The sequence below is a fragment of the Leptolyngbya sp. FACHB-541 genome, from assembly GCF_014695875.1.
Classification (GTDB): domain Bacteria; phylum Cyanobacteriota; class Cyanobacteriia; order Elainellales; family Elainellaceae; genus JAAUTN01.
The window spans coordinates 1-57,671 of record NZ_JACJPC010000062.1 but is presented as its reverse complement, the minus strand read 5'-3'; the positions used below and the strand labels follow the sequence as shown (position 1 = coordinate 57,671).

At 48.6% G+C, this 57,671-nt stretch carries 42 protein-coding genes (1 of these 42 running past the window's edge); 27 read left to right on the top strand and 15 right to left on the bottom strand.

What is annotated here, in order from left to right; all coding sequences use genetic code 11:
* Nucleotides 1-831: the 3' end of a maltose alpha-D-glucosyltransferase gene (gene treS / locus H6G00_RS13590; protein ID WP_190797140.1), read on the top strand. It extends 2,655 nt beyond the left edge of the window; 831 of the gene's 3,486 nt are visible here — the last part of the coding sequence; the start codon falls outside the window, past its left edge; the stop codon is at nucleotides 829-831.
* Nucleotides 832-978: 147 nt separating this feature from the next.
* Here the strand turns inward: treS and H6G00_RS13585 are convergent, their stop codons facing one another.
* Complete coding sequence (locus H6G00_RS13585) at nucleotides 979-1,443, bottom strand: DUF4347 domain-containing protein (protein ID WP_190641978.1); 465 nt, start codon at nucleotides 1,441-1,443, stop codon at nucleotides 979-981.
* Between the two features lie 562 nt (nucleotides 1,444-2,005).
* Between H6G00_RS13585 and H6G00_RS13580 the strand changes: the two genes are divergently transcribed.
* Entirely contained in the window at nucleotides 2,006-5,773 is a 3,768-nt protein-coding gene (locus H6G00_RS13580) for an NB-ARC domain-containing protein (RefSeq protein WP_190797139.1), read from the top strand.
* Between the two features lie 85 nt (nucleotides 5,774-5,858).
* Here the strand turns inward: H6G00_RS13580 and H6G00_RS13575 are convergent, their stop codons facing one another.
* Entirely contained in the window at nucleotides 5,859-6,188 is a 330-nt protein-coding gene (locus tag H6G00_RS13575) for a hypothetical protein (protein WP_190797138.1), read from the bottom strand.
* Between the two features lie 121 nt (nucleotides 6,189-6,309).
* Between H6G00_RS13575 and H6G00_RS13570 the strand changes: the two genes are divergently transcribed.
* A complete protein-coding gene (locus tag H6G00_RS13570; protein WP_190797137.1) occupies nucleotides 6,310-6,447 on the top strand; it encodes a hypothetical protein in 138 nt (45 codons plus the stop codon).
* Here H6G00_RS13570 and H6G00_RS13565 read toward each other — a convergent pair.
* The 3 genes from H6G00_RS13565 to H6G00_RS13555 all read right to left on the bottom strand — a co-directional run bounded on the left by H6G00_RS13565 (nucleotide 6,430) and on the right by H6G00_RS13555 (nucleotide 9,584).
* Nucleotides 6,430-7,302 (bottom strand): NAD(P)-dependent oxidoreductase, encoded by an 873-nt coding sequence (locus tag H6G00_RS13565; RefSeq protein ID WP_190797136.1) that lies wholly within the window; start codon nucleotides 7,300-7,302, stop codon nucleotides 6,430-6,432. The two genes, H6G00_RS13570 and H6G00_RS13565, sit on opposite strands and share 18 nt — an antisense overlap.
* Before the next feature lie 68 nt (nucleotides 7,303-7,370).
* The gene (locus H6G00_RS13560) at nucleotides 7,371-8,702 is read right to left on the bottom strand and encodes a cytochrome P450 (protein WP_190797135.1); all 1,332 of its coding nucleotides are present in this window, start codon (nucleotides 8,700-8,702) and stop codon (nucleotides 7,371-7,373) included.
* A 30-nt stretch (nucleotides 8,703-8,732) separates the two neighbouring features.
* Nucleotides 8,733-9,584 (bottom strand): DMT family transporter, encoded by an 852-nt coding sequence (locus tag H6G00_RS13555; protein ID WP_190797134.1) that lies wholly within the window; start codon nucleotides 9,582-9,584, stop codon nucleotides 8,733-8,735.
* 175 nt (nucleotides 9,585-9,759) lie between these two features.
* Here H6G00_RS13555 and H6G00_RS13550 point away from each other — a divergent pair, with 175 nt between their 5' ends.
* On the top strand, nucleotides 9,760-10,671 hold the full coding sequence (locus H6G00_RS13550) for a LysR family transcriptional regulator (protein WP_190679762.1): 912 nt from the start codon (nucleotides 9,760-9,762) through the stop codon (nucleotides 10,669-10,671).
* Between the two features lie 93 nt (nucleotides 10,672-10,764).
* Here the strand turns inward: H6G00_RS13550 and H6G00_RS13545 are convergent, their stop codons facing one another.
* The 3 genes from H6G00_RS13545 to H6G00_RS13535 form a co-directional block, all read right to left on the bottom strand.
* The gene (locus H6G00_RS13545; RefSeq protein ID WP_190797133.1) at nucleotides 10,765-12,888 is read right to left on the bottom strand and encodes a GDSL-type esterase/lipase family protein; all 2,124 of its coding nucleotides are present in this window, start codon (nucleotides 12,886-12,888) and stop codon (nucleotides 10,765-10,767) included.
* Nucleotides 12,889-13,210: 322 nt separating this feature from the next.
* The gene (locus tag H6G00_RS13540) at nucleotides 13,211-14,089 is read right to left on the bottom strand and encodes an NF038130 family PEP-CTERM protein (protein ID WP_190797132.1); all 879 of its coding nucleotides are present in this window, start codon (nucleotides 14,087-14,089) and stop codon (nucleotides 13,211-13,213) included.
* A 468-nt stretch (nucleotides 14,090-14,557) separates the two neighbouring features.
* The gene (locus H6G00_RS13535) at nucleotides 14,558-16,090 is read right to left on the bottom strand and encodes an FGGY family carbohydrate kinase (protein WP_190797131.1); all 1,533 of its coding nucleotides are present in this window, start codon (nucleotides 16,088-16,090) and stop codon (nucleotides 14,558-14,560) included.
* 50 nt (nucleotides 16,091-16,140) lie between these two features.
* Between H6G00_RS13535 and H6G00_RS13530 the strand changes: the two genes are divergently transcribed.
* The 3 genes from H6G00_RS13530 (at nucleotide 16,141) to H6G00_RS13520 (ending at nucleotide 18,472) form a co-directional block, all read left to right on the top strand.
* The gene (locus tag H6G00_RS13530; protein ID WP_190797130.1) at nucleotides 16,141-16,467 is read left to right on the top strand and encodes a hypothetical protein; all 327 of its coding nucleotides are present in this window, start codon (nucleotides 16,141-16,143) and stop codon (nucleotides 16,465-16,467) included.
* A gap of 393 nt (nucleotides 16,468-16,860) precedes the next feature.
* Nucleotides 16,861-17,700: a Dam family site-specific DNA-(adenine-N6)-methyltransferase gene (locus tag H6G00_RS13525; RefSeq protein ID WP_347278179.1), complete on the top strand. Its 840-nt coding sequence runs from the start codon at nucleotides 16,861-16,863 to the stop codon at nucleotides 17,698-17,700.
* Nucleotides 17,701-17,917: 217 nt separating this feature from the next.
* The gene (locus H6G00_RS13520; protein WP_190797129.1) at nucleotides 17,918-18,472 is read left to right on the top strand and encodes a hypothetical protein; all 555 of its coding nucleotides are present in this window, start codon (nucleotides 17,918-17,920) and stop codon (nucleotides 18,470-18,472) included.
* A gap of 235 nt (nucleotides 18,473-18,707) precedes the next feature.
* Here H6G00_RS13520 and H6G00_RS13515 read toward each other — a convergent pair whose 3' ends face one another.
* The gene (locus H6G00_RS13515; protein WP_190683653.1) at nucleotides 18,708-19,565 is read right to left on the bottom strand and encodes a fatty acid desaturase; all 858 of its coding nucleotides are present in this window, start codon (nucleotides 19,563-19,565) and stop codon (nucleotides 18,708-18,710) included.
* Nucleotides 19,566-19,763: 198 nt separating this feature from the next.
* Between H6G00_RS13515 and H6G00_RS13510 the strand changes: the two genes are divergently transcribed.
* From H6G00_RS13510 to H6G00_RS13475, 8 genes are all read left to right on the top strand, one after another.
* Nucleotides 19,764-21,071, top strand: coding sequence for a TetR family transcriptional regulator (locus H6G00_RS13510; protein ID WP_190797128.1), 1,308 nt, complete (start codon nucleotides 19,764-19,766; stop codon nucleotides 21,069-21,071).
* Nucleotides 21,072-21,222: 151 nt separating this feature from the next.
* On the top strand, nucleotides 21,223-23,217 hold the full coding sequence (locus H6G00_RS13505; RefSeq protein WP_242042259.1) for an iron uptake porin: 1,995 nt from the start codon (nucleotides 21,223-21,225) through the stop codon (nucleotides 23,215-23,217).
* A 263-nt stretch (nucleotides 23,218-23,480) separates the two neighbouring features.
* Nucleotides 23,481-23,690: a hypothetical protein gene (locus H6G00_RS13500; protein WP_190641991.1), complete on the top strand. Its 210-nt coding sequence runs from the start codon at nucleotides 23,481-23,483 to the stop codon at nucleotides 23,688-23,690.
* A 353-nt stretch (nucleotides 23,691-24,043) separates the two neighbouring features.
* The gene (locus H6G00_RS13495; RefSeq protein WP_190641992.1) at nucleotides 24,044-25,096 is read left to right on the top strand and encodes an amino acid ABC transporter substrate-binding protein; all 1,053 of its coding nucleotides are present in this window, start codon (nucleotides 24,044-24,046) and stop codon (nucleotides 25,094-25,096) included.
* A 179-nt stretch (nucleotides 25,097-25,275) separates the two neighbouring features.
* The gene (locus tag H6G00_RS13490) at nucleotides 25,276-26,430 is read left to right on the top strand and encodes an ABC transporter permease subunit (protein WP_190797127.1); all 1,155 of its coding nucleotides are present in this window, start codon (nucleotides 25,276-25,278) and stop codon (nucleotides 26,428-26,430) included.
* A 34-nt stretch (nucleotides 26,431-26,464) separates the two neighbouring features.
* A complete protein-coding gene (locus H6G00_RS13485; RefSeq protein WP_190797126.1) occupies nucleotides 26,465-27,688 on the top strand; it encodes an amino acid ABC transporter permease in 1,224 nt (407 codons plus the stop codon).
* 163 nt (nucleotides 27,689-27,851) lie between these two features.
* Nucleotides 27,852-28,628, top strand: a complete 777-nt coding sequence (locus H6G00_RS13480; protein WP_190641995.1) for an amino acid ABC transporter ATP-binding protein — start codon at nucleotides 27,852-27,854, stop codon at nucleotides 28,626-28,628.
* A gap of 43 nt (nucleotides 28,629-28,671) precedes the next feature.
* Nucleotides 28,672-29,052 (top strand): hypothetical protein, encoded by a 381-nt coding sequence (locus tag H6G00_RS13475; RefSeq protein WP_190797125.1) that lies wholly within the window; start codon nucleotides 28,672-28,674, stop codon nucleotides 29,050-29,052.
* Between the two features lie 15 nt (nucleotides 29,053-29,067).
* Here H6G00_RS13475 and hisD read toward each other — a convergent pair whose 3' ends face one another.
* Nucleotides 29,068-30,384, bottom strand: coding sequence for a histidinol dehydrogenase (gene hisD / locus H6G00_RS13470; protein ID WP_190797124.1), 1,317 nt, complete (start codon nucleotides 30,382-30,384; stop codon nucleotides 29,068-29,070).
* 260 nt (nucleotides 30,385-30,644) lie between these two features.
* Here hisD and rpsT point away from each other — a divergent pair, with 260 nt between their 5' ends.
* The 5 genes from rpsT to H6G00_RS13445 all read left to right on the top strand — a co-directional run bounded on the left by rpsT (nucleotide 30,645) and on the right by H6G00_RS13445 (nucleotide 41,715).
* Nucleotides 30,645-30,950 (top strand): 30S ribosomal protein S20, encoded by a 306-nt coding sequence (gene rpsT, locus H6G00_RS13465; RefSeq protein ID WP_190641998.1) that lies wholly within the window; start codon nucleotides 30,645-30,647, stop codon nucleotides 30,948-30,950.
* A gap of 59 nt (nucleotides 30,951-31,009) precedes the next feature.
* Nucleotides 31,010-31,840 (top strand): TatD family hydrolase, encoded by an 831-nt coding sequence (locus H6G00_RS13460; protein WP_190797123.1) that lies wholly within the window; start codon nucleotides 31,010-31,012, stop codon nucleotides 31,838-31,840.
* A gap of 449 nt (nucleotides 31,841-32,289) precedes the next feature.
* Complete coding sequence (gene rpoB / locus H6G00_RS13455; protein WP_190642000.1) at nucleotides 32,290-35,589, top strand: DNA-directed RNA polymerase subunit beta; 3,300 nt, start codon at nucleotides 32,290-32,292, stop codon at nucleotides 35,587-35,589.
* Between the two features lie 110 nt (nucleotides 35,590-35,699).
* Entirely contained in the window at nucleotides 35,700-37,574 is a 1,875-nt protein-coding gene (locus tag H6G00_RS13450; RefSeq protein ID WP_190642001.1) for a DNA-directed RNA polymerase subunit gamma, read from the top strand.
* A gap of 103 nt (nucleotides 37,575-37,677) precedes the next feature.
* Nucleotides 37,678-41,715 carry a DNA-directed RNA polymerase subunit beta' gene (locus H6G00_RS13445; RefSeq protein ID WP_190797122.1) on the top strand — a complete coding sequence of 1,346 codons (4,038 nt, stop codon included), beginning with the start codon at nucleotides 37,678-37,680 and terminating at the stop codon, nucleotides 41,713-41,715.
* Between the two features lie 139 nt (nucleotides 41,716-41,854).
* Here the strand turns inward: H6G00_RS13445 and H6G00_RS13440 are convergent, their stop codons facing one another.
* Nucleotides 41,855-43,003 carry an HhoA/HhoB/HtrA family serine endopeptidase gene (locus tag H6G00_RS13440; protein ID WP_199333486.1) on the bottom strand — a complete coding sequence of 383 codons (1,149 nt, stop codon included), beginning with the start codon at nucleotides 43,001-43,003 and terminating at the stop codon, nucleotides 41,855-41,857.
* 381 nt (nucleotides 43,004-43,384) lie between these two features.
* Here H6G00_RS13440 and H6G00_RS13435 point away from each other — a divergent pair, with 381 nt between their 5' ends.
* Nucleotides 43,385-43,741 carry a metal-sensitive transcriptional regulator gene (locus tag H6G00_RS13435; protein ID WP_190797120.1) on the top strand — a complete coding sequence of 119 codons (357 nt, stop codon included), beginning with the start codon at nucleotides 43,385-43,387 and terminating at the stop codon, nucleotides 43,739-43,741.
* 47 nt (nucleotides 43,742-43,788) lie between these two features.
* Nucleotides 43,789-44,334, top strand: coding sequence for a pyridoxamine 5'-phosphate oxidase family protein (locus H6G00_RS13430; protein ID WP_190797119.1), 546 nt, complete (start codon nucleotides 43,789-43,791; stop codon nucleotides 44,332-44,334).
* 29 nt (nucleotides 44,335-44,363) lie between these two features.
* On the opposite strand, the gene H6G00_RS13425 is transcribed toward H6G00_RS13430, so the two are convergent.
* Together H6G00_RS13425 and H6G00_RS13420 are read right to left on the bottom strand one after the other, a co-directional pair.
* Nucleotides 44,364-45,074, bottom strand: coding sequence for a glycoside hydrolase family protein (locus H6G00_RS13425; RefSeq protein ID WP_347278178.1), 711 nt, complete (start codon nucleotides 45,072-45,074; stop codon nucleotides 44,364-44,366).
* 31 nt (nucleotides 45,075-45,105) lie between these two features.
* A complete protein-coding gene (locus H6G00_RS13420; RefSeq protein WP_190797118.1) occupies nucleotides 45,106-45,765 on the bottom strand; it encodes an SDR family oxidoreductase in 660 nt (219 codons plus the stop codon).
* A 390-nt stretch (nucleotides 45,766-46,155) separates the two neighbouring features.
* Here H6G00_RS13420 and H6G00_RS13415 point away from each other — a divergent pair, with 390 nt between their 5' ends.
* A complete protein-coding gene (locus tag H6G00_RS13415) occupies nucleotides 46,156-46,875 on the top strand; it encodes a DUF1997 domain-containing protein (RefSeq protein WP_190683613.1) in 720 nt (239 codons plus the stop codon).
* Between the two features lie 102 nt (nucleotides 46,876-46,977).
* On the opposite strand, the gene H6G00_RS13410 is transcribed toward H6G00_RS13415, so the two are convergent.
* Together H6G00_RS13410 and H6G00_RS13405 are read right to left on the bottom strand one after the other, a co-directional pair.
* A complete protein-coding gene (locus H6G00_RS13410) occupies nucleotides 46,978-49,401 on the bottom strand; it encodes a sucrose synthase (protein WP_190642008.1) in 2,424 nt (807 codons plus the stop codon).
* Between the two features lie 618 nt (nucleotides 49,402-50,019).
* Nucleotides 50,020-51,342 (bottom strand): hemolysin family protein, encoded by a 1,323-nt coding sequence (locus H6G00_RS13405; protein ID WP_190642009.1) that lies wholly within the window; start codon nucleotides 51,340-51,342, stop codon nucleotides 50,020-50,022.
* Nucleotides 51,343-51,612: 270 nt separating this feature from the next.
* On the opposite strand from H6G00_RS13405, the gene mfd reads away from it, so the two are divergent.
* From mfd to H6G00_RS13385, 4 genes are all read left to right on the top strand, one after another.
* Complete coding sequence (gene mfd / locus H6G00_RS13400) at nucleotides 51,613-55,182, top strand: transcription-repair coupling factor (protein ID WP_190797117.1); 3,570 nt, start codon at nucleotides 51,613-51,615, stop codon at nucleotides 55,180-55,182.
* Nucleotides 55,183-55,224: 42 nt separating this feature from the next.
* The gene (locus H6G00_RS13395) at nucleotides 55,225-55,953 is read left to right on the top strand and encodes a Uma2 family endonuclease (RefSeq protein ID WP_190797116.1); all 729 of its coding nucleotides are present in this window, start codon (nucleotides 55,225-55,227) and stop codon (nucleotides 55,951-55,953) included.
* 226 nt (nucleotides 55,954-56,179) lie between these two features.
* Complete coding sequence (locus H6G00_RS13390) at nucleotides 56,180-56,797, top strand: S-layer homology domain-containing protein (RefSeq protein WP_190797115.1); 618 nt, start codon at nucleotides 56,180-56,182, stop codon at nucleotides 56,795-56,797.
* A 397-nt stretch (nucleotides 56,798-57,194) separates the two neighbouring features.
* A complete protein-coding gene (locus H6G00_RS13385) occupies nucleotides 57,195-57,494 on the top strand; it encodes a Mo-dependent nitrogenase C-terminal domain-containing protein (RefSeq protein ID WP_190642012.1) in 300 nt (99 codons plus the stop codon).
* Nucleotides 57,495-57,671 lie beyond the last annotated feature (177 nt).

The window sequence follows — 57,671 nt, the reverse complement described above, 5'->3', positions numbered from 1 at the left end:
TCCTATCCATCTTCTCCGGAAACTTCTCACAACCTCGATCCCTCAACTCAGCTTCTCGCCTCTCAGGTGATTGGCTCTTACCTTGCCAACGCCAAGCTACTAGGACAATGTACGGCTGAGCTTCACATTGCGCTGGCTTCTGATGCAGAAAATCCTGACTTTGCCCCAGAGCCGTTTTCGTCCTTTTATCAGCGCTCAATCTACCAATATGCACGAAACCTGTCTGGACAAACGTTGCTATTGCTAAAGCAACGGCTCAAATTCTTGCCCGCCAAAACGCAGGAGCTAGCACGAACTGTCCTCAACCGTCAGGATCATCTGATGAGCCGATTTCAGCTTGTCCTTAACCAAAAAATTACCGCGATGCGGACTCGCACCCACGGAGATTACCATTTGGGGCAGGTGCTTTATACGGGCAAAGATTTTGTCATCATTGACTTCGAGGGAGAACCTAGTCGCAACCTGAGCGAACGGCGGATGAAGCGATCGCCCCTACGAGACGTAGCCGAAATGCTGCAATCCTTTGGTTATGCGGCTAATGTAGCCCTACGAAACGAAGTCGAGAACGGCATGATTCGCCCTGAAATGTTGCCCGTGATGGAGCAGTGGGTGCAGTTTTGGGAACGTTGGGTCAGCGCTGCATTCCTCCATGCCTACCTGAATACGGCTAACAGTTCTAACTTCCTACCCAAATCTCAACAAGAGCTACAGGTTTTGCTTGACAGCTACCTGCTCGAAAAAATGCTGTACAGTCTCAGTTGCGAACTCAACAGCCGTCCCGATTGGGTGGAGAATCCGCTACGACGAATTTTGACGGAAGTGGGGGAATAGGGTTTAAAAACTCTAGAGAGTAATTTTTTGCGCGCTAAGCCCACAAAAAATTACTTTCCAAGAATTAGGTCCATATATGGAAGGGCACCCCGCTTTGCGGGGTGCCCTTCCATGTGTAGCTCCTTTTTAGAGAAACGTTATGATTTCCTACACGCAACTCGCTAAATCTGAAGTGTCGATGCTGGCACCAGTCAGTTGGTGTAGGCGTTCCAGAAATTCAACTGCGTTTCCTCTAGCGGCACCAAAGCCGTGTAGCTGGACTGAGGGTGCGGCAAAGGCATGGGCAGGAAACCAGGCTTGCAAATCCCAGGCGTAATATTCCAGGGTGTCTAAACACAAGCGGGCACTGCCCAGGCTGAGGTTTTCACAGGAGCCATGTGAGAAGATATGAACCTGGGTTAAATCCTGGTGCTGCTGTAAAGCTTCAGTAATTTGCTGTACTCCGTCTCGCTGAGGGTCGAGCAGGAGAATTTCTGCCTGTGGCAGCGTTTTTGAAGCTAAAGCTTGCTGATCTTGAGCAGTTGGATCGATTACAACCAGTGCATTCGGTTTATCGGATAAGCGATCGCGTTGAGATTTATGGGAACTTTTACCAGCGTTTTTATGGTCCATGGGTATGTGATAAGAGAATCGTTATTAGCTGTAACCGTTGTGGTGATGTCCACAGGTTCTTAGTAAGGCTTGAATCAAACACATCCTTGGATAGATGCAGAGTTGGGGAAGGAGTTGGATATACTACAGTCCTCACATCTATCGTTCCCAAATTAGCTGGCTAAGGTTACGGTTGTCGGTCGGCAAAAGGTCAGGTAAAGGTCTGATAATGTCAGGCAGAATCTAGGTAAAAGTGCGGTAACATACCTAAGCGCCTGTTGATCTAGATTTCATTGATACAGAACAAAATCTGCAAATGTTGGTAAAAACCCTGATTTTGGGTGGTGCGGAAAACGTTGTCCCACTTCAGAATTAAGAGGAGTTTCTGGTTTTTGTACTGTAATTATTTTTCTTCTACCCAGATAGCCTTAACATGCATTCTGTAATCTTTGTAACAGCTTGAATTCGAGCAGACCTTGCTTTCAAACTGCTTCTCTGACAATCTGTTAAGTTAAATTCTTTTTTACTCCCCACTTCTTATTCTTTTAATTAAGTTCAACGTTGCCCCCAAGCCTTGAAGTTGATGACAGTTGACGAAGCGTTAGATCGGGTTGAGCGGCTTTTAGAGCAAGGGCGCTTAACAAAAGTTCAAGAACTGGTGTTTCGGCAGTCCTGGGTAGGACAGTCGTATATGGAAATAGCCAGATTATCGGGATACGATTTTGGCTACATCAAGGACACAGGCTCTCGACTATGGCAGTTGCTGTCCGATGCGCTGGGGCAGAAGGTAACCAAACATAACTTTCAAAGTGTCTTAAAGCGATCGCAGTGGCAGGAGGAAGTCCCTGAAGTAAAAGGAAGCAGTCAATTTCCTAACCTGGTTGCGTTAGAACCGAATCTGCCTGTTTCACCCAAGACCGATTGGGGAGAAGCGCTCAACATTGCGGTGTTTTATGGTCGAGAAGCAGAACTGCAGCGGCTAGAAAACTGGATTGTCGGGGATAAGGCGGTAGAGGGGCAGCAGCGCTCTAGCCTCGTTGCCATCTTGGGTTTAGGTGGTGTAGGTAAGACTGCTCTGTCGGTGAAACTGGCGCAACAGCTAGTAACGAGTGAAAGGGATGCATTTGAGTATGTGATTTGGCGATCGCTCCGCAATGCACCTCCCCTGCGCGAACTGCTGCAAATGCTGATTCAGTTCTTTTCTGACCATCAGGAAATCAACTTGGCGGATACCGTTGAGGGACAGCTTTCACAACTGCTTCCCTATCTTCAGCAGCACCGTTGTCTCATCGTGCTAGACAATTTTGACACGGTTTTGCGCGGGGAAACTGATAGCGATTTGCGTCAGCGTTCAAGCCGCTATCGAGTCAACTATGAGGACTACGGAGAATTTTTACAGCGAGTGGGTGAAGTTGCCCACCAGAGCTGTTTGGTCATCACCAGTCGCGAAAAGCCACCCGAAATTGCCTACCTGGAAGGGGACATTTTGCCTGTGCGAGTGCTCCAGTTAGGTGGGCTAGACGAGGCAGCAGGACAAAAAATCCTTCAAGCAAAAGGGCTAATCGGGTCGCAGAATGAAACCAGCCGATTGGTGGAGTGTTATCGCGGCAATCCCCTTGCGCTGAAAATTGCTGCTACCTCAATCAAAGATTCGCTATCTGGCAACATTGCTGAATTTCTGACTCAAGGCAACATCATCTTTGACGGGATTCGCGATCTGCTGTCTCACCAAATCAACAGGCTGTCTGCTCTGGAGCTTCAGGTCATGTACTGGTTAGCTATAAACCGGGAACCTGTCACCCTGGCAGAACTTCAGTCCGACATCGTGCCTCAAATTCCGCAGGCAAAGTTGGCGGCAGTGCTGGAGTTGTTGCAGCAGCGATCGCTGATTGAAAGCTCACCTATCTTGATGGGACGAGGATTGGCTAGCTTTACTCAGCAGCCCGTGGTGATGGAATACATGACCGATGAACTGATCGAGCAGATGAGTTGGGCGATCGCCAGAACTGAAATCGCTTTGCTCAATCGTTATGCCCTGATCAAAGCGCAGTCTAAAGATTATGTCCGTCATAGCCAGACCCGAATGATTTTGCAGCCGCTGATCGACCGTCTGATCTCTCACTATGACAGCAAGCAAGACGTGGTAGACCAGCTAAATCAGATGGTATTAGCGCTGCGGCAGTCTGGGGCATCGGCTGGATATCTTGGTGGTAATGTACTCAACCTAATGAGCCAGCTTCAGGTGAGCTTGACGGGAGCAGATTTTTCTCACCTCAGCATTTGGCAGGCGTATCTACCTGCAACAAACTTGAGTCAGGTCAACTTTGCTGGCTCAGATCTCTCTAAATCTGTGTTTGCGGAAACCTTTGGAGGCGTGATTTCCGTTGCCTTTAGCCCAGATGGACAGCAGCTTGCCACCAGTGACACCAGCGGCGAAATTCATATCTGGCAGATTGCTACGGGCAAGCAGTTACTCATTTGTAGCGGTCACGCTCACTGGACGTGGGCCCTCGCTTTCAGCCCCAATGGTGAATTCTTAGCGAGTGCCAGCGATGATTATCTGGTAAAGCTCTGGGAGGTTAAAACCGGGGAATGCCTGAAGACATTTCGGGGACATACGTATTCGGTGAACGCGATCGCCTTTAGCCCCGACGGACAGCGAATTGCGACCTCCAGCCAGGATGCGACCATCCGCATTTGGGATGTGAATGCTCCCGTTAATCGCCTTCAGGTTGACACCGACAAAAGCCTGCTAGGAATTGTGGATGAGTGCGCTCACATCCTTACCGACCATGAAAGCCGAGTTTGGTCAATCGCCTTCAGCCCTGACGGCAAAACCCTAGTCAGCGGTTCTGAAGATAAAACCATCAAACTGTGGAATGCCAACACGGGAGAATGTCAGCAAACCCTTTTAGGACATACCAACTGGATTAAATCCGTCGTCTTTAGCCCCGATGGGCGATCGCTAGCTAGCGGCAGCTTTGACCAAACGGTAAAGCTCTGGGATACAGAGACAGGTAACTGTCTCAATACACTGCAAGCTCACTCCAGTACAGTCACTTCCGTTTCCTTTAGCCCGGATGGACAGAAGCTAGCCAGCAGCAGCTACGACCAGACGATCAAACTGTGGAATCTGAAAACGGGACAGTGCATCAGAACGCTGCAGGGACACAGCAATCGCGTTTGGTCGATTGCCTTTAGCCCAGATGGACGGTTGCTTGCCAGTGGCGGTGACGATCATGCCGCGAAACTGTGGGATGTTGAAACGGGACAGTGCACCAAAACCTGGAAAGGACACACCAACGCCATCCTATCTTTAAGCCTAAATGCAACGCAGTCTATTGTGGCGGCTGGTCACGAAGATCAGACCGTCAAGCTATGGAATCTAAAGACGGGTCAGATTCATAAAGTTTTGCAAGGACACACCAACCGAGTCTGGTCAGTCGCCTTTTCCCCTATCCCGATCAGCATTTATCCTGATGCAGAGCAGAACAAGAAAGTCGTTTTAGCCAGCGGTAGTGCCGATCGCACAATCAAACTTTGGAACTGGCAAACTGGACAGTGCTTACAAACCTTGAAAGGACATACAAGCTGGGTGTGGGCGATCGCCTTTAGCCCTGACGGACAACTGCTAGCTAGCGGCAGCTACGACCAAACCGTGCGGCTCTGGGAAGTGCAAACTGGCAAATGCATCAGCCTCATGCAGGGACACGTTGCCCCTGTCACATCTGTAAACATCAGCCCCGATTTGCGCTGGTTGGTGAGTTCTGGGTTCAATCGCACCATTCGGGTGTGGGATATTGAAACGGGGCAATGCGTTCACATTCTGCAAGAACATACCAACACAGTTTGGGCAGGAGATTTTAGCCCCGACGGACAGCAGTTCGCGAGCTGTAGCTACGACCTCACCGTCAAAATTTGGGACACTTCCACCTGGAACTGTATTTCCACGCTTCAGGAACACACAGCACCCGTTATTTCTGTTGTGTTTAGTGGTGCGGACAAACTAGCTAGCGGTAGCTTTGATCAAACTATTAAACTTTGGGATCTTCCTACTAAAACCTGCACTCAAACCCTGCGTGGGCACACTAACCTAGTTTCTGCACTGGGGTTTGCCTCCAGTCAATCTCTTTCTAAAACAAGTCTGGAGAATGAGAGTAACGAATCTACAGAATTCATCCTGCTCAGTGGCAGCTTTGACGAGCGAATCAAACTTTGGAATGTTGAAACAGCCGAATGTTTGCAAACCTTGAGAGCCGCCCGACCCTATGAAGGAATGATCATTACAGATACAGTGGGGCTAACAGAAGCCCAAAAAGCAACCCTAAAAGCACTTGGAGCCGTGGAATAGCTGTAGTCTTCTCGTCATGTTATGCGAAAGCCCTCGCATAGCAAGGGCTTTCGCATAACAACGACTTTAATCAGGGCACGCAGTGCTACGGCATTTGGCAAAGCTGCTGCATCTTAAGCTGCTGAAGATTTTTACGAGCAGTGAGGCTGTATTGGTAGTGACGTTCCTCCAGCCAAGCTCGCACTTCTTGTTCAGAGACTTGATCAAGGGATTGCCCCGTTGCAGGATTGTAGGCATTCCAGACAATTTCCCCTGCTGTGTTGCGAGTCTGCCAAACTTGTGGCTCAGAGGATACTTTGAGGTGCGCCAGCATGGTTCGCCAAAGGCTACTAAGTTTTGCCCCAAACTTGGGTCGTTTCCCGTTGGGTGACTGATGAGAGACTAGTTCTACGTTCTGGTATTCTTGCCAGGTCATAGATGGTTTCATGGACGGTTTCATTCCGTTCCCTCCTTACATCGCTTTCAATACTCCTAATTTACAAAACTGTTACAAAAGCTACAAAAAGCGGCTTTCATCATTTGCATGAGAAGTTTTAATGCAATATTTTGCGGAAAGCTCATTCAAGGAATTGTATGGGCGCGACGATGAAAGCCCAGAAAATCATTGGCTGTTGTTTAACCTATTTATAGGGCAGTGCGATCGCCCCCTTTCCCCCTCACAGTCGTTCTTTTAAAGCCTGTAACTCAGCTTCAACTGATGCCGGGTTAAATCCTAACTTGAATGCCAGTGAGCTATCCATAGAAAGGTCGGCGGGTCTGGGTGCAGCCATTTTCACATCTGCTTGACGGCAAGCGCTAACTTTTGCCATCGAAAGCTCCAAAACCTTTACCATCAAACAGCCGAATTCGTAGCGCGACATCCGTTCTTTGCCGCCTAGGTGAATGTACCCGTGAACCTTTTCTAGCGCCAGCAGAAGTCCATGTGCGGCGGCTGTACCGCTGATCGGGGTACGAAATTCATCAATAAATAGATTTAACTCCTCTCCTGATCTGAGCTTCTCAATAAACGGTTGGATAAAGCTTTGAGCAAAGGGAGCCGCGCCAAACATCAGCGGCATCCGACAAACCGCAGCCTTGGGATAGCGCGCTAACATTCCCACTTCGGCTGCCACTTTTTGCTCACCATAATGATTTACGGGACATACCGGATCAGACTCTCGGTAGGGTGCGTTTCGCCCGTCAAATACCATATCGCTAGAGGTAAACACACAAGGAATTTCTGCATCAGCGCTGAGTCCAGCCAGATTACAAGAAGCACTCACGTTAATTGCATGAGAAATTTCAGGATGAGTTTGACAAAAATTAGGGCTAGACGCAGCCGCAGTATGAATCACTGCGTCAGGTTGAAGCTGTTGAAAAAGCCGTTGAAGTGCCTGAAAGTCAGTTAGATCAACGGGTAGCAAAGTGACACCTGGAATCTCAACAGAACGCCGATGATAAGTGCCATAGACCTGCCAATTAGTCTGAGCAAGCTGGCAGAGATGCCATCCTAAGAAGCCACTTGCGCCAGTGATCAAAAGCTTTTTCATCTGCTGAGCCGACTGTAACAGAACAGGGGATTAGAGGAAATGGCGAACTCCTTTGTGCCCAACTTATCTTAAGGTGTAACAACCATCTGCAAGTTGGCGGGTGGCGCGAGGGTTAATCCCCGGCGGACAGGGCGGACTCGGTGCTGGCGCAATGGAGTCAAATGAAAGCGAGAGGCGATCGCCGCTAACACCAGTTTCATCTCAAACTGTGCAAACGCCATGCCAATACAGCGACGGTTGCTGCCGCCGAAGGGCAAGTATTCAAAGGGGGAAAATTGTCGCTCTAGAAACCGCTCCGGCTTGAACTGCTTGGGTTCTGGATAAACGTCAGGGCGCTGATGCAATAGGTAAATGCAGGGAACTAGCCAAACTCCTGGCTCAAATTCGTATTCTTCCCAAGTTAGTGGAGCTTTGACGATGCGCGGGAAGGCAAACATGGCGATCGGGTAGAGCCGCAGGGTTTCCTGGCAAATTGCATTTAGGTAGGGGAGTTGGGCAATCACCATTGGGTTACGCTCATTTCCCAAAGCGTCTAGCTCTTGCAGCAGGTTATCCAGAACATCCGGTCGAGTAAACACCCAGTACAGTGCCCAACTGAGTGCTGATGCGGTTGTCTCATGTCCTGCAACCAACAGCGTGATCAACTCATCGTGTAACTCTTCGTCACTCATTGGTTGACCTTCTTGATCTCGTGCTGCCAGCAGCAGGGAGAGAATGTCTGTGCGCGATGCGTCAGGCTGGCTGCGCCGCTCTCGAATTTCGGCGTAGAGCAATTCTGCTACCTGCTGTTTGAGCCGGAGAAATTTGCCCCAGGGACTCCGCGCACCCCAGTCTTTTCGTAACACTGGGAAAAACAGCAGACTGGCGCTCACGGGTGAACTGATAGATTCCAGCAACTCAGTCAAAAGCTGTTTGAGCTGTTCAAATCGCTCTCCTTCTACCAGTCCAAATACCGCTCGCAGAATCACCTGTAGCGTGATGGACTGCATCGACATCCGAACGGTAAAAGGCTGACTAGGTTTCCATTGGTCAATGACTTGTTCTGTAATTTCCCAGATCAATTCCCCATAAGCCCGCATTCTTTCTCCATGAAAGGGAGGGGTGAGCAGTTGTCGCTGCCGCTGGTGGCGATCGCCATCTAGCAAAATAAGGGACTGATCTCCCAACAAAAACTTCAGCAGCAGGTTGCCACTGCCAGAGTCAAATAGTCCCGGATTGGAGAATATCTTTTGAATGTACTGAGGATTGCTGCACACCACCATTGGCACATCACTAGGCGCACGCAGGCAAAACATGTCGCCGTACCTTTGAGCGTAAGCTTCTAGGGTTTCTGAAGGATAGAAAATGGAGCGAATCAATCGGATGGATTGAGGTGTTTGCGGACCAGCCGGTAGTTTCATGACACGTTGCGGAATCAGCACGTTTTCAACTTAACGCAACTTGTGCTGGCTTTGACTAAGGAAGGTTGCAAATAGAATAAAGCCTGCACCCAAAAATCCTCTAACCCCTAATGCTTCTCCCAATAACCAAAAGGAAAAAATGGCAGCAAACACAGGCTCAAAGGTGTAAAGTAAAGCCGCTTCATGGGCTGAAATCCAACGCTGAGCTAATGTCTGAGTCCAAATTGGAGTAGCCGTCACTACCAAACCAAGGTAGAGCAATACATAGAAGTGATTCGCAATTTCGCCTATCTGTGTAGTCAACTGTGGCAGTGCCCATGCACCACTCAACAGCGCCATGACCAAAAGTTGAACAGCAACTAGAGGTTGGGTTGGGTGACGTGGTGTAATCCACTCAAGCAGCAGAATGTAAATGGCAATTCCAATAGCACAACCAAAAGTGAGAAAATCGCCTCGGTTTAAGCCGCCACCCTCCCAAGACAAAATGCCGATGCCTGCGATCGCCACTCCAGCCGCCACCAAAATCCGACTGGGCAAGCGTTGTCCCAGCAGAGAAGCAAGGATTGGCACAAAAATTACATTTAAACTCACAACAAAGGCAGAACGATTGGCAGAAATAGTTTCTAGTCCAATCAAGGCAAAGGTACATTCAGCAAAATAGACGAACCCTAACAACACCCCGTCTCGAATTAAACTCATATTCAGCCGACGCAGCCAGGGGAGAAAAGCGATCGCCGCTACCCCAAACCGAACAGCGAGGATTGCTGAGGGAGAGATGCTACCCATCATCTGTTTGAGCAACGGAAAGGACGTTCCCCAAATTAATGTAGTCATCAAAAGTAGAAGAATGCCCTTGTTGTGAAGCGTTTTAGCTGCTGTCATGATGTCGGACTGATAAAGAGTTCCAGTCTGTTTTTATCTGGATGCCTTACTCTATTTCCTTCCGCTAACCGCAGCAAACCACAAATCGAATCTCATCTATCAGTGAATTCGATGGATAAAGATTTTCCCAAACGCCTATCTTTGCGACAATTTAGCCAATGGGTAGGTTAGTTCTATGGGACATGACCGTCAAAATCAGCTCAAGCTGTTTCAACTACAAGTTTTGATTGCGATCGCTGACTGTGGCAGCTTTAGTGAAGCTGCCTTACAGCTACAGATATCGCAGTCGGCAGTCAGCTATGCGATCGCCAGTTTAGAAGAAGATTTGGGTGTAGTCCTGCTATCTCGCGGTCGCTATGGAGCACAACTCACTCCTGTCGGCGAACAAATCGTAGACCGTGCCCGCCAGGTTAAATATTTGTTAGATGACATCTTTAAGCAGGCAAATTTAGCGCGAGGGCTGAGCGGTGGGCATGTACGAATTTCTTCCTTTCGCAGTGCTGCAACCCACATTTTGCCCAATGTGATTGCTGAGTTTTGTCGGTTGTATCCGGCGATCGCCATCAGCATTGCCGACTATGATGACCGTCCTGATGTTGAAGAAGACTTACGCAAAGGACGAGCAGATATTGGCATCACTTACTTTCCTCAGAGTCATGAGTTTAAAGCATGGGAACTCATGAGAGATGAAATTGTTGCCCTGTTTCCTCCCAGCTTTAAGCTAAAAGGAACTCACCTCACCTGGGAAGAATTAACCGCTTACCCCTTAATCATGGCTCCTGATGGAGATAGCTGTGATGCAATGATGTATGCCCATTGTGAGAAGCATGGAGTAAATTTACGCCCGACCTATCAAATCCGATCAGATGCCACCATTATGAATATGGTGGCGAAAGGATTAGGGATTGCCCTCAGTCCAAAGTTAGCGACTGAACCTGTACCAGCAGGAGTGCAAGTTTATGAGTTACCTGTTCCAACCCATCGAATTATTTGTGTATCTGTTCTAGTGGATGCTTTGTTAACTCCCGCTGCCTACGCCTTCCTCGATCTGCTGAAACAGCTTTATTATCCAGTGGGTCACGGATAAGCCTCTTGTTGAGAAATGGATGGAAGCTTAGCCCCCATCCATTCTTGCTCTAACTTAAATGTCAATCTTCATCTAATCAGGTTTTACCCATTCTTAGGCAACAATAGAAAACTGGTTAGCAGTGAGTGTAGGTGAACCCGTCAAAGCAGCAATTTTGATAGCTGCCTGCGAACCGATGCCGTCAACGTCAAAATAAAGCGCTTCGCTGTGGTAGAGGAAGTTAGCACTACTACCAATAGCGCTGCTGCCCTGAACAAAAACTCCTGTGGATGAAGCTGTTCCAGCGCTCAAATCAACACCACTTGCTAAGCCGCGTCCAAACCCAGAGGCAGAAATCTGGAAAAGGTCATCACTACTAAAGTCTGCGATCGTATCGCCACCGTGATTGTGAGACTTGTAGCCAAACGTATCTGCACCACTCCCACCCATCAACAAGTCATCTCCCGCTCCACCCGTCAACAAGTCATCCCCTGCTCCACCCGTAATCTTGTTCGCACTAGTATTGCCAATCAAAACGTCGTTATAGGAAGAGCCAGTCAGATCTTGTACCCCAGCGAGAGAACTGCGCTTGACCAATCCCTGATACCAGGCATCGCCTAGTTTGTTATAGCCACTGGCAGTAGGGTGCAAACCATCGGAATTTATATCACTCAAGCTCAAACTGCCGCCTGCATTAACAAAGCTGACTTTCTTACCTGCGGCTGCTTTGTTTGAGATCAAGCCTGGTAGCTGTGCGTTGAAGTCCTTGGCTCGCTGGGCACGAGTGGTGCCTTTAATTGAGCTATTGATAGGGGCGATCGAAGAAACAACGATTTGAGTATTGGGCGATTGGCTCGAAATCTTATCGATCAGCGTACTAATGTCAGACAACATCACACTCGCTATGTCTGTGCTAGCGTCATTGGTTCCAGCCATCAACAGCAACACATCCGGCTGATAGGTGTTGAGCAAGCCGTTATCTACCAATCCTGTAAGCTGATTGATTGTCCAGCCTGGGCGACCCTCGTGGTTTTTGTCTCCCAAACTGCTAGGTCCATTCGACTGTGAGCCAACAAAATCAATGCTTAAGCCATCATTGGTGAAATCTTCCCAAAGCTCAATTCGATAAGCTCCAGGTACCGCACCAACCGTGTGCTGTCCAGATGTAATGGAGTCGCCCAACGGCATGATTTTAGGATTGGTTGCTGTACCAAAAATGGGAGCCAATCCAAGTTCTTTAGACAGATCAGCGATTACACCATTGCCAGCTTGACTATAATCCCCTGCTGTTGGGCTGGGAGTCGGGGTCGGGCTTGGAGAAGCTACTGGGACAAACTCAATGTAGTCTACTCGTGAAGCTTCCCCACCAGCTAGGTTGCCTTGAATCTGAACGGAGGTCCCCTGGTTTAACGTGATTCCATTAGCAACGGTACGACGAACAAAAGTCTGGCTGCTGGCACGGCTATTGCCTAGTTCCTGATTGAGACTCCAACTATCCACCTGGCTTCCGCCAATGGAAACCGAAAGCTGCGAGACGCCATCATTTTCGTCGTAATATCCAATGATTACGTTATAGGTGCCTGAAATACCCGAGAATGAAGTCGTAGCGGTGCCTGTGGTGCTATCAACTCGGATGAATTTACCACCAGAAGCAAAGCTCCCCGATTCAACACTGTACCCTGAGCGAGTCATGTTTTCTGCTTCGATTCGCAAGGTAGAGGCAGGGGCAGGTGTTGGGCTGGGAGTGGGAGTGGGAGTGGGAGTGGGAGTGGGAGAAGGTGCTGGTGCTGGGGCGGGAGCAGGTGCCGGGGCGGGGGTAGGAGTGGAAGAAATGACCGGAACAAACTCAATATAATCAATTCTAGTGCGCTCTCGTTGCTCAACGTCAGGCGTTCCCTGAATCGAAAAGGAAGTACCTTGGCTGAGGGTAATGCCCGTGGCAACAGTGCGTCTTACGAAGGTCTTGCTGCTAGCACGAGTATCTCCCAGATTTTTATCGAGGTTCCAGCTATCAACTTGGTTGCCGGCCACATTTACCGTTAGTTGACCGACACCATCGCTCTCATCGTAGTAACCAATCACCACATCGTAAGTGCCGGCAGTGCCAGAGAAAATACCACTAGCAGTTCCGATGCTGTCAGTTAGCGCAATCAACCCACTTCCAGAGGCAAAACTACCTGACTCAATGCTGTATCCCAACAAAGACAACTGCTCTGCTTCAATTCGAGTCGAAGCCATGTTAATTTCTCCTGGCTGTACCTACACAAACACGATGCCTAACTGCGGACGTTACTCTGCATAATTCCCTCACGGCATAAGCTAACGAATTTGTAAGCCGACATACCATTTGTAAGCCCGCGATTTTACTTACTCTTCATTGGTTGTTTGCTTATGAAAAGCATTTGTAAAGTTGGCTACAGTTTCCTGGGAACATACGCAAACTTGAGCGCGAAGACAATGTCTCGCACTCAAGTTGCTCAAGTTGCTTATTCTTATCAGCGATAACCTGAATTGATGGGCATTAGGAAGGGCAAAAGCTCCCTAATACTTCACTGAGTATCTAGCTCACGCTTTTCAGCTTTCGCAGAGCTACAAGAGTACCAGCGATAACGACAGATCCTACAACAGAGGACGGTTCTGGTGTGGATGCAGGTGGAGGAGCAACTGCCAAGGTCTTTGTCCAGGTATAACGACCTGTGTAAGACTCACTGCCATCGTTGGTAGAAACTCCTGTTGAAGTTGCATTAAACCCGTAGGCATAGTAAGTGCTATCACCGATCGTTACCTTGGCAATTTCACTGGCTTGAATTGAACCTGGAGTCTGTCTGGCAAATCCTGATAAGATAGAGTCCCAAGTTGAGTTTCCAGTACTGTACTGTCTTGCTAAGATTCTAGGTTTCAAGTCTAAGTGCCCGATTAGATCTAGCTTCAGCTCTCCTGTAACATTGTTTAAAGTGAGTGAACCTACGTTGGGATCACCAGAACTAGGTAAACCCGATGTGGTGATAGAAGACCGTGCCGCTAACTGGAGGGTAGGGGTTAGGGTTGACCAGAGGCTACTCATTTGGCTATTTGAGGCAATGAAATCATTCAACCATTGATTGCCGAATACTGCCCAGTCAGCCACTGTGACGCTCTGCACAGTTACATTATGGTTGCCAAGGGTGCTGCTAAAACCAACATTAGAAGTAGGATTTTCAGTAGAATGCCACAACTCTACATTGGAAGTAGAGTCACTGTCTTGTAAAGCTGCTATAGCTGCACTGACATTATTGACCGAGAAAGTACCGTTCGATCCACCCGTATAGGTTTTGTAGTTAGACGTATTAAAGGTAATGTTTTGTGGGGTGAATACGGCTGCGTGAACTGGGCTGGCGATCGCCCCTACACTCAAGCACGCAACAGTTCCGAATAAAACTCGTGAGAGAGCCTTAACCATGCTGAATGTCTCCAAATTTATCCAAGTTGTGTTGACGGATTTCAGCCGAGATACAGAATTATGGGGCGAATAACGTACTGTCTCACGACTACAATGATGGGCAGAATGAGGGCGCTTTAGCAGTCAGCCAAAAAGTAAACACCGCAGTACATTCAACGGAACAAATTTTGCTGCTGCCTGTTATTTAGTTTAGAAAAGTCAATGACTAGAATGAATAAACTTAAACGCGATTTGGACAAGAATTCAATGAAAAATAGTGGCAATTTTTGTGTGGAAAACTACTTTAGTTAGTTGAAAATACGGGGGCTTTATCCCTTACCTCCGTTAGCGCAAAACCTGCTTGAAGCTAACTAAGCTGGAGGAACCGTAGTTTTCCTAATCTTCATAAAGCAATAGAGCAGTTCCAAGTAATCATAAATAGGACAGTTCCAAATAATCGGAGATTAAACAATCCTCAAGAATCCGTGCTTACTTCACCTGATAGGCAGCTAAACGGGCAGCTTCTTCAACTGTTTTTTGGTAAATATGCTCGTAAATTTCAAATAACTCACGATACGTAGATGCATATTGAGTATTCGGCTGGTGGCGGTAGGTAATGCGAATGAGAGGTTGAACTTGCTCAAGATTTTTTATTGCCCCGACAGCATACATTGCTAGCACTGCAGCACCAAAGCTGCTACCCTCATACACTTCTGGAACAAGCACCTCTGCTTGAAACAAATCAGCCATCATTTGTCGCCAAATTTTTGACCGAGCAAAGCCACCCGATGCTCGAACGACTTGAGCTGAACCTGTCAAGCTCTGCAACACTAGGTAGATACTGTACGCACTGAAGAGTACACCTTCTAAAACCGCTCGAATTAAGTGCGATCGCTGATGGTGTAATCCCAATCCAAAAAATGAGCCTCTCGCTTGGGCATTCCAATAAGGCGATCGCTCACCCGACAAAAATGGCAAAAAGATCAACCCTTCTGCCCCAGCAGAGACGGTAGCCGCCGCCTCGATCATAAGTTCATAGGGATCGCGTCCCAACTGTTTCGCCTGAGCCACTTCCGCTTGGCAAAACTGATCTCGCAGCCATCGCAACACAATTCCCCCATTGTTTGACGGGCCACCAATCACCCAATGGTTTTGGGTAAGTGCGTAGCAGAAGGTACGTTCTTTTGGATCAATCAGCGGTTTGTGAGCAACAGTCCGCACGGCAGCACTTGTACCAATGGTGATTGCCATCTGATCTGGTGTAATTGCCCCAACCCCCAGATTTGCTAGCGCTCCATCATTTGCGCCAACTACTACAGGCGTATTGATTGCCAAACCCATTGCTTCTGCATAACGAGGTTTCAGACCTCGCAGTATATGGGTAGTTGGTACAAGTTGACTTAATTGAGTTCGCTTTAGCCCTGCGATCGCCAGTGCTGCCTCATCCCAATCCAACTTTTCAGGGTTAAATAAGCCTGTTGCAGAGGCAATAGAATAATCCACTACATATTCGTCAAAGAGTTGATGAAGAACGTACTCTTTAAGGGATACGAATTTTGCAGCTTTGCTAAATGTCTCTGGATCTTGTTCCTGCATCCACAGCAACTTTGTCACTAAAGAAGTGGGATGTGTAGGTGCACCCGTGCGCTGGTAGAGTTCGTGTCCTTTACCACTTTCCTTTAAGCGCTTCACTTGGGGCTCACTACGGTTGTCCGCCCAGATGATGCTATGAGTCAGGGGGTAACCTTTAGGGTCTATTGCAATCAGGCTATGGGTTGCAGCACCAAAGCCAACCGCAGCCACTTCTGATGCTGAAATTTGGGCTTGGTCAACCGCATCGCGAACCGCAGTAATGACAGCCGCGAAAATAGCTTCTGGTTCTTGCTCTGCCCAAGATGGATGAGGCGTAAGCAAAGGATAGCCTTGATTACCAATCCCCTTACTCGCACCTGAAGCAGAAAACACAATTGCTTTAGTACTTGTTGTGCCTATATCGACACCAATAAAGTAAGGTGAATTCATGAATTCATCAGGGAGTGAGGGGGCAAAGGAGTGAGGAGGTAAGGGAGGGAATGAGTAGACTTCTACTGACCTCCCGCCCTGAATCCCCAGTCCTTGGGGTGTGCTTTAAAGCTACCTTAAAGGTTGATTCTCCGGGTGCTAAGCGTATACAGAATTTGCTGAAGAAAATTTCGCTAAGAATCACAACTGGAATTTCGGCGATCGCCCCTAAAAAACTACCCATCCTAAGGCAACTCCAATTAGTGATGCAATGGCTACTGACCTCGAAGTTGGTGGGATGTAGCTGTGGGCGATCGCTAATTCTGCTGCTCAAGGTAGTGGAGAGAGCGAGGCTTAGTCAGGTTAAAGAGTATGTCGATAAGCTGATGCTCAATTAATAAAACAGTAGTTATTTACCTCCTAATTTACATAGACATCCTGAAGTCCCGCTTTAAGTTGCCCTTTTAAAGGGGTAGCCTGCAAGTAATTACAAGGGAACGCAAAACTAGATAGAGTGATCGCCAACCTAGATGTGGAGTAATAACTAATTCATCAACACAAGATCAAGCGTTTCGTCGCTGATTTTGCTGAAAATCTCGGTTACTAAGAACAAATTTTAAGCAGTTAGTTCCATAGCATAGGATTGCTTTGAGATCAGTGAGTAAGCTAGATTAATAATGTTTAAAGGAAGCGAATGCCAACCCAATCAGGAAAGGCAAAATCATTGTAAAAATGTCTGACACTTTGCAGATCTTCTTGGGGATTGAGTTTTTTAAATACGAGGAAAACCTGTGACTCAAGCTTTACTGACAAGAAAGGAAGCTCTGAGTCCTCCTTTGAAATGGGCGGGTGGAAAACGATGGCTAGTGCCAACTTTAAGGGAAGTTTGGCGATCGCATTCAAGCTTCAGATTAGTAGAACCCTTTGTAGGAGGAATGGCTGTTGCACTAGGTTTGCAGCCTAGATCAGCCCTTCTCAACGATTTAAACTCGCACCTGATCAACTTTTATCAATGGCTACAAAAAGGGCTAATAATTGACATTCCCTTAAAAAACGATTCCGACTACTACTACCTTTGTCGGCAGAGATTCAATGAACTGACTCGCAACAACCAGGCAGAAAGTTTAGAAGCAGCTAAGCTGTTTTATTTCATGAATCGTACTGGCTACAACGGATTGTGTCGGTTTAATAACAGCAATCAGTTCAATGTTCCTTTTGGTCGGTACAAAACTATTCACTATGTCGAAAATTTTCTATCCTACACTCATGCTCTAAAAGACTTTGAGTTTGTTTCTATGGATTTCACCGAGTCGCTGACTCATTCCAATGATTTTATTTATGCAGATCCGCCCTACGATGTGGAATTTACCAAATACAGCGCAAATGACTTCAAGTGGCAAGACCAGATTCGCCTAGTAGAATGGCTCAACCGTCATAATGGACCGGTTGTTGCCTCGAACCAAGCAACCGATCGCATCATTGAGTTATACAGCGATTTTGGCTTTTCCATTAAGCTGCTAGATGCCCCTCGACGCATTGCTTGCAATGGCGATCGCAAACCTGCCAAGGAAATTCTCGCTTACAAAAACCTATCGACCGTTCTTAGCCACCCCGCTAAGTTTTTGTATTAAAATATACCGTGTATATGCTTAGAGATACAATGTATCATTTTGTCGAAGTCCGTATTAAGCCCATAGCCTAATGCTCTGCCGATAAATACGCTGTTAATAGAGTGTTGATCTTCAACTTGCTATAAGTAACGCGATGCATAAAGAACCTGGATGGGGCTGCTAGCAAGTTTGCAGTTGCACTTACGATTTCATCGCATAGGGCAAAGATGGGGCAAAAATGAGTACTGACCTTGACTTGGAACAGACAGTGGCGATCGCCAAAACACCTTCACAACCCGCTTTTATGAATGCAAAAAGGGGAAAGGGTGCTACTACCTACGATTTCAAAGTGCGAATCAGTTCCGGCTCATTAACTGGCAAAACCTTTGAGGGTTCTTTTAGCTACAATGCCTCTACCCTATCTGGAGAAGGATTTGAAACCATTGGACTTGCTCAGGGGCTAAACGTTTCCTTCAACTTTCTCAACCATAAATACAGTGAAGCAGATGATGTTCGGCTTCCTGACTCACCCGTTTTGCAGTTTAAAGACGGAGAATTATCTGGGCTAAAATATGCCCCATTTGACTTTATCTTTCACCTCAATAGTCAGTCTGATCAGAGCCAAAGTGCTTTTACTTATGACGTGTCTGCGGGCGAGGGTGAAGGTCAAGTCAGTTACGTTCAGCGAGAATCTGCTGCATCTACACAAAGCACCCCTAACCTTACAGGGCTTGCTTTCTCTGGACTAAGTTGGCTATTACGGAAAAAAGCTGTCTCTCCTCAGAAAGCCTAAAACCCTTAATCTGTACAGCGTTACATCCCTAGAAATAAAAAATGCCCCACCTAGCAGGCAGGGCATTTTTTATTCCTTTCCCACTAAAAGATCAGGAATGTATCCCTGATCTTTTAGTACTTAATCTTTGGAGGGGAGGGGAGTAATTGAATTACTAGACTTCACCTATGAATCAGTTTCTAAAGCGTGAATGGTAGCGTAACTCAGCCGCGCTACCATTCACCCAGAACGTCTACTAATGAGCGGAAGCTGATGACTGAGGTGGCATGACTACTTTTTTCGCTAAACCCAGTGTTTTTAAAACTTGAATTGCCCACCAGGTAACGTCTACTTCCCACCATTTCCAACCTGCTTTTGCCACATTAGGATGAGCATGATGGTTATTGTGCCAGCCTTCCCCATAGGTGAGAATAGCTGCCCACCAGAGATTGCGAGATCCGTCTTCTACTTCAAATGAGCGATAGCCAGTCATGTGAGTAGCAGAATTAATCAACCAGGTGCTATGCCAGAGTATGACTGCTCTCAAGATTGAGCCATAGATTACAAAAGACCAGCCGCCTAATGCGAAGAGCAACAGTCCTAGAGGAATTTGCAGCAGCAGAAAGTTGCTATCGAGCCAACGGTAATAAGGGTCACGAGCTAAATCAGGCGCATATTTCTGGTAAGTTTCTCGCTTAAAGAATTCAGCACGAGGATAGAGTAACCACAACATGTGGCTCCACCAAAATCCACGACTGGCAGCGTATGGGTCTTTATCTGCGTCTTCAGTATAAAGATGATGTTGGCGATGTCCAGAAACCCAGAAAATCGGACCACCTTGGAGTGCTAGAGCACCGATCGTAGCGATGATGTATTCCAATGGTTTAGGGACTTGAAAGCTGCGGTGCGTTAGGAGGCGATGATAGCCTAGGCAGATGCCAATGCTGCCCAGTAGCCAGTGCAAAAAGATCGCGGCACCTAAAGCAGACCAGGAGAAAAACCAGGGAGCCAACAGTGCAAGAAGATGGATTGATCCAAAAAAGACCACATTTACCCAGTTCAGCACCAGGGGCTGACCGCCTGCAGTGACGGTTTGCATTGAATTAGAAGTCATAAATCTTCCTTAAAAAATGCCTTGCATCAATCCAGCCCATTCAGGAAAGCCGTTTGGAACACTTAAGTTTTCCTTTTGTTGATTTGGCTTCACGCTGATTTAGGAATACCGTTAAAGTAAAAGGGGAGTGCAAGTGCTACTTACATTCTTAGCGTAACAACGTTCCCGTTTAAATGCAAGTAGCACTTGCATATTTTCATGAGTTCTCAATCTAATTCAACTCGACAGCGTTTAATCCGAGCAGCGCTTCAGCTATTTACGGCTCAAGGCATCACTGAGACGACCACTCGACAGATTGCTGAACTGGCGGATGTGAATGAAGTAACGCTATTTCGGCAGTTTGGCAATAAGCAGGGTTTGCTTCTGGCGGTGATTGAAGACACGGGAATTTTCACTCGTTTAGGAGAGTCTTTGGGACAAGCAGCCAATGATGCTGATGATATTACTCATGCGCTCAATTCCTACGGCGAAAAATGTTTGCAGAAGTTGGATCAGATGCCAGAGCTTGTCCGATCGCTGATTGGGGAAGCAGGAAAATTTTCTTTAGAAAATCGGCAGGCGTTGGGGTATGGGTTAGCTCAAGTCAATCACTATACGGCGCAATATTTAGCAACTGTGCTTCAAGGGCACCCGCTAACTCACTTTTCGGTAGAGAAGCTGGCTGGATTTCTCAACTTGTCGCTGTTGGGATATGCCACGCTTGAGTTGACTAGTGAGTTTCATGACCTTTGGAGCGATCGCCACGATTTTGTCATTGACCTGGTGGAATTATTGCTTCGGAGTGCTGTATTGACTTCGGAACAAACGAGTATTCCTTCAGCGACCGCCGACTCAGTTGACGCAGACGAGGTTAAGCCTGCTTTAGCAGATCCAAAGCCAGCCGTAGCGGATTTACCTGCCAGCCTGGTTCAAACAATTTTGCAGCGGGCGAAAAAGTTGGATGGTCAAGACTATGCTTTGGCCTATGTTCTGTTTGGAGCGGGTTTGAGTCCTGTAGAAGTTGTCGGACTGCAGCGATCGCACTACCTTCAAGAGACGCAGCAGCATTTGCTTCAAGTCAATCAAGGGGTATCTCGGCAAGTGCCCCTCAATCAATGGATTATGGGGCAACGCCATGGTTCTGTGACTCGTAATCCTTTAACGCAGTGGCTTAAAACTCGTAAGGATGAGCGAACTGCTCTATTTCTAAATGAGGCAGGAAGTCCGATCTCAGAAGTGGAAATTCGTCTGCGCTGGCAGGTCTGGATAGAAGATTTGACCACGCTATCGGGACAACCTCTGCGGATTGAGCAGGCATGGCAAACCTGGTGTGTGGAGATGTTGCTGAGGGGAATTAGCCTGGAAAATTTGAGTATTCTCAGCGGTTGGACTGCTACACAGCTACAGCCCTATGTTCAAAGAGCTAGAGAGAAAGCTGCTTTACAGCAGGCAATTCAATTAGATCAAAAGCCCAAAGGACAATCTGCTTCCCCTACTACTACGGGACAAGATTTAGAAAACCTTTGATGCGCTGGTCAAATGGCTAGTTCAGCGTCGTATGAGTTGTTTGTAACATTCCTCATTTTAGCTGTTCTCCGGTATCTAAGATTACATCTTCCCGCTGAGAGCCTTTGCTAAGTTCATCCTCGAATTCAATAAACTTGGGTGTGAGGATTAGATGCGTAAGTTCCTTTGGCGAACGCTGCTGCTGAATGTAGCAGCTTTGGCTTTTTATTGGGTAGGTGCAGGGGAGGCGATCGCTAGCGCAACCGAAATTCGCCCAGTTTCTCAAAACCCTGATTCTCAAAACTCTGAACAGCAAGCAGCAGTCACTTCTGTTGAGGCGCTTGAATCTTTTGTTGAGTTTGAGAACATCGATCGTTCAGCCCTATCACCTAGTGGGTTAGAGATCGCTCAAACAGAGGTTTCAAATACTACCCGTATAGAGCCTACTGAGATATTCTCAGCAGAACCAAGCCCAGCAGAATCAAGTATGGAGAATGGCGATCGCATTTCTCCCATAGCTGAAATAGAATCACCTCCCTCCATCACACAGACCGCTTCGTTACCCGATTCCCAGGGAGCAATGTCTCAACTCAGCTCAGTTTCCCAACTGTCTGACGTTCAGCCCACGGACTGGGCTTTTCAGGCAGTGCAATCTCTCGTAGAGCGCTACGGCTGCATTGCCGGATACCCTGATGGTACCTATCGCGGCAATCGATCGCTGACTCGCTACGAATTTGCAGCAGGGCTAAATGCCTGTCTCGATCGGGTAAATGAGCTAATTGCTGAGGGCTTAGCGGATGCAGTGTCCCGTGAAGACTTAGCAACAATTGAGCGGCTGCAACAAGAATTTGCAGCAGAACTGGCTAGCCTGCACGGTCGGGTCGACACTCTGGAAGCTCGAACCGCCGAACTGGAAGCAAACCAGTTTTCAACCACAACAACTTTAAGTGGCTTGGTTTGGTTTAACCTCACTGGAGCTTTTGCGGACGGAGATATTCAAGTAGAAACGTCTGATATCACTGCCCCTCCTGTAATTAGACCGGCAGGACGAGATCCCGTTACAGGTAGACCCCTAACTGCAGAAGTTACGGATGATCCAGAAATCACCTTTAGCAACTTGGCCTGGATAACGCTCAACACTTCTTTTACAGGGCGGGACAATCTGGTGACGCAGCTGGCGGTGGGCAATGGAGACTCCCCTGCTAATGTTTTCGCTTCGGCAGGTCTCTACAACACGTTCGGAGTTCCCTACACTGACCAAACGGGTGGAGTAGACATTGGCGATGTCACTGTAGTTGTTCGAGAACTGTTTTATGAGTTTCCGGTAGGCGACGATGTTCAAGTGATCGTTGGACCTAGAGTTAACTGGTACCGATACTTTGACAACAACAGTTTCACCTTCTTCCTCAACGGCACTAGCAGTTTCAACTCAATTGGCAGCACACTGCTAAATACCATTGACCGGGGCTCAGGTGCGGTAGCGCTCTGGCAACTGAGTGACCAATTCCGGTTGGGCGTAGGCTATCTGGGCGAGAACAACGAATTCCTTCCAGCTAGCCTATTTAGAACCTCTTCGAACCCTGATGAGGGTTTGTTTGGTGGAACCAATACCCTGACTGCTGAGGTGACTTATTCTCCTACCAGCACCTTTAATATCCGGTTGCTGTATAACCGCTCGAATCTGAATGCCGTGTTTGGCCAAGTGGGTGGAGCACCCGGAGAACCCATCTATGGATTATTAGATGATGGAGCAGGTGGCGGATTAAATGACGCGACTGCCGATACCTTCAATATCAACTTTGACTGGTTGATTACACCTGGTATCGGAATCTTCAGCCGATATACCTATGGCATTACGCACATTGAGCCAGGAGATGTAGATGCTCAAGCCTTCCAGGCTGGTCTAGCTTTCCCTGATCTAGGTAAAGAGGGCGCTCTGGCAACGCTTTCATACATGATTCCTTTCTCAGTGCTAGACGGTCGTGAGTTTTTGGTCTCAGGTGGGGGCGATGGTGGAGTGCAGTATGAATTTGAAGCAACGTACTACTACCCTCTAACCGACAACATTGCACTAGTTCCTGCGTTTTATATAATTGGCAACGCTAACAACTTTAGCGACAACCCAACTATCTACGTTGGCAACTTACGGGCACAGTTTGCCTTTTAGTCTGCCTTCTTAACATTCCTCAACAGCTTTTGTACAGGCGCAGCTGATTGCGTCTGTACAAAACCCTGCCTGGCATACAACCTCGCTTCTTTTAATCTGAATACTCTGCTTTCCTTAAGCTAACTGCCTCTTGGTCAAGTTATCGATCAGTTTGTGAAGCGTTTTGTAACTCTTGTTTCGTCTTGTATGATCCGAGTCCCAGTCTCCATAAAATCCGAGTATCTTGGGAAACATAAAGGAAAGCTTAAGAACGAGAGGTCGCTATGACTCCCCTAATGTTGAGACAACTCTGGGCTTTAGTTGAGACAACTCAGTCCAACATTCTCTTAAGTTTGGATGATTCTAGTCTAGTGCAGTGGTTGTTACGTCAGGTGCGCTCCGAGCGATCGCTTGACCATCATGAACTTGATGCGCTCAGTGCTTATATTCAATCCAGACTACCGCTGATTCGGGACTTGGCCCAAGGGCGCTAAATTTAATTTTCAATCTTTAAGTATTTTTTATTGTTTCACTCATGTAACCTGTCACTCCTCTCAGCCCTTCTACGCAATTTATCGTTTGTTCATGGGCAGAGAATTGTGCAATTAGATACAAACAGAAAGCTAAAAGCGTTGGATGGTAGTACAGTTCAGTGCAGCAACCGGAGTCTAGGTTGTTCCTGTTTCTCAGACTTTTATCTTGTGTAGCAGAGGCGAAGCTTGAGGCTCGTCGGTTCAGTGTCTGCTGTATAGGTTGAGTCCTGTTAAGCGTTTGGGCAGCTACTCCAGGCAATCTGCTATTGTGCCAATACTAATCTCTGTTTGTTGACATAGTGAGTGAGATTTATATGAGTAAGTGGGGTTCTCTGCTATTGGCAATGATGCTCGCCGTAGCACCAATAGCGGCTTGTAGTTCTTCATCCGATACGGCAGGAACCGAAGAGGGCGAAGGCGCTAGTGGTCACCTATCCACTGTTTTAGGGCGAGGCTCTTTAGTTTGTGGTGTAAACGGTCAGCTACCAGGGTTTAGTTTCGTCAATGAGACAGGCGAGTATTCGGGACTGGATGTTGACGTGTGTAAGGCGATCGCCGCTGCTATGTTCGATGATCCTGAGGCTGTTGAATATCGTAACCTCAGTGCCCAAGAGCGTTTTACTGCTGTTCAATCAGGCGAAATTGATGTGTTGATTCGCAACACAACTTGGACAATCAGCCGCGATACATCTGTTGGTATGGAGTTTGCACCTACCACCTTTTACGATGGTCAGGGCATGATGGTGCCTGTCGCGAGTGGCGTTGAAGATTTGGAAGGACTAGCAGGAAAATCTATCTGTGTGCAGTCGGGTACTACAACAGAGTTGAACTTAACCGATCAGATGCGGAAGATTGGCGCTGAATTTACCCCAATCGTATTCGACGACGAAGATGCGGTTTATGCAGCCTATGCTCAAGGGCGCTGCCAGGGTGTAACCTCTGACCGCTCTCAGCTTACTGCTCGTCGTGAAACCCTGGCGACTCCCGACGAACATGTGGTGTTAGATGTGGTGATGTCAAAAGAACCACTTGGACCAGCGGTTGCTAACGGGGATACGCAGTGGTCTGACGCTGTGAAGTGGATTACCTATGCTTTGATCCAGGCTGAGGAGTTCGGCATTACCTCTGAAAATATCGCCGAGTTTGAAAATAGCGAAGATCCAAGCATTCGGACTTTCTTGGGCTTAGAAGGGAGTTTGGGATCGGATATGGGCTTGCCAAATGACTTCACAGCTCGGGCGATTAGAGCCGTGGGCAACTATGGTGAGATTTATGAACGCAATATCGGTGAACCGTTTGGACTAGAGCGTGGACCAAACGAACTTTGGACGAACGGAGGATTGCTCTACGCTCCTCCTTTCCGCTAATGCTCAGGAGCTAGTAGCTAGGCTCACCTTTTGGACTATTAGCTGTTAGAGTTTGCCGCAAGACTGGTTTGTCATGTACTTTTGCGTGACAAATCAGTCGCCATTAAATCGATCTTCTGAAAGTCTGGACAATCTCCTAGTTCCTAACACCAGTTTTTAGCCCTGGGTCATTCGATACAATGGATGAAAAGATTCCGTTTTGGCGTGACGATCGCGTCCTTAAAATTATCGGACAAGTGATAGCAGTGGTCGTGTTTGTCACGGTCATGCTGATCTTGGGAAGCAATATCGCCCGTAACTTTCAAAGTTTAGGCATTACATTCGGATTTGGTTTTTTAAGACGAGCCGCTTCTTTTGGTATTGGTGATACGCCAATTCCCTATACTCCCAGTGATTCCTATGGGCGGGCTGTTTTAGTTGGATTGGTCAACTCACTGCGAGTGATGATCCTGGGCATTATCTTAGCCACTGTGGTTGGGATCGCTGTAGGAGTTGCCCGTCTTTCAGACAACTGGCTGCTCAAACAGATTGCTGGCATCTATGTAGAGCTTTTCCGCAACACACCTCTGTTGCTGCAATTATTTTGCTGGTACTTTGCGGTTTTTCTTAATCTCCCTGGCGACCTTGAAAATCCACCGCGCCTTCCAGGGCCTATTTTTCTGACTCAGCGTGGAGTTGATATGCCCTGGCCAGAAGGGACGCTGCAAACCTGGCTGTCTGTCGCATTTCTGCTAATTAGTGCAGTTTTAGCCTTTATTATCTGGCGACGGCGCATCACGGCGATGGTGCAGCGTGGAGAGTCAGGGCGATCGCTTCAGATGATCTTGATCGGCATCGGTGTTCTTGCTCTGTTAGCTCTGATCTTCGGGCTTCAGTGGGATCGCCCAAACTTATCTGAAGCGGCAATTACTGGCGGGCTAAACCTCTCTCCAGAATTTGGAGCGTTGCTATTTGGACTGATCTTTTACACGGCTGCTTTTATTGCCGAAGTGGTTCGGGCAGGAATTCAATCTGTCACTAGGGGACAATGGGAAGCCGCTAGAGCTTTAGGACTAAGACCTACATTAGCTATGCGGTTAGTAATTTTTCCGCAGGCCTTGCGGGTGATGATTCCACCACTGACGAGTGAGTACCTGAATCTAGCAAAAAACTCTAGTTTGGCGATCGCTGTGGGGTACAGCGACGTGTATGCTACCTCTTTTACAACCTCAAATCAAACCGGACGCACCATCGAAATGTTCCTGATTCTGATGGCAACCTATCTGACCATCAACCTGATTATTTCTTTTGGAATGAATACATTTAACCGTTCTGTTCAATTGAAAGAGCGTTAACTTGCTGCCTGCATTCTTCTACCTTTGACTTCCCATGACCACAACGAATCCAGAGCCAAGTGTCATTTCGGCTCCCCCGATCACCCAGATTAGTCCTGCAGCATGGGTTAAAAAAAATCTGTTCAGCGACTGGTTCAATACCGTTCTGACGATTGTTTGCCTGGGAGCGATCGCCTGGTTAGGCTACGGACTGCTCACCTGGATCTTTACTCAGGCTCAATGGCAGGTTGTTCCAGCCAACTTGAGACTGTTTTTTGTAGGACGATATCCTGCTCCACTCATGTGGCGGCCTTGGACAGCATTGGGCATTATTGCTATTTCGGCTGGGCTGACCTGGGGGATTTTAGCTCGCTCAACCTGGTTATTTAATCGGACGGGGCTAATTTCCTTGGGTGTGCTCGCGGTGATTTTCGTAGCGTTGTCCGTTCCCGTTAGTCTCAACACGAGTCTTTTGCTTTTAGCGATATTAGGGCTTAGTGTCGCCGCTGCCTTTGCTGGACAGCAAATTGGACGACGCCTTCCGACTTTGGTTTCCTGGCTGGCGTTAGGTTGGCTAGGAATCTTCTTCATCGTCTTTGGTCTGATTCACGGCGGGTTGTTTCTTCGAGAGGTCAGGCTCGATGACCTCAGCGGATTGTTGCTGACTCTACTTACCGCAATTGTCAGCATTGTCCTTTCCTTCCCAATTGGAATTTTGTTAGCACTGGGACGACAGAGCAATTTACCCGTCGTTCGCTGGATGTCGATTGGTTTCATCGAAATTATTCGAGGTCTACCGCTAATTACAATTCTGTTTATGGCTTCGCTGCTGATACCGCTGATCTTGCCGCCTAATGTGCGAATTGATCGGGTGGTTCGAGCGATCGCGGGTTTAACCCTCTTTAGCGCCGCCTACCTAGCGGAGAATGTGCGCGGCGGTTTGCAATCCATCCCTAGAGGACAAGCTGAAGCTGCAAAAGCGTTAGGACTTAGCGCTCCTCTGGTGACAATTCTGATTATTTTGCCGCAGGCGCTCAAAGCAGTTATCCCTACCATTGTGGGGCAGTTCATTAGCTTGTTTAAAGACACTTCCTTACTAGCTATCATCGGCTTTCCAGAACTGTTAGGAATTTCTCAATCTATCTTGTCTAACCCCAATTTTTTGGGTCGTTACCAAGAAGTTTATGCTTTTGACACGGTCATTTATTTCTGTTGCTGTTATGCAATGGCGCTAGCGAGTCGTCGTCTTGAAAAACAGCTCAGAACTGAAAACCGATAAGTGTAATCGCTAACAGTTTAATTCCCTTTAACGGCGTTATGTTGACGTGTAAAGCAAGTAGAACAGTTTGCTGTTCTGGCGCTAAAATCTAATAACTTCCACGACTTCAAAAAACCCTTTAATTAGGACACAAATCCACTTAACGTCTCAAGGAACAAGCAAAATGACTCAAGCTCAAACTGATGCCGTTCAGCCCGAAATTGGTTCGGAAAAAGTCATCATCGCTAGAGACGTTGAAAAGTGGTATGACAACAACTTTCACGTTTTGCGTGGCGTTAGCCTAAGTGTGAATAAGGGTGAAGTGGTTGTGGTGATGGGCCCTTCTGGTTCCGGTAAATCTACCTTTATTCGCACTTTTAATGCGCTAGAGTCTTACCAGAAAGGAAGCATTGAAATTGATGGCATAAAGCTTTCCCATGACCTGAAAAATATTGAGACCATCCGGCGAGAAGTGGGAATGGTGTTCCAACAGTTCAACCTGTTCCCTCACTTAACAGTCCTGAAAAATGTTACGCTCTCGCCCATTTGGGTGCGTCGCTGGCCCAAAGCAAAGGCAGAAGAGGTTGCACTGCAACTGCTGGAGCGAGTCGGCATCCTGGAGCAAGCGCACAAGTTTCCAGGGCAGCTTTCTGGAGGACAACAACAGCGGGTGGCGATCGCTCGTGCTTTAGCAATGCAGCCTAAGATCATGCTGTTTGATGAACCTACCTCTGCGCTTGACCCGGAAATGGTTCGTGAAGTACTGGACGTAATGCGAACTTTGGCCAATTCGGGAATGACGATGGTTTGCGTCACTCATGAAGTGGGTTTTGCGCGAGAAGTTGCTGACCGCGTAGTGCTAATGGACAGCGGTGTGCTGGTAGAAGAAGCTACGCCCGAAGAATTTTTCCAAAATCCAAAAGAAGAGCGGACGCAGAAATTCCTCTCTCAAATCCTCTGATTGCAGATGTCATACTGGAGAAGCACTGCTCTCTCCGGTTTACATGCTAGGAACCTTTCAACAAAGTAATCTCCGCATTGAAGTCGAAGCGTCAGAGGTAGACATTCGACACAGTCTTCTCCGTCCAGCCGAGTTTCAACAGTGGTTAGCTCCACAAACTTTTTCATCGGGACTTCCCGATCAGCTAGCTTCAGGTACTGTTTACACCAGTTGGCTTGGACCTTTAGCCATTCAACATCAGGTAGATTTGGCTGAACCTAATGGTTTACGGTTACTGCTGAGCCAAGGTATTGATGGGTACCACGAATGGTACTGGGGAGAAGGCTGGATTCAGTCTTGCTTGGCAGGAGTTTCAATTTTGCCACTGAGCCTTGGACAAACGTTAAGTCTGCTGCGACTTCAGCAGTTTTTGAAGAGTAAGTAGAATTTCCAGGTTACTCTACGGTAAATCTTCCTCTCTCATGTCCTGCATCCTTAGCCTGACTGAGTCGGCATGAGAGGGTAAGCCTTCTGCTTGAGCCAATAGGTCAATGGCACTAGCAACCTGCTGGAGTGCAGCAGGAGAATACTGAATCAAACTGGAAGCTTTCATAAAGGTTTCTACCCCAAGCGCAGAGGCATAGCGGGCTGAGCCAGAGGTAGGCAGGGTATGGTTTGGTCCTGCCAAGTAGTCTCCAACTGCTTCAGGAGTAGAACAACCTAAGAAGATGGCTCCCGCATGACGAATTTCCTCAATTAGGCTCCAGGGGTCGGCAACTTCTAGCTCTAAATGTTCTGGTGCAAACTCATTCGACAGCTCAGCCGCTGTTGAGAGCGAATCAACAATCACAACCAGTCCGTAATGAGCGATCGCCTTTTCTGTTAACAGATTACGAGGGTGATTAATCAGTTGCTTATCAACCTCTGCGACCACCTGCCGCGCCAATCCTGAATCTGGAGTCAGCAAAATTGCAGCAGCTAGGGGATCATGCTCTGCCTGCGCCAGCAGGTCGGCTGCAACGTGGGCAGGGTTAGCTGTGCTATCGGCAATAATGAGGACTTCTGATGGGCCCGCCAGGGAATCAATGCCAACCGTGCCGTAGACCAATTTTTTCGCTAGGGTCACATAGATGTTGCCTGGTCCAGTGATCACATCTACTTTCGGAATTGTTTCAGTCCCATAAGCAAGAGCAGCGATCGCTTGGGCCCCACCTACGCGATAAATTTCCTGTACGCCCGCTTCTTGTGCAGCCACTAAAACCGCAGCGTTAACCGCTTTGTTGGGTCCAGGAGGGGTCACCATAACAATTTGAGGCACCTTCGCCACCTTCGCTGGAATCGCATTCATCAGCACGGTGCTGGGATAGGATGCCCGCCCCCCCGGAACGTAAAGTCCGGCTCGATCCACTGGCGTATAGCGTTTTCCCAAAACGACCTCGTGATCCCCAAACTGCACCCAGCTTTTAGGGACACGCTGACGGTGAAAGGACTCAATATTGCGACAGGCTAATCGGATTGCGTCCAGCAACTCCTTGGAGACTTGCTGATAGGCTGCATCGAGTTCTGAACCGCTAACTCTCAGCTCTTCAGGCTTGAGAAGTTGCCCATCAAACTCCTCTGTGTAGTGCAGTAGGGCACGATCCCCTTGACGCTTGACTGCTTGAAGCACTTCCCGAACCGTTGCCTCTTTATGGACAACTTGGTCATCGTGGGTGCGATCGCAGATCCGTCGCAATTCAGTTTGTGCTTCAGACCGCTGAGTAATAATTCGCAGCATCGCCACTTTAATTTAGAAATGCTAATCCGGGATAACCCGCTCAACTACCACAAGTTCTGAGGGTCGCTAAACCTCATAAATTCTAGCGGTTACAGCCGCCATTCTGAACCTGTATGTATCTAGCTTAACCTGGATTTTCCGATGATATGTATTGTTTCAGTAGATGCTAGACTAATTTGTCTGGTAATTTCTCTAATCATTCGCTAGAATGATTAGTCGCTATAAGCTCTCCCATAAGCAAGCTAACCTGAAGATTAACTGTGGCAAATATTAAGTCCGCTATCAAGCGCGTTAAAATTGCGGAGCGCAACCGTCTCCGTAACAAGTCGTACAAATCAGCAGTCAAAACGCTGATGAAACGTTACCTTACTGCTGTCGAGGCGTATGCTGCTAACCCTACTCCTGACTCAAAGGAGGAAGTTCAACAGCGCATGTCGGCTGCTTTCAGCAAAATTGACAAAGCCGTGAAGAAGGGTGTGATTCACCCCAACACCGGTGCCCGGAAGAAGTCTCGCCTTGCTAAAGTTTTGAAAGCTCACGAAGCACCCGTTTCCCAGGCTTCCTAAAGACTTTTTAGTTTTTAGAGTTGGGTTAAGGCGTTGGGCAAGTAAGCTTCGGAGAAACTATGCAGTTGATTGATACTCACGTTCACCTCAACTTTGAGAGCTTTCAGCCTGATTTGGCAGCGATCGCTCAAAATTGGCGTGAAGCCGGAGTTGTGCGTCTTGTGCATTCTTGCGTCGAGCCAACTGAGTTCAGCAAAATTCAATCCATTGCCGATCAGTTTTCTGAGCTGTCTTTTGCTGTCGGTTTACATCCGCTAGATGTAGACAAATGGGAATCTGACTCTGCTAGTCAACTCCTGGCTCTAGCTCAATCTGATTCCAGAGTGGTAGCAATTGGAGAAACTGGGCTGGACTTTTACAAGGCTGAGAATCAAGTGCAGCAAGAAGCTGTCTTTGTGGCTCAGTTGGCGATCGCCCAACAGCTTGATTTGCCCGTAATCGTCCACTGCCGTGATGCTGCGTCTCTAATGGCAGAGTTGTTGCGTTCCTTCTGGGACCAGCACGGTCCGGTTAAAGGTGTAATGCACTGCTGGAGCGGTACCCCCGAAGAAACCCAGTGGTTTTTAGATCTAGGGTTTTACATCAGCTTCAGCGGCATTGTGACCTTTAAAAATGCTCTCCAGGTGCAAGCTTCGGCTCAGATGGTTCCAAGCGATCGCATCTTAATCGAAACGGACTGTCCTTTTCTGTCTCCTGTGCCCAAGCGCGGTGAGCGGCGCAATCAGCCCGCTTATGTCCGTTATGTAGCAGAGCAAATCGCTCGTTTGCGTCAAGTTTCTTTAGAAGACATTGCGAACCAAACCACCGCGAACGCTTGTCGCCTTTTTGGGTTGTCATTGCCCTACCCTGCGTCAAGTGCAAGCCGACCTTTGGTCAATGTGCCTAGTTAGTTGACGCGTCCCTCGGCGATCGGCTAACCGTCCAGTACTAGCAGAAAACCGGCAACACGAATTGAAATGCTTGCGACATAATGGTCTTTAGGTGTATACAATCATTGAAAACCGTTGACAAAGTCGAGCCATGTGAATTAGCAGTTAGAGTCACATCCCGTTTTGTCCTTGACGGTTCACCCAAGCTAGCGGAGCTTCTGCCTAATGTCTTTCTAAGCAAACTTCTACCGTTCAGCAAAGTGGATTGTCCTCTAGCTACAAACGAACCACCCCAAGTTACTCGCCGATATTGGAACTCATCCCAAGCTTTTTAGCTAAAACCAAACCTATCTAACTCTAAGTTAGTTTCAGTCCTCTTTGCTTTGAGGTCTGATTTTTTCATTGACATATCCACACAGATACTATAATATCTGGGACTCGCCCTGAGCGTGACCCGTTCAAGGAGACGCATGACTAACCTAACCCAAACTGCACCCGCCTTCGCCCTACCAGATTTAGTTGAAATTCAGCGGGCTAGTTTCCGTTGGTTTCTAGAAGAAGGACTGATTGAAGAATTAGAAAGTTTCTCACCCATAACCGACTATACAGGCAAACTGGAGCTGCACTTCCTGGGGAAGGACTACAAGCTCAAGCGACCAAAATACGACGTTGATGAAGCAAAACGGCGGGACAGTACCTACGCCGTTCAGATGTATGTCCCTACCCGGTTGATTAATAAAGAAACCGGAGAGATCAAAGAGCAAGAAGTCTTCATCGGAGACTTACCGTTGATGACCGATCGGGGAACGTTCATCATCAATGGTGCAGAGCGGGTCATTGTCAACCAAATTGTTCGTAGTCCTGGGGTTTACTACAAAGCCGAGACTGACAAAAACGGGCGACGCACCTACAACGCGAGTTTAATCCCTAACCGTGGGGCTTGGCTAAAGTTTGAGACTGACAAGAATGACTTAGTTTGGGTACGTATTGATAAAACCCGCAAGCTCTCGGCTCAGGTATTGCTTAAAGCACTGGGTTTGAGCGATGGGGAAATTTTTGATGCACTGCGTCACCCCGAATATTTCCAGAAAACAATTGAGAAAGAGGGGCAGTTCAGCGAAGAAGAAGCGCTGATGGAACTGTACCGGAAGCTGCGTCCCGGTGAACCACCCACCGTTTCGGGTGGACAGCAGCTTCTAGACTCTCGCTTCTTTGATCCCAAGCGATATGACTTGGGGCGGGTGGGTCGCTATAAGCTCAACCGCAAGCTGAGACTTAACGTTCCAGAAGCAACACGGGTGCTAACGCCTCAAGATATCTTGGCGGCGATTGATTACTTGATCAACCTGGAATTTGATATTGGCAGTGTGGACGATATTGACCACTTAGGTAATCGTCGAGTTCGCTCGGTGGGTGAACTGCTACAAAACCAGGTGAGAGTCGGACTAAACCGTTTGGAACGCATCATTCGAGAACGAATGACTGTTTCTGATGCTGATTCTCTGACTCCCGCTTCACTGGTTAACCCCAAGCCTCTGGTTGCTGCAATCAAAGAGTTCTTTGGTTCATCCCAACTCTCACAGTTCATGGATCAAACCAATCCTCTAGCAGAGTTGACGCACAAGCGTCGTTTGAGTGCCTTGGGTCCAGGTGGTTTGACCCGTGAACGGGCAGGTTTTGCAGTGCGGGATATTCACCCGTCACACTATGGTCGCATTTGTCCTATTGAGACTCCTGAAGGACCAAACGCAGGCTTGATTGGTTCTCTGGCAACCCATGCGCGGGTCAATTCTTACGGTTTCATTGAAACACCCTTTTATCCAGTTGAGAATGGACGGGTTCTGAAGGAGCAGTCGCCGCTCTACATGACAGCGGATGAGGAAGACGATCTGCGGGTTGCTCCGGGCGATATCCCCATGGATGAGAACGGCTACATCTTGGGTGAGTCTGTAGCGGTTCGCTACCGTCAGGATTTCACCACGACAACGCCTACCGAGGTGGACTATGTGGCGGTTTCCCCCGTGCAGATCATCTCAGTAGCGACCTCCCTCATCCCGTTCCTAGAGCACGATGACGCGAACCGGGCATTGATGGGATCAAACATGCAGCGTCAAGCGGTGCCTCTGCTACGTCCTGAGCGTCCTCTGGTAGGTACCGGGTTAGAAGCTCAGGCAGCGCGTGACTCCGGTATGGTTACCGTTAGCCGACTGGATGGGGAGATTTCTTATGTAGATGCCAATCGCATTCGGGTCAGAAATGCTGAAGGCAAAGAAGTAGAGCATCTGCTGCAAAAATACCAGCGCTCTAACCAGGACACCTGTCTAAATCAGCGACCGATTGTGTTTGTGGGCGATCGCGTCGTCACGGGTCAAGTCCTGGCAGATGGTTCTGCTACTGAGGGCGGTGAAATTGCTTTAGGGCAAAACGTCATCGTCGCCTACATGCCTTGGGAAGGCTACAACTACGAGGATGCCATCCTAATTAGCGAACGTCTGGTTTACGACGATGTTTATACTTCCATCCACATTGAGAAGTATGAAATTGAGGCTCGTCAGACCAAGCTTGGACCTGAAGAAATTACTCGTGAAATTCCTAACGTCGGTGAGGATGCCCTGCGTCAGCTAGATGAAGAAGGCATTATCCGAATTGGAGCCTGGGTCGAAGCAGGAGACATTCTGGTGGGTAAAGTGACTCCTAAGGGAGAATCTGACCAGCCGCCAGAAGAAAAATTGCTGCGAGCCATCTTTGGTGAAAAAGCTAGAGACGTGCGCGACAACTCCTTGCGCGTTCCCAACGGTGAAAAAGGTCGCGTTGTAGACGTGCGAAAGTTTACCCGTGAGCAGGGAGACGAGCTTCCCCCTGGCGCAAACATGGTTGTCCGTGTCTACGTTGCCCAAAAGCGGAAGATCCAAGTCGGCGACAAGATGGCAGGTCGGCACGGAAACAAGGGAATTATTTCTCGAATTTTGCCTAAAGAAGACATGCCCTATCTGCCAGATGGTTCTCCAGTTGATATCGTGCTGAACCCTCTGGGTGTTCCTTCCCGGATGAACGTTGGACAGGTGTTTGAATGTTTGCTGGGATGGGCTGGACACAATCTGGGCGTGCGGTTCAAGATGACTCCCTTCGACGAAATGTATGGCGAAGAGGCATCTCGAACGACAACTCACGGCAAGATCCAGGAAGCTCAAGCCGCAACAGGTCAAGACTGGGTGTTTAACCCCGATACACCAGGCAAGATTCAGGTGTATGACGGTCGTACCGGCGAACCCTTCGATCGCCCCATCACGGTAGGTGCAGCCTACATGCTGAAGCTGGTGCATCTGGTCGATGACAAGATTCACGCTCGTTCTACAGGTCCTTACTCGCTGGTTACTCAGCAGCCTTTGGGTGGCAAGGCTCAGCAAGGTGGTCAGCGCTTTGGTGAAATGGAAGTGTGGGCACTGGAGGCTTTTGGTGCTGCTTACACGCTGCAAGAGCTGTTAACCGTTAAGTCGGACGATATGCAGGGACGCAACGAAGCACTCAATGCGATCGTCAAAGGCAAGGCAATTCCTCGACCAGGAACTCCAGAATCCTTCAAGGTATTGATGCGTGAGCTTCAGTCCCTTTGCTTAGACATCGCAGCCCACAAACTGGAAACCAAGGAAGACGGAACGAGCCGGGATGTTGAAGTTGACCTGATGGCAGACGTAAGCAACCGCCGCACTCCATCTCGCCCTACCTACGAATCGATTTCTCGCGACGAGATGGAAGAAGTGGAAGATTAGGCAGCTAATGGTTAGGGCAGCAGTCAGCTATAAAGCTTGCACGTAGCCGACTGCTTGCACCTGACAACAGGTTTGTATGAATTGCCAGGATAAAGAGGAAATTATTAGCAATGCCGAAGCTAGAACAGCGGTTTGACTATATCAAGATTGGTCTAGCGTCACCCGAGCGAATTCGCCAGTGGGGAGAGCGGACTCTTCCTAACGGAATGTTGGTGGGCGAAGTGACCAAACCCGAAACTATTAACTACCGGACACTAAAGCCGGAAATGGACGGCTTGTTCTGTGAGCGAATTTTTGGTCCAGCCAAGGACTGGGAGTGTCACTGCGGTAAGTACAAGCGGGTTCGTCACCGGGGCATTGTGTGTGAGCGCTGCGGCGTAGAGGTTACGGAATCTCGCGTTCGCCGTCATCGCATGGGCTATATCAAACTAGCTGCTCCTGTTGCACACGTTTGGTATCTCAAGGGCATCCCCAGCTACATGGCGATTTTGCTAGACATGCCGCTGCGGGATGTTGAGCAGATTGTTTACTTCAACGCCTACGTGGTGCTGAATCCTGGCAACGCCGAGAATCTCACTTATAAGCAGCTTCTCACTGAAGATCAGTGGATCGAGATTGAAGATCAGCTTTACAGCGAGGATTCTCAGCTTACAGGGATTGAGGTTGGAATCGGCGCAGAAGCTCTCCAGCGCTTACTGCAAGATCTGAATCTGGAAACGGAAGCGGAGCAGTTACGGGAAGAGATTGCGACGGCAAAAGGACAAAAACGCGCCAAGTTAATTAAGCGTCTGCGGGTAATTGACAACTTCATTGCGACGGGATCGCTCCCTGAATGGATGGTGCTATCGGTGATCCCCGTGATCCCACCTGACCTGCGACCAATGGTGCAGTTAGATGGTGGACGATTTGCCACCTCTGACCTGAACGATCTCTATCGCCGAGTCATCAACCGGAATAACCGCTTGGCTCGTCTCCAGGAGATTTTGGCTCCTGAGATCATCGTCCGTAACGAAAAGCGGATGCTGCAAGAAGCCGTAGACGCGCTCATTGATAACGGTCGTCGCGGTCGTACTGTTGTCGGTGCGAACAACCGACCGCTGAAATCTCTCTCTGATATTATTGAAGGGAAGCAGGGTCGATTCCGCCAAAACCTGTTGGGTAAGCGGGTCGATTACTCTGGACGTTCTGTAATTGTGGTTGGACCCAAGCTGAAGATTCACCAGTGTGGTCTGCCGAGAGAGATGGCGATCGAGCTATTCCAACCCTTCGTGATCCATCGGTTGATTCGCCAGGGTTTGGTCAACAACATCAAAGCAGCGAAAAAACTGATTCAGCGCAATGATCCCAGCGTTTGGGACGTGTTGGAGGAGGTTATTGAGGGGCACCCCGTGATGTTAAACCGTGCTCCAACGCTTCACCGTTTAGGTATTCAAGCATTTGAGCCAATTCTGGTTGAAGGCCGTGCCATTCAGATTCATCCTCTCGTTTGTCCTGCGTTTAACGCAGATTTTGATGGTGACCAAATGGCAGTACACGTTCCTCTCTCGCTAGAAGCTCAGGCTGAAGCCAGACTGTTGATGTTGGCATCAAACAATATCCTTTCCCCAGCGACGGGTCGACCTATTGTCACGCCTAGCCAAGATATGGTCTTGGGTTGCTATTACCTGACAGCCGAAAACCCAATTGAGCAAAAAGGAGAAGGTCGTTACTTCTCTACCTTGGATGATGCAATTCTTGGCTATGAGCAGGGTCAGGTAGACATCCATGCCTATGTCTGGGTGCGGTTTGATGGGGCAGTTGAGGACGAGGGAGCAGGTAGTCATGAGCTGCTAAAAGAAGAAAAATCCCCAGATGGTACGGTGACGAGATACTACAAGTTCCGTCGGATTCGAGAGGATGCAGACGGAAACCGCATTTCCCAATACATTCGCACTACTCCCGGTCGCATCATCTACAACCGAACAATTCAAAACGCCTTGGTTTAAGCCGAGGTAATCGGTCGTCAGCGGTTTTGCTTCAACTCAGTTATTGAATTGAGCTTAATCGCTGACTGCTTAATCGCTATTTTTTATGGGGCGGAGACAAATAATGGCAGAGCACAACTCAACTCAGAAGCAGGAGCAGGAATTTATTTTCCGTAATCGCGTCGTCAATAAGGGACAGCTACGCAGGCTAATTGCCTGGGCTTTCACCAACTATGGCACGGCACGAACTGCTCAAATGGCGGACGAGCTGAAGGATTTGGGATTTCGATACGCAACCAAGGCGGGTGTGTCGATTAGTGTAGATGATTTGCAGGTTCCACCTAGCAAGCGTCGCCTACTGGAAGCTGCCGAAGAAGAAATTCGTCAAACTGAAACGCGTTATACCAGAGGCGATATTACTGAGGTCGAACGTTTCCAGAAAGTAATTGACACTTGGAACGACACCAGCGAAGAACTGAAAGATGAAGTGGTGCGCCACTTTGAATCTAGCGATCCGCTGAATTCGGTTTACATGATGGCATTCTCTGGAGCACGAGGAAACATTTCTCAGGTGCGTCAGTTGGTAGGAATGCGGGGTCTGATGGCTAACCCTCAAGGGGAAATCATCGACTTGCCCATTAAAACCAATTTCCGAGAAGGCTTAACCGTAACGGAGTACATCATCTCCTCCTATGGTGCGCGTAAAGGATTGGTCGATACCGCGCTGAGAACGGCAGACTCTGGATACCTCACCCGTCGTTTGGTAGACGTTTCTCAGGATGTGATTATTCGAGAACTGGATTGCGGTACCCAGCGAGGTATTCCAGTTCGCAGTATGACCGATGGTGAACGGGTTTTGATTCCGCTGAAAGACCGTTTGCTGGGTCGAGTCATTGCTCAAGACATTATCCACCCAGAAACGGGTAAAGTCGTTGCACCTCGAAACCAGGCTATTTCGGATGACTTGGCTCAGTTGGTAGGCAAGTTAGGACTGAGTGAAGTGGTGGTGCGATCGCCTCTCACTTGCGAGGCTACTCGCTCGGTTTGTCAGCACTGCTACGGTTGGAGCTTAGCCCATGCCTATATGGTTGACCTGGGTGAAGCAGTTGGAATCATCGCTGCACAATCTATTGGTGAGCCAGGTACGCAGCTGACCATGCGGACCTTCCACACGGGGGGTACGTTTACGGGTGAGACAGTGCCTCAGATTCGGGCATCGTTTGATGGCGTGGTTCGCCTATCCAAGCCCAAACAGCTGAGAGCGCGGGCATTCCGCACCCGTCATGGTGAAGACGCGCTGATTATGGAGGCAACGGTTGATGTCAGCGTTGAATCGGCTAGCGGTCAAAAGGAAACAACTACGATTCCTCCCGGTTCTATTCTCTTTTCACCAGAAGGTACTGCAGTCAAAGCGGGGCAGATGATCGCTGAGATGCCTGCAGCAGGGCGCGTTCGCAAGGTAACTGAAAAAGCTACTAAAGACGTTGCCTCCGACCTGGCAGGTGAAGTGAAGTTTGCTGATCTGGTTCCTGAGGAGAAGAAAGACCGTCAGGGTAACACCACCCGAATTGCTCAAAGGGGCGGCTTGGTTTGGATTCTCTCAGGTGAAGTTTATAACTTGCCACCTGGAGCGGAGCCTGTTGTCAAAAATGGCGATCGCGTTGATGCCAATAGCATCCTGGCAGAAACCAAACTTATTACAGAGCATGGTGGCGTTGTCCGGATTCCTCAAGAGAGCGAAGGCAAAGGTGGGCGTGAAGTCGAAATCATTACGGCCTCTGTTTTGCTAGACCAGGCACGGGTACATGCTGAGAGCTATCAGGGTAGAGAACACTACCTGATTGAAACGCCTCACAACCAGCGCTTTTCTCTCATTGCCACCCCTGGCACTAAAGTGACTAACAATCAGGTTGTTGCCGAACTGATTGACGATCGCTACCGCACCCAAACTGGTGGAATTATCAAATATTCTGGCGTAGAGGTTGCCAAGCGGGGCAAAGCTAAGCAGGGTTATGAAGTCGTAAGCGGTGGAACCTTGCTGTGGATTCCAGAAGAATCTCACGAAGTCAACAAAGACATCTCTTTGCTCCTAGTCGAAGACGGTCAATACGTTGAGGCAGGCACAGAGGTTGTTAAAGACATCTTCTGCCAAAGCAATGGTGTCGTTGAAGTTACCCAGAAGAACGATATTCTACGCGAAATCGTGATCAAGCCAGGTGAACTTCACATGGCAGACAATCCCGAAGCGGTCATGAATAAGGATGGCTCGATCGCCAATCCAGGGCAAGAAGTGATGCCAGGGCTGTCTGTCAGCGATTTGCGCTACATCGAATACGTAGAAACTCCTGAAGGTCCAGCGCTGCTGCTGCGCCCCGTGACTGAGTTTGCTGTCCCTGACATCCCTTCGGTGCCGAGTCAAGAATCGACCAACGAGGAATCGGGACGCTCTATTCAGCTTCGTGCGATCCAGCGCATTCCTTACAAGGATGGAGAGCGGGTGAAATCGGTTGAAGGCTTAGAATTGCTGCGGACTCAACTGGTGTTAGAGATCGACAAAGATGCTCCCCAGCTTGCAGCAGACATCGAGCTTGTTCCCGATGAATCTGACCCAGACTCAATGCGCTTGCAGCTAGTGATTCTAGAATCACTCGTGATTCGTCGAGATGTATCAGCTGACCAAACTCAGGGCAGTACTCAAACTCGCATCTTGGTCAAAGATGGAGATCAGATTGCACCGGGTGCTGTGGTTGCTCGTACTGAAATTCAGTGTAAAGAAGCTGGAGAAATTCGCGGTATTCGAGAAGGCGCGGAGGCAATCCGGCGAGTTCTTGTCGTCCGTGATGTAGACCGCGTTACGGTAGACCTGAAAGGCGAAAAGGCGACTGTGCAACGAGGTGATCTGTTAGTAGCAGCCACAGAGATTGCACCAGGAGTCAGACTAGAAGATTCTGGTCAAGTTGTTCGAGTGACAGACGAGGCGGTGACATTGCGAATTGCACGTCCTTATCGAGTATCACCGGGTGCCGTTCTGCATATTGATGATGGAGATCTGGTGCAGCGGGGTGACAACCTGGTACTCCTGGTGTTTGAGCGGACGAAGACGGGAGACATCATTCAAGGTCTACCTCGGATTGAAGAACTCTTGGAAGCTCGTAAGCCCAAAGAAGCCTGTATTCTAGCGGCTCGTCCTGGCACTGCTCAGGTGGTTTACAGCGATGATGAAACTGTCGAAGTCAAAATTATTGAAGCAGACGGCGTAATCACGGAGTATCCCATTGGACCTGGACAGAACGTCATCGTTGTAGATGGTCAGGAAGTATTGGCGGCTGAACCCCTCACCGATGGTCCTGCTAACCCTCACGAAATTCTGGAAGTCTTCTTCAAGCTGCATCGAGAAACGCTGGGCGTTCACGAATCTGCCTTGATCAGCTTAGAGAGGGTACAAAACTTCCTGGTAAATGAGGTTCAGTCTGTTTACCAATCTCAGGGCATCGACATTTCTGACAAGCACATTGAGGTGATTGTCCGGCAGATGACCTCAAAAGCCAGAGTGGACGATGGTGGCGACACCAGTATGCTTCCCGGTGAGTTGGTTGACATGCACCAAATTGAGCAAGTCAACGAGGCCATGTCGATTACGGGTGGCGCGCCTGCTGAGTACACCCCGATGCTGTTAGGTATCACAAAGGCTTCTTTGAATACCGACAGTTTCATCTCAGCCGCCAGCTTCCAGGAAACCACCAGGGTTCTTACAGAAGCAGCGATCGAAGGGAAGTCAGACTGGTTACGAGGACTAAAGGAGAACGTGATCATCGGTCGCTTGATTCCGGCGGGTACAGGCTTCAATGCTTACGAAGAAGTGGGTAGCCCCGACCTGGATCTAAGCTTTGATGGCAGCGTCTTTGATGATGATGTTGATCTCAAGGATGTCGTTTTAGACGATCGCACCGCTCGTACCTATGAGTTAGAGGGAGGCTTTGATGTCTTCCCACCACCAGAAGGTTTGCGTAGCGGACGAGATGAGATACTGGAGCCTATTAGCAGTCGCCCCCCCGGCTTTAGCTTTGGTAGCCAAGAAAGTCCAGAAGAGGATGAAGAGGACTCCTACTCTCCCATCCTGGATGACGACTTTGAAGATGAGGTGGACGACGAGGAGGAATAGACTCGAAGTCATACCTTATAAAGATCACGTAAGAAGGTGAGGGCAGTGCCCTCACCCTTTCTAAAAATTAGGGCACCCCGCAGCGCGGGGTGCCCTTCTATCTATTGCCTTAATTTTTGGAATTGGTACTAAGCAAAAGCTATGGAGTGGGTTGAAGTTCGGCTGTACGAACAGAAACCTGTTGGGTGCGATCGCCCCTTTGCACTCTCAGCCGCAGCGTTCTACCCACTCCACTCCGATCAACTAAATTTTGCAGTTGGTCGGCGGTCCTCACGGCTTGTCCATCAACCTGAGTAATGACGTCACCTCGACGCAGTCCAGCTTCAGCCGCAGGTGCATTTTGTATCACACCCACGATTAGAACCCCGTTAACTTCGGGTAGGACAATGCTGGAGTTAGGATCGTCGTTATTCTGCTTTGCCAAGTCCGGCGTGAGTGTGGCGATCTGTACCCCTAAATAGGGGTGGGAAACGCTTTCACCTCTAGCCAGGCGATCGGTAATTTCCTTAGCCAGGTTGATTGGAATTGCAAAACCAATCCCGGTCGCATTTGCTCTGATTGCTGTATTGATTCCAATTACCTCACCTCGTGCATTCAGTAGCGGACCACCAGAATTACCAGGGTTAATAGCAGCATCAGTTTGAATAAACTCTAATCGCTTGTCAGGAATTCCGACGAGGGCACTAGAGCGATTCAGTGTACTCACAATTCCTAAAGTGACGGTGTTGTCGAGTCCGAGCGGGTTGCCAACGGCGATCGCCCAATCTCCAACTTGTACCTGATCTGAGTCGCCCACTGGTGAAACAGGCAAATTGTCTCCCTCGATCTTGACGACTGCCAAATCTGTCACTTCATCTGAACCCCGCACCTCCCCAGAAAACGTGCGTCCGTCTTTGAGCGTCACCCGAACACTATCTGCCCGATCCACAACATGAGCATTTGTCACAATAATTCCACTGCTGTCGATGATGAAGCCTGATCCCTGACCAATTTGACGTTCTTCATAGGGTTGAGGTGCGGCTCCTCCAAAATAGCGGCGGAAAAATGGATCGTTAAAAAACGGATCAACGCTACGGGTAATAGTCCGTTCCGTATCAATCCGGACGACCGCTGGCCCGACTTGATTGACAGCCGCTGCTACAAAACTTTCCGTGCTAGCCGCAGCAGAAGGAGCCTGTGCCAGAATCTGTCCAGTCGGAGAGATTGGAATTGCCCACGCAGGAGCAGCTTGAAGCGTCCCAAACGCCAAGACTGTCACCAAAAACAGCACAAAGATACGAGTCATCATGGGTCGTAAGCGTTGTAAGTGAGGGAAAAAATCACAGATCTGCATAGTGTCTACTTGTAACCGCTGAGCAAACTTCGGTTGATCAGGAGTCAAGAACTAGGTCACACCCTAGCTAAAAGACTAGAACTCCAAAAGGAGATACAGCGATTCTCACTTCGAGAAGGTGCGTTTAGCGGAATTGCAGTACCAGTTCCCCCAAAAATGCACCCTTATCGCTTATGAGTCGCTCTATCTAGTCAAATTCTAGCTATTGTGTTGTCCAGTCTGTAGGAAATAGGTGTGAGAGAATAATTTTGAACCCCGTTGAGAACCCGTGTCTAGTGCGGCCTTGTTGAAGCTGCACTAGGATAGAATCGAGAAAACGTGAACAATCGTACCACCATGGCAGCTTCTGAGTTACCTTTGCATTCAGCGATCGACCATTCCCATGCCGATCATGCTCACGAAGACCAGCCCAACCATCCCCACGTTCACAGTGAAGATTCCCTACGCCGGATTATTAATCGGCTCTCGCGCATCGAAGGGCACATTCGCGGCATCAAGGTCATGGTGCAAGAGAGCCGCCCCTGTCCAGATGTGTTAGTGCAGATTGCCGCTGTGCGTGGAGGATTAGATCGGGTCGCGCGAATTATACTAGACGAGCATTTGACGGAATGTGTTGGACGAGCAGCCAAACAAGGCAATATCGAAGTTGAAATTGAAGAGTTAAAGTCAGCTTTAGATCGGTTTCTCCCGTAATTCTGATGCTGTCATTGTAGGATTGACTTCGGTATAGCTGAGTTTTTATGGCTAAGTTTTACAGTGAATTAACTTCGTCCCTGCGAGAATTTATTGCTGAGCAAAAGCTGTTTTTTACAGCATCAGCTCCAACTAAAGGACGAGTAAATTTGTCGCCCAAAGGCATCGATACCTTTCGGTGCATTGATTCTAAAACCGTTGCCTATCTAGATCTGACTGGAAGTGGCAATGAAACAGCGGCTCATCTGCATGAAAACCGTCGTATGACGATTATGTTTTGCAGTTTCACCGAGCAGCCACTGATTTTGCGCCTCTATGGGCAGGGTAAGGCGATTCGTCCCAGGCACCCGGAGTGGCAGGAGTTTTATCCGTTGTTTAATGTCACTCCTGGCGAGCGCCAGATCATGGTGCTGACGGTTGAAGCAGCTCAAACATCCTGTGGTTATGGAGTGCCACTTTATGAATTTAAGCAGCAGCGAGAAACATTGATCAATTGGGCAGAAAAGAAGGGAGATAGTGGCATCGAGCAATATTGGCACGACAAGAATCAGAAAAGTATTGACGGCTTACCTACCCAGATCTTTAGTGATTGACGGCTTATTCCTCTTGCCAGTTTGTCTTGTCAAAATTGCCCTGCGGCTTGCAGTTCTTCCTCAAGTAATTCATAGTAAACCTCCGGCAGGCTGGCAGTCATGGCGTTAGTTTCAATGCCATAGCCAAGGCTTGTCCAGGTGCCTGAGAGAATTTGCAGAACTTCTTCAATATTGCCTGACCTAAGCAATGCTGAAAGGTCAACTCCCCAGGCTTGAGAGTCGGTAAGCCAGTCGTAAACGACCTCATCTTGAAACTCTGGGGCAAAGCTATAGGTTTTACGAAATAGAAACGCGGGGGGCTTAGAGTGATACTCTCTTGCCTTTTCCAGCCAGGTAGTTGTGAGAAACTGGTAGCGTCCTGCTGCGGTTGTACAGTCGCCCAGGTTAGGTCCAGCGACGATTGGAATGCAACGATCGGGGTGGCTGCTGAGATCTTGAATGCGATCGCCCCCATACATGATCGAATAAGGCTGAGGATCGCTAGACTCGCTCACAGAAATCGTTCGCATCAGCGCCCGAATATAGGGATCGCCACCCCGCATTGCTAGAGGAATGGGATGCCCATCCCAGTTGGGGTCAAGGGGCAGTCCAGTTAAACTCCCTTGCCAATCCTTCGACATGAGCGTCAGACTCATGCCCACAATGCTCAAAATAATTAGAAAGTGCCAAAATGAACCAGAGTTTTGATCCCGTTCGGCGGCTGAAAGCTTTTCGGAAGCTTGCGAGGGCGATGGACGCACTGAGTCGGCTACCTTTTTGCTTGTATTTCAATCAAGCTATGCTAGCAAACAACTCCTCAAATGGCTTCACTGGCGCTTCCGGTTTTGCCACAATTTCTACGATTTTGTTGCGAGCGGTAGACTGAAAGAGCGATTCTACGCAGACTTGCGCTACTTTCGTGCGGGGAATGCTGCCGTCGAACAGCGTATCTGCGCTTGCCATGACGATGCGATCGCTATTGTCTTCGTTTTTTAGCCCTCCCGGTCGCACAATCGTGTAGGGCAAGCCACTGCTTTGCAGATATTCCTCTGCCCGCTTCTTCCATACCAGAATTAGCCAAAACAGATTGAGCGGATGAAAAAACTGGGAAGTGCAGAGAGAGGAAACAAATACAAACTGTTCAATGCCAGTCGCTTTAGCTGCATCTACTAAGTTTTTGCTGCCCTCGTAATCCACTTTGTAAGGCCCGGTTGGGTCGAAGCTGGGGCTAGCTCCCGTCGCGCAGAGGAGTACAGTACTGTCGGCGATCGCTGCCTTCAAACTCTCAAGCTGCAACACGTCACCCACCACTAGCTCAGCCTCAGCAGGTAAAATCTGCCGTCCCTTCTCTAAATCGCGCACTAATGCCCGAACGGGTATATTTCTTTGAACTAACTCTTGCACGATTCTCCGTCCGGTTTCACCGGTAGCCCCTGCTACAAATGCTTTCATGGTCTGTCTTTAAGTTGATGAATTAACGTTGATAAGTTGATGAATATGAATCTGAGATACAGGATCTCTGCTGGACTTTAAGGTAGAAATGGGTAATCTAGCCACAACAACATGTAGTTAAGTTAAGCTAGGCTCCAACGATTCACCTGAAATCACGTACAGCGATGATCTTGATCAAGTATGACAGCCGGATATCGCCTTATCTTTTCCGTAGATCAATCATGGTTGACTTCTAGATCAAAAGATATGCTGAGTGAACTAGGTAATTGAATCCTCGATAGATAGATTTTTGCGTTTACCCCTGTGTCTCTGCCAAATCTAGGCACGGGTCGAGTCAAATAGTAAATTCAATAGCCACTATTGCAGACGAGATTGTAGGAAAGTATGTTTATGCAGGCCAACTCAGCAGATCATCAGCCCATCGAGAACTCAAACCCTATTTTGAGCGTCACATCAGGGTTGGTTGATGGTAATGTGCCTACTATGGAAGAGTCCGCCTACCTTGCCGAACCGACTTGCTTTCATGGCTACTACAAGGGCTGCATGGACATGTATGCTGACGCTGAGACCGTAGCCAAGTATTTAGATGCACATCATGGCTGGTTTCGCCGCTGTGCCCACCCGATGAAGGCAGAGCCGCTCGGAGAAAATGGCTATACGCTGATAATTGGACGGTTTGGCTCATTTGGTTATGAGGTGGAGCCTAAAGTTGGCTTAGATTTACTGCCTCAAGACCAGGGAGTTTATCGCATCAAAACGATTTCCATTCCTGGATATGAAGCACCTGGCTACGATGTAGACTTTCAGGCTGCTCTAGAACTGGTTGAGGCAAACGCTGAGGTGGATGCCTCAACAAAGCTGACTCAGGTGGTGTGGGAACTCAATTTAGAAGTGTATGTTCAGTTTCCTCGGTTTATTCATGCTTTGCCGAAGTCGTTAGTGCAATCGACGGGCGATCGCCTGCTCAATCAAGTTGTTAGACAGGTTTCTCGCTGCCTGACGCATAAGGTTCAGGAAGATTTCCACGCTAGCGTTAACGCACCTTTAGTTAAGAAATCCCGCAAAAAGTATCCCTGGAGCCGAAATCAAAACCCTTCTACGCACGACTAGAACTTTCTCGCTAGGGTGTCGGTCTTGGTTTCATAAAGAAGGGAGGCAGGACAATGTCCTGCCTCCCTTCTTTATTGTCTTTATTGGTTGTCTTTGTTTCTACTAGCGCTGCATGTGCTTTTCTAGCAAGCTCTTGGACATGGGCTTGTAGAGCAGATGAAACAGCATCTCAATGTAGCGCACCATATCCTCTCGGTTTTCTTGCGAAGTATAGTTCCAGAAGCCGTAGATTTTGGCGAGCGACATCAGCTTGGTGGTGTGAATTTTCCAGGTGTAGGTGCTGTAAACCCGCTCTATTCCGCGATTAGAGATTTCCTCCCAGTAGCCAGGATTTTGGTCACACTTGGAGATGAAATCCAGAATGATTTCAGCCATTTCTTCAGGCAACGTCGGGTTGATGTAGAAGCCGTTGTACTTGTCCTGAATAATTTCCAATGGACCACCAAAACGAGTTCCAAATGTGGGTAGTCCAGAAATCATGGCTTCCAAGATGGTTAGACCAAAGGCTTCAAACAGAGCAGGCTGAACAAAAATGCCTCGGTTGTCGGCAATCACCCGGTAGATTTCTCCAGAATCGCTCTTCGGCAAACGCACGCCTAGCCACCGAATTTTGCCGTGCAGGTTGTACTGATCGATGATTTGGTAAAGTTTGTGGATCTCGTTGATCTCTTCCTGGTCGTTTGATTCCTCTGCCCGCAGTTTTCCTGCCACCAAAATCAGGTTGCACCGCTCCTGCAATGCTTTGCTCATACCAAAGCATTCGGCTAGACCCGTGAGGTTCTTGATTCGATCGAGGCGGGCCATCGAAAACAGGGGGCGTTTGCTGGGGTCGTCTAGTTTGCCATAAACACTGCTAGGGTCTTCTGAGGTGAAGAGCAGTTCTTCTAGGCGATCGCGATCGCCTGGTACCCGATCTTCCATCCGACTGTAGGGAAAGTAGGAGCTTTCGTTTACGCCAGGGGGCACCACGTTAAATTTAGGGCTGAATAGATCAATTCCACTCACCACGTGATACAGCTCTGGCATCGTGAAGCATTTGTAAGACTCGTATTGTCCAACACTGTCGGGCGTTCCAACAATTTCCTGGTAGGTGCTGCTGATGATGAAGTTAGCAGCGTTCATAGCAATCAGGTCAGCTGTAAACTGAATCGAGAAGTGATACTGGTCTTCCAGGTCTTGCCAGTACAGGTTACTGAACAGGTATTTTGATTTTTCTAGAGCGTGCGCCACGTTGCACTGAGTGACTTTCAGGCGGCGGGCGAGCAAGAAGGCGACCAGATTGCCATCGGAATAGTTGCCAATAATCAGATCTGGTTTGCCCTGAAACTCAGCCAACAGTTCTCGTTCAGCGTCAATGGCGTAGGTTTCTAGGTAAGGCCAGATTTCAAAGCGGGAAATCCAATTTTGCGTGAGGTTGGGGTTAAATTCGCGGAAGGGTACACGCAAAATCCAACCATTCTGAGTGCCGTGAATCTTCTCCAGCCGTTGGTTGCAGAGCGTGCCGTCGCTGTTGGGAATCAGGCGAGTCAGGACAATCACCTTAGGATGGACGGACTCGGCTTCTAGTCCTGCTAGAGCAATGTCTTGCTGGAGCTGCTTTTCAATGCTTCTTACCTGGTCAAGGACGTATACAACCTGACCGCCTGTATCGGGGCGGCCCAAGACTCCCTCTTGCCCAAACCAGCCATGAGGGGAGACTAACACCACCCGAAACACCATCGGAATGCGGGAAATGAAAGCTTCCAGGGATTGGTGATCTGGCGAATCTAAAAGCTGGTCGAGCATCTCCAGCGTTTCACGAACTCGGCCTGCAGTATTTCCCCAACCTGGCTCAAATCCTAATGCTTGTAGGTCAAACCGAAAATTGTCGTAAGCCTCATCGTGGGGGCGATTGCTAACTAGGGTCAGGGCGCGTTTTAGCTGATCCGAAAGTTGTTGTTGGGATTGAATCCGACCGTTGATCAGGAGTTGAGTGCCATTGCAGCTATGCAGGCTGAGGAATTTGTAAAGCGCCTCTAACCACTGCTTTGGGTCTTGGAATAATTTGCTGGAAAGGTAGCGGTTGAGGAATTCTACGCCTTTGCCGATGTTTTTGGGATCGCGCAGGGCGGGTGAATAGTCATAAAAGGGCTGGAAATCAACCTCCAAAACATCGCCTTCTTGCGGATTGAAGCGGTTAACGAAGCGATCGCGCAGATCCAACAACTCTTGAACTGTCATTGACTCTACAGTTAAATCTTCCAATAATCGATAGACCTCCTGACTGGCAATTTTAGGTCTAACGATTATGCACAAGCTTTCCTGATCTAAGATGATTTCCTGTGTGTAATAAATGAGCTTGCCTAAATGAGAAGACTGCAAAAACTGCTCAGGTTTCTGGTTGTGGGCACAATACTCGGCAAAAGCGGTAATGATGTCATTTCTCAGCAAATATTGCTGATCGCGCTGTCTCAATTCGCTGGCAAACTGGCGTAAATCGGCTCTCTCATCCTGATTGGTAAGAATCGCTTGAATCAGCTCGGACATAGCAACTCCTTCGACTAGGTTTAGTGATCAACAAGAAACGCGTTGTTTGAACGGGCGGTTTTACAGCAAAAGTTAGAGACTGAAAAATACAATCTCAATTCCATCCAGAACTGGCTACTTACGAGCTGTAGGCAGCTTCCCTGTAGCCTCTAGTCAATTCTGTTGTCTCTATTTATGACAGCCAAAAGTCTCTATAGGTTCTTTGGCTCAAGGGTTCAAGTCTAGTAGAGAAACACCTGAGGTGAATTAAAGTTAAAGGCACCAAAGCTGCATGTTACAGCGCTTTGCTCCCGCACAACTTCTTTCTCAGGTTCTAAATTGTTATTAGATAGTCATGCTAAACAATGCTTAGCTAATCTAGCTGGTTTTAGCTCAGTTCTAGAAATCTAAAGAGTTAAGTGTTGCTCCTCCTAGTTGAGTTACAAGAAGTTTGAGCAGGATGCAGACAAGCTGCTCTTCGCCAATACAATCCCACAGCTTGGTAAACGGGTGAGTAAAGCTAACCCCTGGAATATTGAATTTCCAATGAAGTTTTCAGTGAGATTACAGTTAGTGTCGTTTTTGTTTAATATAATGCGATGTTTTTTAACAAAACTCTATGAAGGGATTTGGAGAAGGTTAATTTCTTGATTGCACCTGGAACTGAGTCGGCATAACTAGCACCTTATCAACCCGATTTCCGTCCATATCCATCACTTCTAAACGTAAATTATTCCACTCAAAATGATCGGATGACGTAGGAATACGCCCAAGTTGAGTAATTACAAATCCCCCCAAAGTTTGAAAGTTGCCGCGATCTTCGCCTGGAATTTCCTCAATCTCAAAGATTTCTTTGAATTTTTCGATTGGCAATGTTCCGTCTAGCAGCCAGGATCCATCTTCACGCTGAATTGCAGGTGACTCGTGAGGCTGGTCGGCGAAAGGAACATCTCCAATGATGACTTCCATCACATCATTTAGGGTTACGATTCCCTGGGTTACGCCATATTCATCAACTACCAGCGCAATGTGAGTGCCAGACTGCTTAAACATTTCCAACACCTTGAAGGCACGGGTACTTTCAGGAACGAATAAGGGCTGTCGCAGGATGTCAATTAGGTCAAGGGGCCGGTTTAAGAGGCTCCGGGCTAGCAAATCTGTAACGTTAACCACGCCTAGTACGTGATCAGGGTTGTCTTGACAAACCGGAAAGCGACTATGACGGCTCTCGATCATTTTTTGGCGATTGACTTCGGTAGAGTCGTTGATGTCTAGCCAGGTGATGTCGAATCGAGGAGTCATCAATGAGGCGACATGCTGATCGCCCAGACGAAAGACTCGCTCTACCATGTCTTGCTCTGCAATTTCAAAGGTTCCGGCTTCGGCTCCCTGTCGAATCAAAACTTTGATTTCTTCTTCGGTGACGAGGGGCTCGTCTGATGCCCCACCTGCACCTAGCAGTCGCAAGATTGAATCTGTAGAACTGGTCAGCAGATAGACTACGGGGTAGGCAATTCTTGAGAGCCACTGCATTGGAATTGCGACTGATGCAGCAATCTTTTCGGGGCTAGCTAGGGCCAAACGTTTAGGAACCAGTTCACCGATGATGATGGATAGGTAGGTGATGATGGCAACGACGAGTCCAAAGGCGATCGCCTGACTATAGTTCTTTAAAAGAGGCACCAGCCCAATGTAGGGAGCTAGTCTACCTGCCAGGGTTGCTCCACCAAAAGCTCCCGCCAGGATGCCGATCAGGGTAATGCCGACCTGTACTGTGGAAAGAAAACGATTGGGAGCGTTTGCCAGTTCTAGGGCAGCCTGAGCTTTAGCATCCCCATCTTCGGCTAATTCTTGGAGGCGGGCTTTGCGGGCTGAAACAACGGCAATCTCAGACATTGCAAATACGCCATTGGCAATGACCAGCAGCAAAATAATTAAAATTTCGAAGGTGACAGAAGACATGCTTAGGGTGCCTGGAATGACCTGCTATTAAGTTTGAGGGAACTAGCGCCGTTTTCGGACTAGATAACATCCATCGATTTTAATCTGACAAATTACTGCAATCGGATTACCCTACCTGGGTTGTGTTATTCGGGGCGTACTGCAGATGATAAGCCTTTTAGAATAGTTAAGATAGGTAAATTTTGAGATATCTTTAATCTCTTAAACGGTAATCTCTCATCCTTAAACGTTGATTTTTCAACGCTCCACCACACTGCGATTCCAGGGCGTATGGCTTTTTCTTCAATTACTCGCGCGTTGGGGCGATCGCCCCTCACCACCGAACTGCTGAGCAAACTGAGCCAGCAGCGGTCTCTAGTGTTAAATGGCATTGCCCGCATTCCTAAAGGGTTGATTGCTTCGGCGATCGCCCAAGTCCGCCAGCACAACCTGCTGGTGATCGCTGCCACGCTTGAAGAAGCTGGACGCTGGACGGCTCAACTCGAAGCAATGGGTTGGCAAACTGTGCATTTCTACCCCACTTCGGAGGCTTCTCCTTACGAACCCTTTGACTCTGAAGCTGAAATGACTTGGGGGCAACTTCAGGTGCTTGCCGACCTGCAAGGACTGGGCAAACGGACTTTAGCTTCACCGTCCAACCCCCAATCTCCAACCCCTAACTCCCAATCCCCGATCGTGATTGTCACGACCGAACGCGCCCTTCAGCCTCATCTGCCGCCCACTGAAACATTTCAGCATTATTGCCTTACGTTGAACCGAGGCATGGAGCTAAACCTGGAAGAATTTAGCCAGCAGCTAGCGCGGCTAGGCTATGAGCGGGTGCCATTGGTTGAAACGGAGGGGCAGTGGAGCCGTCGGGGAGACATTATTGACGTGTTTCCGGTTGCCTCGGAGCTACCCGTGCGTCTGGAGCTATTTGGCGATGAGCTTGACCAGATTCGTGAGTTTGACCCGGCAACACAGCGATCGCTCGACAGCATCACCCGTTTGGTTTTAACCACGACTGACTTCGGCCCCATGATTATGCAGGGGTTGGGGGTTGGGGGTTGGGGATTAGAGAATGGCAAGGAAGCTCCCTCTCAAATTGATTCCCGCTTGGCGCATTACCTTTCGGTTGAAGAGTTGGAGCGGCTAGAGTCGGGGCAAACGATTGAAGGAATGCGGCGATTTTTGGGACTGGCATTTAAGCAGCCTGCATCGCTGCTAGATTACCTGCCGGAAAATACGCTGGTAGCAATCGATGAGCCGGAGCAGTGTCGAGCGCATGGCGATCGCTGGTCTGAACACGCCCAGGAGCAGTGGCAAGAAACGGCAGTGGGTGCAAATCACGATATGCCGCTGCCGCAAATTCACCGCAGTTTTACAGATTCTTTGGCTGACCTGGAGCTATTTGAGCGACTGCATTTATCAGAATTGGCAGAAGAAGGAAATGGACTTAACCTTGCTAGTCGTCCTGTGCCTGCTACCCCGCATCAGTTTGCCAAGCTAGCTGAGACGTTGAGGCAAGAGCGCGATCGCAACTTCTCGATCTGGCTGGTTTCGGCCCAGCCGTCGCGATCGGTGTCACTCTTGCAAGAGCATGACTGTCCAGCGCAGTTTGTGCCCAATCCGCGAGATTATTTGGCGATCGACAAGCTTCAGGGGCAGCACATTCCCGTTGCGGTCAAATATTCAGGGCTCGCAGAGCTAGAAGGTTTCATCCTGCCGACTTTCCGATTGGTGATCGTTACTGATCGGGAGTTTTTTGGACAGCATTCCCTGGCAACGCCCAGCTATGTCCGCAAACGCCGCCGTGCTGCCTCCAAACAGGTTGACCCCAACAAGCTCCAGCCCGGAGATTACGTGGTTCACAAGAATCACGGTGTAGGTAAATTCCTTAAATTAGAAAGCCTGGAGATCAACTATGAGATCCGGGAATATCTGGTGTTGCAATATGCGGATGGGTTGCTGCGGGTAGCGGCCGATCAGCTTAGTTCTCTATCGCGCTTTCGGGGAGCCGGGGATCAGGTGCCCCAGCTCAACAAAATGTCGAACAAGGCGTGGGAGAAAACTAAGAGTAAGGTTCGCAAGGCAGTTAAAAAGGTTGCGGTTGATTTGTTGCAGCTTTATGCTCAGCGATCGCAACAGGAGGGACACCCCTATCCGTCCGATATGCCTTGGCAAGAGGAGATGGAAGACTCCTTCCCCTATCAACCGACAACTGACCAGCTTAAAGCCGTCCAGGATGTGAAGCGAGATATGGAAAGCCCTCGCCCGATGGATCGTCTCGTCTGTGGCGACGTCGGTTTTGGCAAAACTGAAGTGGCAATTCGAGCGATCTTCAAAGCGGTGACGGCGGGCAAACAGGTGGCGCTGCTCGCTCCAACGACGATCTTGACGCAGCAGCACTACCACACGCTAAAAGAGCGATTTGCGCCTTACCCCATTCAGATTGGGCTGCTGAACCGCTTCCGCACGTTGGATGAACGGCGCGATATTCAGCAGCGACTTTCAACCGGGGAGCTAGACATCGTGGTGGGGACGCATCAACTGCTGGGCAAGGGCGTTAAGTTCCGGGATTTGGGTTTGCTGGTAGTAGATGAAGAGCAGCGGTTTGGCGTAAACCAGAAAGAAAAGATCAAGTCGCTTAGAACTCAAGTCGATGTGCTAACGCTCAGCGCTACGCCTATTCCCCGGACGCTTTACATGGCGCTGTCAGGTGTGAGGGAAATGAGCCTGATCACTACGCCGCCCCCTTCTCGTCGCCCAATCAAAACTCACCTTGCGCCACTTGATCCTGATATGGTGAGAACCGCGATTCGCCAGGAGCTTGACCGGGGTGGGCAGGTGTTTTACGTGGTGCCGCGAGTTGAGGGAATTGAAGAAACTGCCGGGAAGCTGCGGGAGATGGTGCCTAGTGCGAGATTGGCGATCGCCCACGGTCAAATGCAAGAAGGTGAACTGGAAGCCACCATGCTTACTTTTAGCAATGGAGACGCTGAAATTCTGGTTTGCACCACCATTATTGAATCAGGTCTGGACATTCCCCGTGTCAACACGATTCTAATTGAAGACGCGCAGCGGTTTGGCTTGTCTCAGCTTTATCAACTTCGAGGTCGGGTCGGCAGAGCTGGAATTCAGGCTCACGCTTGGTTGTTTTATCCTAAGCAAAGTCAGCTTTCAGATACGGCTCGACAGCGGTTGCGGGCGATTCAGGAATTCACTCAACTGGGGTCAGGCTATCAGCTTGCCGTGCGAGACATGGAAATTCGCGGTGTAGGAAATCTGTTGGGCGCTGAGCAGTCTGGACAGATGGATGCGATCGGCTTTGACTTATATATGGAAATGCTGGAGGAGGCGATTAAAGAAATTCGCGGGCAGGAGATTCCCCAGGTTGATGATGCTCAAATTGATTTGAATTTGACTGCTTTTATCCCTGCCGACTACATTCCAGATTTAGATCAAAAGATGAGCGCTTATCGGGCTGTGGCATCTGCCGACTCTAAGCAGGAATTGACTCAGATTGCTGCGGATTGGAGCGATCGCTACGGTCCAATTCCCACTGCTGCCCTACAGCTCATTCGCGTCGTAGAACTGAAGCAAATTGCCAAGAAACTTGGCTTCTCAAGAATCAAGCCCGAAGGCAAACAGCATGTCGTCTTAGAAACACCAATGGAGGAACCCGCCTGGAATTTGCTCAAAGCCAACCTACCAGAACATCTGCAAACTCGCTTTGTCTACACCCCCGGAAAAGTCACCGTGCGTGGACTAGCCGTTCTCAATGCCGACCTTCAACTTGAGAACCTGATTGACTGGCTTGGTCGAATGCGTGGCGCGCTGCCTGAACCTGCGCTGGTTTGACTAAGGTGACTTTATAATGACAAATCATGAATGGCAAAAATCATGTTAGCCAGTTCAATTCCTTATCAGGTCACCTGGGAAAAACTGCCCGATGACTATGTTTTAGACGATGAGCCAGTGGACAACATTAATCAGCCATCCCTTGCTGCTGCGCTCACCGAAAGTCTGGAACTTGCTGGGAAGCTGCCAGGTAGCGCATTAACCACGACTAGCTACGGCATTTGCGCCACCTTGAATGGTCGGATTGTCATTAAAGCCCCGGATTGGGGATATGTCGCGTCTATTCGAGTGCCACGAGAAGAGGTTGTGCGGAGCTATACACCGAACCTTCAAGGTGACATTCCTGCGATTGTGATGGAATTTTTATCTGATACGGAAGGGACGGAGTATTCAGTTAAGCCAACTTACCCGCCTGGAAAATGGTTTTTCTACGAGCAGATTTTACAAGTTCCTAACTACGTCATTTTTGAACCCAATAGCGGAGCTTTGGAAGTTTATAAGTTAGATGATTCAATGCGCTACAAACTGCAATCGCTTGAGTCTGGCGATCGCTATTGGATCGCTGAAATGAATCTATTTCTGGGCACATGGCAGGGAATCCGAGAAAACCGCACCGGTTACTGGTTGCGCTGGTGGAATGAACAGGGAGAGCCGTTGCTCTGGGGATCAGAATTTGCAGAACAAGAACGGCAACGAGCAGAGCAAGAACGGCGACGGGCAGACCGGTTGGCAGCGCAGCTACGAGCCGCAGGAATTGAACCGGAAAATTAATTCTTAGCAGAATGGTTAGGGAGATACGGAAGAATGCGATCACTATCCTCTGCTCTCCCCTACTTCAGGAAACTTAACTAAATCGCCACACGTCAAACTCATTTGACTGAGTTATTTTGCTGGATGGAAATGAGTCACTTTTTTCCTTCCGTAGAATCAACACCAGAATGGCTAACTTGAGACACAGTAGCTACATCAACCAAAACTGAGTGTAGGTTTTTCAAGTATGAAACGGTTTCTTAGTGCCCTTTCTCTCACCTTCGTGCTGTGTGGCACATCGGCGATCGCCCAAGCTCAGGTGGTTTCTGATCCGGTTGATCGAGTTGTCAATGCAGGGCTGATGAGTCGTTCTGCTAACGGTGACTTTCGTGCTGACGCACTTTTGAGCCGGGCAGAGCTAGCTAGTATTTTGGTTAAAACTTTTCAACTCGATCGGCGCAATCCCGATCAAGCGATGGTGATTCAGATGCAGGATGTACCTGAATCACACTGGGCCTACAACGACATCCAAACGGTATTGCGAAATGGCATCATGACGGGCTATCGGGAAGGGCGTTTTTTCCCAGAGCAGCGAGTTTCACGGGCAGAAGCCTTTTCCATTTTTGCTCAGGCTTATGGGGTATTCCAGTTTCCCAATGAGACGATTGACGAGATTCTGGCCCAGTATCCAGATTCGACAGACATTCCTGTCTGGGCAAGACGGTCAATGGCAACAGCACTGTATGAAGGATTTGTGAATGTAGATGCCAGCAGTCAGATTGGTCCACTGCGACCGATGACACGGGGTGATATGGCTTACGGATTGAGCCGATATTTGGAGAATCAGCAAAATCCTGGTTCATAGGAATGTAGCGTAGAAATCTTGCTCATTTGAGTGGCAAAAGTTAAGATATCGGCGCTACGATGGGTAAGTTCCCCCATCGGAATGGGTAACCTTCCTTATATAAACTGGGTGCCGTGACAACGAGCAAGAAGCTCATTTTTACAGTCACGATTGCTTTCATCAGGCGTGTCCGTTGATTAATTCGCTCCACAAGTTGACTTATCTGTAGGGACTGGAATTGGCTAACACCGCAAAAATACTCACCAAAGTCTTGCAGATAAGAAGTTTTCACCAGAGCTTTAGTGAAAACTCGGTTTTTTTCTCACTTCCTTTAAGAAACATTTTGATCCCATTCGTATCTTTGTAACAGGAACGAAAACTTAATTGAGCGATCGTGCGATCGCCAGTACCTCTCAACATGAACATCTCACCCAGAGCAAATCAAGGCAGTAAGGCTCATTCCGATCTCTTACAGCCTGTGCGTCAATGGTTGGATAACGTTGAAATTCGTGACCCCAAAGTTGCCCGTCTCATCTCTCGGTTGATTCCTGCCCAATGTCCTTTTGAACGTGACGTTAATCTGTTTGGTCGTACCGTAGCCCACATCCCCCCTCTGTGTAAGCTCAACCCTTTATACGACCAGTTTGTTGGGCTTCGCTTCCGTTCTCTTTGCTTTCTAGTTGACCAGTGTGGTGAAGACATTCAGTCTTACTGTTAATCCTCTTACTGTTAATCCATAAATAAAAAGGCACTCTGCATAGCAAGGTGCCTTTTTATTTGTAGTCGTAAAAGAATAAAGAATGGGGCAAGAGCTTAACCCTGCCTCATTCTTTTGTAATATCACTTCCAAAAATGAGAACTACCGATGGAGGGACACCCCGCGAAGCGGGGTGTC

Coding starts and splice junctions, on each gene's coding strand:
- H6G00_RS13475 (WP_190797125.1), top strand. CDS start 28,672: ATGCTAGGAACCTTTCAACAAAGTAATCTCCGCATTGAAGTCGAAGCG.
- H6G00_RS13500 (WP_190641991.1), top strand. CDS start 23,481: ATGACTCCCCTAATGTTGAGACAACTCTGGGCTTTAGTTGAGACAACT.
- H6G00_RS13510 (WP_190797128.1), top strand. CDS start 19,764: ATGAGTTCTCAATCTAATTCAACTCGACAGCGTTTAATCCGAGCAGCG.
- H6G00_RS13440 (WP_199333486.1), bottom strand. CDS start 43,003: ATGATGACTCGTATCTTTGTGCTGTTTTTGGTGACAGTCTTGGCGTTT.
- H6G00_RS13420 (WP_190797118.1), bottom strand. CDS start 45,765: ATGAAAGCATTTGTAGCAGGGGCTACCGGTGAAACCGGACGGAGAATC.
- H6G00_RS13485 (WP_190797126.1), top strand. CDS start 26,465: ATGACCACAACGAATCCAGAGCCAAGTGTCATTTCGGCTCCCCCGATC.
- H6G00_RS13415 (WP_190683613.1), top strand. CDS start 46,156: ATGCAGGCCAACTCAGCAGATCATCAGCCCATCGAGAACTCAAACCCT.
- H6G00_RS13395 (WP_190797116.1), top strand. CDS start 55,225: ATGTTAGCCAGTTCAATTCCTTATCAGGTCACCTGGGAAAAACTGCCC.
- H6G00_RS13580 (WP_190797139.1), top strand. CDS start 2,006: ATGACAGTTGACGAAGCGTTAGATCGGGTTGAGCGGCTTTTAGAGCAA.
- H6G00_RS13390 (WP_190797115.1), top strand. CDS start 56,180: ATGAAACGGTTTCTTAGTGCCCTTTCTCTCACCTTCGTGCTGTGTGGC.
- H6G00_RS13480 (WP_190641995.1), top strand. CDS start 27,852: ATGACTCAAGCTCAAACTGATGCCGTTCAGCCCGAAATTGGTTCGGAA.
- H6G00_RS13410 (WP_190642008.1), bottom strand. CDS start 49,401: ATGTCCGAGCTGATTCAAGCGATTCTTACCAATCAGGATGAGAGAGCC.
- H6G00_RS13505 (WP_242042259.1), top strand. CDS start 21,223: ATGCGTAAGTTCCTTTGGCGAACGCTGCTGCTGAATGTAGCAGCTTTG.
- H6G00_RS13450 (WP_190642001.1), top strand. CDS start 35,700: ATGCCGAAGCTAGAACAGCGGTTTGACTATATCAAGATTGGTCTAGCG.
- H6G00_RS13545 (WP_190797133.1), bottom strand. CDS start 12,888: ATGGCTTCGACTCGAATTGAAGCAGAGCAGTTGTCTTTGTTGGGATAC.
- H6G00_RS13430 (WP_190797119.1), top strand. CDS start 43,789: ATGGCTAAGTTTTACAGTGAATTAACTTCGTCCCTGCGAGAATTTATT.
- H6G00_RS13565 (WP_190797136.1), bottom strand. CDS start 7,302: ATGAAAAAGCTTTTGATCACTGGCGCAAGTGGCTTCTTAGGATGGCAT.
- H6G00_RS13585 (WP_190641978.1), bottom strand. CDS start 1,443: ATGGACCATAAAAACGCTGGTAAAAGTTCCCATAAATCTCAACGCGAT.
- mfd (WP_190797117.1), top strand. CDS start 51,613: ATGGCTTTTTCTTCAATTACTCGCGCGTTGGGGCGATCGCCCCTCACC.
- H6G00_RS13560 (WP_190797135.1), bottom strand. CDS start 8,702: ATGAAACTACCGGCTGGTCCGCAAACACCTCAATCCATCCGATTGATT.
- H6G00_RS13575 (WP_190797138.1), bottom strand. CDS start 6,188: ATGACCTGGCAAGAATACCAGAACGTAGAACTAGTCTCTCATCAGTCA.
- H6G00_RS13460 (WP_190797123.1), top strand. CDS start 31,010: ATGCAGTTGATTGATACTCACGTTCACCTCAACTTTGAGAGCTTTCAG.
- H6G00_RS13515 (WP_190683653.1), bottom strand. CDS start 19,565: ATGACTTCTAATTCAATGCAAACCGTCACTGCAGGCGGTCAGCCCCTG.
- H6G00_RS13550 (WP_190679762.1), top strand. CDS start 9,760: ATGGGACATGACCGTCAAAATCAGCTCAAGCTGTTTCAACTACAAGTT.
- H6G00_RS13555 (WP_190797134.1), bottom strand. CDS start 9,584: ATGACAGCAGCTAAAACGCTTCACAACAAGGGCATTCTTCTACTTTTG.
- H6G00_RS13445 (WP_190797122.1), top strand. CDS start 37,678: ATGGCAGAGCACAACTCAACTCAGAAGCAGGAGCAGGAATTTATTTTC.
- H6G00_RS13385 (WP_190642012.1), top strand. CDS start 57,195: ATGAACATCTCACCCAGAGCAAATCAAGGCAGTAAGGCTCATTCCGAT.
- H6G00_RS13435 (WP_190797120.1), top strand. CDS start 43,385: ATGGCAGCTTCTGAGTTACCTTTGCATTCAGCGATCGACCATTCCCAT.
- H6G00_RS13405 (WP_190642009.1), bottom strand. CDS start 51,342: ATGTCTTCTGTCACCTTCGAAATTTTAATTATTTTGCTGCTGGTCATT.
- H6G00_RS13490 (WP_190797127.1), top strand. CDS start 25,276: ATGGATGAAAAGATTCCGTTTTGGCGTGACGATCGCGTCCTTAAAATT.
- hisD (WP_190797124.1), bottom strand. CDS start 30,384: ATGCTGCGAATTATTACTCAGCGGTCTGAAGCACAAACTGAATTGCGA.
- H6G00_RS13530 (WP_190797130.1), top strand. CDS start 16,141: ATGAGTAGACTTCTACTGACCTCCCGCCCTGAATCCCCAGTCCTTGGG.
- H6G00_RS13535 (WP_190797131.1), bottom strand. CDS start 16,090: ATGAATTCACCTTACTTTATTGGTGTCGATATAGGCACAACAAGTACT.
- H6G00_RS13570 (WP_190797137.1), top strand. CDS start 6,310: ATGCAATATTTTGCGGAAAGCTCATTCAAGGAATTGTATGGGCGCGAC.
- H6G00_RS13540 (WP_190797132.1), bottom strand. CDS start 14,089: ATGGTTAAGGCTCTCTCACGAGTTTTATTCGGAACTGTTGCGTGCTTG.
- H6G00_RS13495 (WP_190641992.1), top strand. CDS start 24,044: ATGAGTAAGTGGGGTTCTCTGCTATTGGCAATGATGCTCGCCGTAGCA.
- H6G00_RS13520 (WP_190797129.1), top strand. CDS start 17,918: ATGAGTACTGACCTTGACTTGGAACAGACAGTGGCGATCGCCAAAACA.
- rpoB (WP_190642000.1), top strand. CDS start 32,290: ATGACTAACCTAACCCAAACTGCACCCGCCTTCGCCCTACCAGATTTA.